Here is a 57671-nt window from a genome sequence, read left to right as displayed (position 1 = left end):
CACATGAACCCGCGCGCGGCCATTCGCGTCGTCAATTTCGGCGATGCGGACATCAAGGAAATCTTCGACCTGCGCGGCTTCAATCTGAATTCGAAGCTCGAGATCGACCCGGATTTCCTCGCGGAAGACGACCACGACCACGATCACGGCCATGACCACGCGCACGATCACGGCGACGACCACGATCACGCCACTTGCGGTCACGATCATAGCCACGACCATGAGCATCATCATCACCATCACGCGCATCACGACGACAAGATCAAGTCGTTCGTGTATCGCAGCGACAAGCCGTTCGATCCGAACCGCCTCGAAGACTTCCTGGGCGGCATCTTGCAGATCTACGGCGAGCGTCTGTTGCGTTACAAGGGCGTGCTCTATATGAAGGGCGTGGATCGCAAGGTCGTGTTCCAGGGCGTGCATCAGATGATGGGCAGCGACCTCGCCAGCAAGTGGATGCCGATCGAGAAGAAGAACAGCAAGATGGTGTTCATCGGTATCGAGTTGCCGAAGGATCTGATTTTCGACGGCCTCGACGCCTGCCTCGTCAAATAGATTGGCATGCATATCGCTTGATAGCCGCGGTTCCCGTCTTCAGGAAGCGTGCGCGAAAAGCTGGAAACGCCGCCGCGGCCTATCGCGCGCGGCGTTTTTCGTAGCGTGACTTTCGTGTGGCGTGTGTAGTCGCGACCACGAAGCAGCATCGCTTTTTGTACGTCCACGCGTTATATTTTTGAAATTCCGACATAAATTGACAGGGTTTTCTCGTTGTCGTCGGAAATTGCGGTTCAGTTACAATACAGCCCCACTGGAGAAGGGCAAATCCGTTTGGCGCATGGCTTGAAGTCACATCTGAGCCTTACGCTGTCGGATGTCAGGAGAAGGGATGGCCTGTTTTGCGTTATCTCGATTTAGCGGGGGAAGGCGAATCGAAACAACGCAGGAAGGCCCGGAACGCGGACATGCGAAAAAATGCCCCGCGTACCGGACACATCCGTAATCGGTTTCCAGAGGAGTTCGGCCCCGCATCGACGTGTCGCGTGATGCCATGACGCTGCATGCGGGTAATGTAGTCGGGGCGTTGCGGAAGACTTCGCCTTACATTGAAGAAGCAAGCAGATGACAACGAAACTCTTGACCGAAGCCGAAATCCTGAAGATGAGCGAGAAGGACTACATGAACGAGGAACAGCTCGCCTTCTTCAAGAACCGGCTCGAACAGTTGCAAGCCGACATTCTCAAGAATGCCGGACAGACGACCGAGAACCTGCGGGAAACGGTGATCGTGCCGGACCCGGCGGATCGCGCGACCATCGAGGAAGAGCATGCACTGGAACTGCGCACGCGTGACCGCGAACGCAAGCTCCTGAAGAAAGTGCAGCAGTCGCTCGCGCGCATCGAGTCCGGCGATTACGGCTGGTGCGAGGAAACCGGCGAGCCGATCGGCATTCCGCGTCTCATCGCGCGCCCGACCGCCACGCTCTCGCTCGAGGCACAGGAACGCCGCGAACTGCGTCAGAAGCTGTTCGGCGACTGAAGCGCGTCTCTCTCGGCGAACGTCGCGGGGCCGCCCGCCACGGGGAAGACGCCGCCGCGAAATTCGCGTGTTCGAACGCTCCGGTACACGCAAGGCACACGCATCCGCGTGTGCCTTTTTGTTTGCGCGGCGCGTCCTGCGCATCGCGTGTCTTGATAAATTCCCCATCGCCCTAAAATGAATCCGACGCGCCCGTTCACGACGGCGCGTGCGCGGCGCCGGACGCTCGTCTTTTCGAGTCGGGCGGAACCCCGCGCCGTGCACTCCATCGAATTCTCGACTGCGTGGCGGTTCTTTAGATCGAGCCGCCCGCGTCCTTCGTTTTCTCAAGGAACGCACATGGAACAATTTCACGGCACGACCATCGTCTCCGTGCGAAGCGGCGGCAAAGTCGCGTTGGGCGGCGATGGTCAGGTGACGCTCGGCAATATCGTCATGAAAGGCGGCGCGAAGAAAGTGCGCCGTATCTATGGCGGCAAGGTGCTGGTCGGCTTCGCCGGCGGCACGGCCGACGCGTTCTCGCTGCTCGACCGCTTCGAAGCGAAGCTGGAAAAGCATCAGGGCAATCTCACGCGCGCAGCCGTCGAACTCGCCAAGGACTGGCGCACCGACCGCATGCTGCGACGTCTCGAAGCCATGCTGATTGCCGCCGACGCGCAAGCCACGCTCGTCATCACCGGCAACGGCGACGTGCTCGATCCCGAAAACGGCATCTGCGCCATCGGCTCGGGCGGCGCGTACGCGCAAGCCGCGGCACAGGCACTCGCCGAAAACACCGAACTCTCTCCGCGCGAAATCGTCGAGAAGGCGCTGACCATCGCCGGCGACATGTGCATCTACACCAATCACAATCGCGTCATCGAGACGATCGAGTAAGCGCACGCGCGCAAAGGACCAACGATGACCACCATGACTCCCGCCGAAATCGTCTCGGAACTCGACAAACACATCATCGGCCAGGGCCGCGCGAAGAAAGCGGTCGCGGTCGCGCTGCGCAATCGCTGGCGCCGTCAGCAAGTCGCCGAGCCGCTGCGTCAGGAAATCACGCCGAAGAACATTTTGATGATCGGGCCGACGGGCGTCGGCAAGACCGAGATCGCGCGACGTCTAGCGAAGCTCGCGGACGCGCCGTTCATCAAGATCGAAGCGACCAAGTTCACCGAAGTGGGCTACGTCGGCCGCGACGTGGACAGCATCGTGCGCGATCTGATCGAGATTTCGGTGAAGCAGACGCGCGAATCCGAGATGAAGAAAGTCCGCACGAAGGCCGAGGATCGCGCCGAAGACCGCATCCTCGATATTCTGCTGCCGAGCGCGCGGCCGGTTGGCTTCGGCGCGTCGAGCGCGGCGGAATCGGCCGAGGACAGCAACAACGTCACGCGTCAGACCTTCCGCAAACGGCTGCGTGAAGGCGCGCTCGACGACAAGGAAATCGAACTCGATGTCGAACAGCCGCAAGTCGGCATGGACATCATGGGTCCGCCGGGCATGGAAGACATGACCGAGCAAATTCGTTCGATGTTCGCGAACATCGGCGGCGGCAAGAAGACGCGCCGCAAGGTGAAGGTGAAGGAAGCGCTCAAGCTGCTCACCGACGAGGAAGCCGGCAAGATGCTCAACGACGAAGAAGTCAAGAGCCGCGCGGTGCAGAACGTCGAGCAAAACGGCATCGTGTTTCTGGACGAGATCGACAAGATCGCGTCACGCAGCGAAACCGGCGGCGCGGAAGTGTCGCGCGCAGGCGTGCAGCGCGATCTGCTGCCGCTCGTCGAAGGCACGACCATCAACACGAAATACGGGATGATCAAGACAGATCACATTCTGTTTATCGCGAGTGGCGCGTTCCATCTGGCCAAGCCGAGCGATCTGATTCCCGAACTGCAAGGGCGTTTTCCCATTCGCGTCGAGCTGGATTCGTTGTCCGTGCAGGACTTCGAGTCAATCCTGAATTCCACCGATGCAAGTCTCGTCAAGCAATACAAGGCGCTGCTCGCGACCGAAGGCGTGGAACTCGATTTCGCCGATGACGGCATCCGGCGTCTCGCCGAAGTCGCGTTCTCGGTGAACGAGAAGACGGAGAACATCGGCGCGCGGCGGCTTTACACGGTGATCGAAAAGTTGCTGGAGGAAGTGTCGTTCGCGGCGGGGAACCACGCGGGCACGCCGGTGCGAATCGACGCGGCGTATGTGGATCGCGCACTGAACGACGTGGCGCAGGATGAGGATCTTTCTCGCTACGTGCTGTGATGTAACTCGGTGAAAACGAACCGGGCGAGCTTCAGACGCCCGGTTTTTTCACGCCTGAAAGCCATGCGGCGCGCGGCATCGCCAAAAACGACAGACGAAAAAAAGCCCGCCTAGTTGGCGGGCTGAATCCATATCAGGAGGAGACATGGAGGAGACAGTTCCAATACTACACAGCCACTTGATGCGACGCAATAGTTTTTTTAGTAAAAACCCCTATGGCGCCGAAGTGTGGCATCTGTGCGTCACAATTCTGAAATTGCTGGACGCGGCGCGCGATGACAGCGCAAGAAACGGCGCGTAACCTTTCTCGCAGGGCCTTACAGTGGATTCACGCCCTTCCACTGGAGCAGCCATGAACATCGCGGAAACCTTTCATATCGTCCCTGATTTCGATACCGACGCCGGCCGCTGGCAAGCCGTGGTCGATCGCGACGCGCGCGCCGACGGCGCATTTTTCTTCGCTGTGCGCACCACGGGCGTGTTCTGCCGTCCGTCGTGCGCGTCGCGGGCGCCGCGACGCGAGAACGTCGAATTCTTCCAGACGACGGATGCCGCCGCCGAAGCGGGTTATCGGCCATGCAAGCGTTGCCAGCCGACCGGCCTGCCGCGCGAACTCGCGATTGTCGAGCGCGCGTGCAAGGTACTCGACGCCGATCCGCAGCGGCGCCTGACGCTCGCGCAACTGAGCGACGCCGTGCACGTCAGCCCGTTTCATTTGCAGCGCTTGTTTTCGCGCATCGTCGGCGTATCGCCGCGGCAGTATCAGGCGGCGAGGCGCGCAGGCGTGCTGCGTGAAGCCTTGCAGCACGGCCGGGACGTCACCCGCGCGACCAACGACGCCGGTTTCGGCTCGCCTTCGCGTCTGTACGACGCCGTTCCCGCCGAACTCGGCATGACGCCATCGGCCTACAAGCGCCGTGGCGCGGGCTCGACCGTGCGCTATACGACGGCCGACACGTCGCTCGGCGTCGTGCTGGTCGCGGCAACCGACAAGGGCATCTGCAAGATCGCTTTCGGCGACGATGGCCGCGCACTCATCGATCAATTGGCGGTGGAATTCGCCATGGCCGAGCGAATCGAGGATGCCACGCGACTGGAGCCGTTCGTCGCGCAAGTTCTGGCCTACGTGCAGGGCACGCGCGAACGCTTCGATTTGCCGCTGGACATCGGCGCGACGGCGTTTCAAGGGCGCGTCTGGGAAGCGTTGCGCAACATTCCCTACGGGCAGACGCGCACCTATTCCGAGATCGCCGAAGCGCTCGGCGCGCCGCGCGCGGTGCGGGCGGTGGCGAACGCGTGCGCGTCGAATCCGGTGGCGCTCGCAATTCCCTGCCATCGCGTGATTGGCAAGGACGGCGCGATCACGGGGTATCGCTGGGGTGTGACGCGCAAGGAGGCCCTGCTCGATACCGAACGCGCGCAAAGGGACGCGAAGTCCTGAGCGCGGCCGCCCCGCAAACCCCGGAAATCCCCGCAAACGCCCGCTGCCATTGGGCCCAAGCACGTCGAACACCGAGATGTTAAAGTGCCCGCTACCCGAAAATAAGACCGGGCGCGAAACACCTGCGCTCCTCGCTCAACGGCTTCAATGGCAAACCAGCAATCCGCTCACCCCAAGGCCGGCGCCTATCAGCGCCGGCTCGCCGCGCTCGCGTCCGGACCGCACGCCAACGCGTTGCGTCAAGGCTTGCGCGGCATCGAGAAAGAAAGCCTGCGCGTGACGCCCGAAGGCAAGCTCGCGACGACGCCGCATCCGCGTTCGTTCGGCTCGGCGCTGACGCATCCGCTCATCACGACCGACTATTCGGAAGCGCTCGTCGAACTCATCACGCCGGCGGAAACGGATATCACGCTGACGCTCGATCGTCTCGATCTGCTGCATCGTTTCGCCTACGCGCATCTCGGCGACGAGTTGCTGTGGAACGATTCGATGCCCTGTTCGCTGCCGCCAGAAGACGACATTCCGCTCGGGTTTTACGGCACGTCGAACATCGGTACGCTCAAGCACGTGTACCGGCGCGGGCTGGCGCTGCGCTACGGCCGCACGATGCAATGTATCGCGGGCATCCACTACAACTATTCGCTCGACGAAAACGTCTGGCGCGCGTGGCAAGCGCTCGATCCGTCGAGCACGCTCTCGGCGAAAGACTTCCAGTCGGAGCGTTATTTCGCGCTCATCCGCAATTTCAGGCGCACGAACTGGCTGCTGATGTATTTGTTCGGCGCATCGCCCGTGCTGAACCGGCGCTTTATCGAAGGCAAGGCACATAGCCTGGAAGCGCTCGACGCGGACACGTTCTATCTGCCGCACGCCACCAGTCTGCGCATGAGCGATCTCGGCTACACGAACAATCCCGCGCAGGCGGATTTGCTGCCGAGTTACGACAATCTCGCCGCGTATGTCGACGTGCTCGCGAACGCCGTGAGCCAGCCATATGCGCTTTATCAGGCCATCGGCACGCAGCGTAACGGCGAGTGGGTGCAGATCAACACCAACGTGTTGCAGATCGAAAACGAGTTCTACTCGACCATTCGGCCTAAGCGCGTCACGCGTTCGGGCGAGCGTCCGCTGCATGCGCTGGCCGATCGCGGCGTGCAGTACATCGAAGTGCGTTGTCTGGATATCGATCCGTTCGAGCCGACCGGCATTTCCCTCGCCACTTCGCGCTTTCTCGACGCCTATCTGCTTTACTGCGCGCTCGAAGACAGCCCGTTGCTCTCGCGCGAAGCGAATCTCGAAGCGAACGGCAACTTCACCAAGGTATCGAAGGAAGGGCGCAAGCCAGGACTGACGCTCACGCGCGACGGCGCGTCCGTGTCGATGCAGCAATGGGCCGAGGAATTGTTCGACGCCATTGCGCCGGTTGCGAAGATCCTCGATCAACTCGACGGCACGAACGACACCACACGCGTGCTCGAAGCACTGCGGCCGCGCATTCGCGATGCATCGCTAACGCCTTCGGCACGCGTGCTTCAGACGATGCGCGACAAGCAGCAATCGTTCGATGCGTTCGCGCTCGACTTGAGCCGCCAACATGCGGAGTTCTTCCGCGAGCGTCCGCTTTCGCCCGAAGAAGCAGGCGAGATGGCCGCGCTTGCCGCGAAGTCGCTGGAAGAGCAAGCCGAGATCGAACGCAATCAAACCGAAACGTTCGACGAATTCGTCACCGCGTATCGCGACTACAAGGCGGGCGCGCGCTGAACCGGCGCGTAGTTTTACCTTGCCCGCGCCGCGTGCGCGCGGCAAGCGTTACGCGTGTTTGAAACAACCCGAAACGCGCAGACACGCCGCCCGGCGGGATCAGTCAAAATGATCAATGACTTATCGACTAGCGGGGATGCAATGAGCACCAAATTACTGAAGGCCGCATCGGCGACGGCAGCGCTGGTTCTGCTCGCGAGCTGCACGAGCGAAGGCCAGGTCAGCAGTCAGACGATGGAGCAGGCCACCGCGCCGCTCACCTGCATGAGCAAGCTGGAATGCGACGCCTGGTGGGCGCGCGCGCAAGTCTGGGTGACGAATCATTCAGAGTACAAGCTTCAGGCAATCACGGATTCGATCATCCAGACGGCAGGACCGTCGAGCGGCAAGCGCGCGCTTGCTTATCAGATCACCAAGACGCCGAGCAACGAAGGCACGGCCACGATCGGTTTCGCCGCGCATTGCGACAGTCCGCTCGGCTGCCAGCCGGGTCCGTGGCAGGCGGGCGCCGATTTCAAGCAGTTCGTGCGCAATGGCGCGACGCGCCCCGTTAGCGCAACGCCGCAAGCCGTGCAGACGAATCCGCAGCCTGTACCGCTCAATCTCGACAGCCAGCCGGGCCAGTCGGGCGAACCGCTCACGCCGCAATAGGCGTCAGTGTCCCGTCGTCGCCGACGCGCCTTTCCTCGGGCGCGTCAGCCAGACCATCGCGGCGAGCACGAGAAACGCATAGAAGGAAATGCGGAAGAAGTCGTTGGTCGACATCATGTACGCCTGCGCCGACACCACGCGGTCCAGTTGCGCCGTCAGTGCCTGCCCTGAAAGCCCCAGTCCCGAGAGAAGGTCCGAATAAGCGGTCGTGCCTTGGGAATAGGCGCTCACCGACTCCGTGAGCACGGAATGATGGCGGATCATGTCGTTCTCCCAGAAGGTCGTGCTGACCGCCGTGCCTATCGCGCCCGACAAGGTCCGCAGAAAATTTGAGAGCCCCGCCGCGCCCGCGAGCCGTTCGTCGGAGACGCTCGATAGCGTGATGGTCGTCATCGGCACGAAGAAGCACGCGACGCCAATGCCCTGAATCAGACGAGGAAAGATGACGTGGCTAAAGGGCGTATCGAGCGTGAAAGTCGAGTTCCAGTACGACACGAACGCAAACACGATAAACGCGAAGCTCGCGACCACGCGCAGATTCATGCGATGCATGTTTTGCCCGATCATCGGCGAGAGCACGAGCGCGAGTATGCCGACCGGCGCGGTTGCAAGACCCGCGAGCCACGGCGTATAGCCGAGCACGGTTTGCAGCCACAGCGGCAACACCACGACCGAGCCGAAGAACGCGAGAAAGCCCAGCGAAGTGATCATCACGCCCATTGCGAAATTGCGGTCGCGGAACAGCGACAGGTCGATCACCGGTTCTTTTTCCGTCACTTCCCACGCGAACATGAACGCGAGCGATACCGCCGCGACGAGCGCCAGCGTGACGATGAACGTCGAGTTGAACCAGTCGCGGTCCTTGCCGAGATCGAGCATCATCTGCAGGCTCGCGACGCCGATCACGAGCAAACTGAGCCCGACGGCGTCGATGCGCTGTCGCGTCGTCTTGGTCTCATGTCCGCGCAGGAGAAAGTACGCAATCGCCGCCGAAAAGATGCCGATCGGCACATTGATATAGAAGATCCATGGCCACGTGTAGTTGTCGGTGATGTAGCCGCCCATCACGGGACCGAAAATTGGCGCGACGATGACAGTCATTGCCCACAAACCGAGCGCGAGTCCGCGTTTTTCCGGCGGATAGCTGCGCATGAGGATGGTTTGCGACAGCGGCACCATGGGGCCGGATACGAGGCCTTGCAGCAGCCGGAAGCCGATGAGCGATTCGAAGTTATGCGCGAAGCCGCAAAGCGCCGACGCCACGGAAAACAACAGCACGGAGATAGTGAACAGTTTCACTTCGCCGACGCGGCGCGCGAGCCAGCCGGTGAGCGGCACGGCGATCGCGGATGCAACCGAGTACGAGGAAATTACCCACGTGCCTTCGCTCGTCGCGACGCCCAGACTTCCCGAAATGGTCGGCACGGCGACATTGGCGATGGATGTGTCGAGCACTTCCATGAAGGTGCCGAGCGCCAAGCCCATTGTCAGCAAGGCGAGGATGCCGCCCGTGAGCGGACGCGGCGCGGGCGTGGCGGGTTCGGCAGTCGCGGTCGTCGACATATCTGTTCTCTTATGCGTTCGAAAGTCCGTGCCGCGGCATTCTCTGCCCAGACAGCGAAATATGCGGCTCTTGGCGGCTACGTTGCCGCTGCTCGGTCACTCCCCGGCGTCTTCGACACATCCGACGCAACCTGCGCGGCCAGCACCAGGCGAATTGCCGATGATGCGCGCTAGCATCGACGTCAGAAGATCGAGTTCGGCCCGGCTGAAGCCTTCCAACTGCTCGTTCAGCACCGCAGCGCCGAGCGCGGGCAGTTGCGCGGCGGCGGCGCGGCCACGGTCCGTCAGATTCAGTTCGACGATGCGCCGGTCCGCGTCGCTACGCGTGCGGCCGATGAAACCCTTCTTCTCCAGCCGGTCCAGCATGCGCGTCATGGAACCGCTGTCGTAAGACATCTCGCGCGACAGTTCCAGCGGCGTGCGCGCTCGACCCGCTGCCAGGAAAAGCAGCACGCCGATTTGTTGCGACGTCAGATCGAGCGGCCGCAGCGCTTCGTCAGTTCGCGCGATCAACACGTTGCGAGCCTTTGCAAGGTAGTAGCCAAGGCTGGTGTCGAGTTGAATCGTGGCCGGATCGTAAAGCGGTTCGCTGGTCATTCGACGGTCCGTGGGACGACGCGCAAAGCTATGCAACGTCCCAGAAAAGCAACATTCCGAAAAAAGCAATCGGTAGTATCTTGAAAACTACTTGCATAGTCAATATTATTTAAGGCACCGACTTACGCGCGACATGCGCCACCCGAGACCATGTTCTGATCGCCCGATGCGTCGTTCGCGACGCCCCAAGGACCCTTCGATGACCCGCTTTGCCCGCACCGCCGGCCGACGTTTCGGCCAAGTCAGCAGCTCGATCGCCAACGCATCCCGTCAGTTCGTTCCGCCGAATCTGAACTCGTGGAAATTCGCGTTGTATCTGATCGTGTTCCTGATGCCGGGCGGTTCGTTCATCGTGCTGGCCATGGGATGGTTCGAGAATCGGCAGCGGCGCAAGACTGAAAAGCCCGCGCGTGCATCCAACCGCACCTTGCTTCCCGCGCCGTGCGCTTGCTCCAGTAGCGGCGGAGCAGGCGGCGCCTGAAGCGCGTAACGCGTCGTAACCGATTCCCGCTGCCGCGTAACACCCACCTTACGCCGAAGCCGTTACCCTAACGTCTGCCTGACGCTCGCACGCAAGTCCCACGACCTGCTTCGCGAGCGTTCCGTTACCATCTCGGCAGTCGCATTCGTCGTATCGGACGAAGCGCCGCCGACAGGAATTTCGAAAGCAGATGCCGTCTCGCCTCGCTGTTTCATCCTCGCTGCGCCTTTCCGCCACTGCGCTTGCGGCCACGCTGGCGTTGTCCTTCGCCGGTTGCGCGGTCGGTCCCGACTATCAGCGCCCGTCCACGGCAATGCCCGCGTCCTATAAGGAAGCGCCCGATGGCTGGAAAGTCGCGCAGCCCGCCGATCAGACCGATCGCGGAACGTGGTGGACCATTTACGACGACGCAACGCTCAACGACCTCGAAGCGCGGCTGAATCAGTCGAACCAGACGGTTGCGCAATATGCGGCGGCTTATCGGCAGGCGCGGGCGCTCGTCGGCGAGGCGCGCGCGGCATATTTCCCGACCATCGGTGCGTCGGCTTCGGGATCGCGCTCTGGGCAAGGTGCGGGCACGCGTTCCACGAGCACCTCTACGTTCGGCAACAGTTCCAGCACCGTCGGCAACAGCTTCAGCGCATCGCTCGATGCCACTTGGGAGCCTGATCTCTGGGGCAGCGTGAGCCGCACGGTATCGGCGCAGAAGGCCGGCCAGCAGGGCGCGGCAGCCGATCTTGCGAACGCGCGTCTGTCCGCGCAAGGCACGCTCGCGCAGACCTACTTCCAGTTGCGCTCGCTCGACGCGCAACAACGGCTTCTGGACGATACCGTCGCCGCTTATCAGCAGTCGCTGAAGCTCACGCAGAATCAGTATGGGCAGGGAATCGTCGCGCGCTCGGACGTGATTCAGGCGCAGACGCAGTTGCAGTCGGCGCAGGCATCGGCAATCGATAACGGCGTCGCGCGCGCGCAGTACGAGCATGCCATCGCGGTGCTTATCGGCGAGGCGGCTTCGACCTTCTCGCTGGCGCAGATGCCGCTCGATGCCACGCCGCCGACCGTGCCCGCGCAGATGCCATCCGCGATTCTCGAACGGCGGCCGGATATCGCATCGGCCGAACGGAAGGCTGCGGCGGCGAACGAACAGATCGGCGTGGAAATCGCGGCGTACTTTCCCACGCTCACGCTCTCCGCGCAGGGCGGCTTCGAAAGCTCGGTGTTGTCGCAATTGCTGCGCGCGCCGTCGCGTTTCTGGACGCTCGGCCCGGACATCGCCGCAACCATTTTCGATGGCGGTTTGCGCGCCGCCCGCACGGACGCCGCGCGTGCCGCTTACGACCAGAATGTCGCGACGTATCGGCAGACGGTGCTGACGGCGTTTCAGGATGTCGAAGACAATCTCGCTTCGCTGCGCATTCTCGAGAAGGAAGTCGTCGTGCAGCAGCAGGCGGTGGAGTCGGCGCAGCAGGCGCTCGCGATCATCAACAATCAGTACAAGGCGGGGACGGTCGCGTTCATCAACGTGCTGACCGCGCAGACCACGGCGTTCACGGCGCAGCAGAAGCTGGCGAATATCGCGGGACAGCGGATGGTCTCGTCGGTGGGATTGGTGAAGGCGCTAGGCGGCGGGTGGGATGTCGCGCAGATGGATCAGGAAACGGGGGCGGTGCAGCCGCCAGCTTCGGCTTCGGCTTCGGCTTCGGCTTCGGCTTCGGCTTCGGCTTCGGCTTCGGCTTCGGCTTCGGCTTCGGCTTCGGCTTCGGCTTCGGCTTCGGCTTCCGATATCGTCAGTCAGACGCTATCGGCTAGCGACAAGCGCGCGTCAGCCGACTAAAACGCCCGTGCAAGCTCGAACGCATGCGTGTTGCCTGGTGCGCCGCGTTGCGGGCAAGCAAGCACAAGCCAGCTGAGCAAAAATCTCGCGAGCGCAAGCGGTGCGCTCAGTGCGCCTTCGTTGTTCAACGTGCGCGCACGAACCGCTCAATCCGAAGCGCTGTTGGAAAGACAATTTGCACAACCGCACCGGCACTAAAGACATCGGGAAGTTAGCACCGCCTCACCGCACCAAGGTCAGCGCCACCGTATCCTGATCCGTATGCCGGCCTAGCAGATTCAACAGTCCCGCCAGATTCTCGCGCTGCTCGGGCGCCGCCGTCGCGGTGCCGTTGAACGCCGTCGATCCCTGCGACACCGTGCCGTTTCCCTTCAGCAGGAGCGGGCCACGCGTAGTCGTGAGATCGATTTCCGCCGATTCACCCTGCGCCTGCAACGCCACCCGATACGACCCGAGCGGCTTCACCCGCGATACTCTCGACGACATGTCGTCAAGCGTGACGACCACCTGACCATACGCATTCCTGCCGAGCACGCGGAACTCGGTCCATGTGAGCCGCACCGAACCATCGAAGTTCAGCGTGTTGAACGGCGCGCCGAGCCCGGAAAGCAACGTAGCCGGCACGGCGATCCCGCCAGCCGAAAGAAACGCGCCGCGCGGCGTGGCATCGACGATCACGGCGTCGGGCATCGCTTCGCTCTGGCGCATGCTCATGTGAACGCGGCCCGTGAAAAGCGGCCAAAACGCCGTCGTCCACTCGATACGCCCCGGCAGCAGCGTCGCGCCGGAAACGTCGCCACCCGTCGCGAGCATGAGCGTGGCTGAACCGCGCCAGAGCGAACCCGCCGGATCGACGAGATTCACGCGGCCGCCCGTTACGCGCGCGAATTGCGGCGTGATCCAGGCGGCGGGCAGCATTACGAGCAGCGTGCCGGCGACCGACAAGATCATCACAAAAAAAGCCGGCAGCGCGTACCGGATTCGGCGAGTCCAATAGCTCATGTCACTTCACGCTCGCCGGTTGCAGCGATGCCGTCAGATCCACCTGGCCATCCGGCTGAAGCGCCGTGACATGCGCCTCCGACACTTGCACCTTGAACTGCTTGCGGGCGTCGTCGAGCCACAGCGTCCAGTTCGGAAACGACGTGTTCTTCAACTGAATCTGCACCGCCGCGCCGATCACCTGCACCTGCGTCGCCTGCATGCCGCTGTCCGCCAGCGACTTGGTGAGCGCATCGCGCAAGGCGCCGCCCGTCGGCGTCACGCTATCCGAATTGCCCGCGAGCGAGCGCGCCTCGTTGGCTTGCGCGGTCATCGTCGCGAGCTGGCGTTGCATGGCGGGCAGCGTGTCGCGCAAGCGGCCGCGTCCTTCGAAGGCAGGCGCCCACAGCACCAGATACACGAGCGCGAGGCCGAGAATCAGTCCGCCCCAGAACAGCAGCGCCTTTTCGCGTGCCGTGCGCGCCTCCCAAAACTCCCCGAGCGAACGTCCGAGTTCCGCTTTCATTGACCGCTCCTGATCGTCCACTTACCCGTGTTGCTGTCGATTGCACCGTTCAGCCCGTTCGCCGAAAGACGCCGGGAAAGATCGCCATCGACCTTCGTCTCCGGTTTGAACGTCACTTCGAGATGCCGATCGCGATAATCCAGCCCCGCGATGCCGTTCACCGGCACCGGCCCGAGCGAACGCGCGAGGCCATCGGCGAGTGTCAGAAAATCCGATGGCGACAGCTCGCCCGACGCCACGCGCAGACGATCGAGATTGCGCGTCATCTGGTCGGGCGCGTCGAGCACGACGGTGGTTTTAGGGAAGGCGTTGAGCAGCAGCTCCGTCATCTGCGCGCTGATCGCGTCGCGCTGACGCGCAAGCTGAATCCACTGCACGTTGATCCCGATGATCGACACGACGATCGACGCCACCACGAGCGCGATCGGCACGCGCAGACGGCGCATCGTCGTGCGGTCGAGCCGCCACGGCTGCGCGGCGAACTCGAACTGGCACAGATCGAAGCGGCTCGCGAGCGCATTGCGTGCGAGCGACTCGAACGCGAGCGGCTCTGCGCCGACGATGCTCGCCGCCGCCCGCGACGATGCGAGACGCGGCTCGTCGCCCGGAAGATCGAGAAGCGAATACACGGTGACCGGCTGATCGCCCGCGAGAGCGTCGAGCGTCGCGGCGATGGAATCGGACGGCAAGGCGAGTCCCTCGCCGAGCGCCGCGTGTTCGCCGCGCGCAATCGCCACTTCCATGCGCGGCGTGACAAGCGCGGCCGGCGCGGCCACTTCGCCGATGAGCGCGGGCGCGGTCGAAACCACATGCCCGAGCAGTCCGGCGACGAACGGCGGCGCGGCAAGCGCTTCATCGGCTTCGCGGGACGGAATCGGCAGGCAACGCATGGCGGGCACCGCCTTCACATTGCGATGCCCCGCGCCAGAGAATGCCTCGCGCACGAAGCGGAACCAGCCGCGATCGATGACCGCGAGCACGCGCCGGCCATCGGCGAGCGCGACGGGATCGACGGCGATATGGCAAGTCTGCGCGTCCTGGATCACCTGATCCTCGATCACGTTCGGCAGCGCCTGACGCAAGCGCGGCCCCTTCAGCGGCGGCACTTGCGCGGCGAGCAGCAGCGTGTCGCGCGCGGCGACGATCAGCACGGTCGCGTTCGCACGCGGCAGCAACCCGAGCGATGCGCGGCCGGCGCGCTGAGTTTCGCCGCGCTTGTCGAGCAGCACGAACGGCAGGTCGGGCAGATGCCACTCTTCCGAGCGCACCGCCGGATCGCGCGGCGGTAGTAGAACGATCAGTGTGCTCAAAGGCCACTTCCTCTCATTTAAAGCGCGTCGCGCGTATAGACGATGCGCGTCGTATGCGTGGTCGGATCGCGGTACACGAGCGTCGAGCGCTCCAGCTGCGCGCGCTCATGTTCGACGCGCCCACGGATCACGAAATAGCGTGTGGTGACATCGAGCTCGCTGGGATCGATCGATGTCGCGGTCTTCACGCCCGCGCCGGTGAGCGCGAGCTGCACGTTGCCGGTATCGTGAAAGAACACCGTCTCGCGGCGCGCGACGAACGCCTGCGCCTGCGAGAGATTCATTCCCGGCACCACGGCCGCGACCACTTCGGCAGGCGCGGTGTTCATGTTCACGGCGGTCGTCGTCGGCAGAACGGTGACGAACGGCCTGAGCTTCGCGACGGCTTCCGGCGAGAAACCCTGCACGTCGAGCAGCGAGTCGACGCTGATCATCTGCAAGGGCGCGACGGGCGCGTCGGTATCCGCGTCCTTCAGGCCGGGATCGTCGGTGAAATTGCCGCCGCCCGTGCCGCCGCCCTGCGCAATCGCCGCGATGGTCGCTTCCGGCGTGGTCGTGCTCGTCGTGGTGCTGTTGCCCGTTTGCGTCTGAAAACGCGTCGCGGATCGCGCGAGACCCGCGCGTATCTGCAGCGCCACCGTTTTCGCGAGCGACCCGTTGATGCCGAGAAGCGTAAGCAGCCGCTGGAACGCCTGAATCTGTTCGACGTTGATGGTCAGTACGCCCGGCGTTGGCGTCGACACGAGGTTGCGCAGATTGAACTTCGCCTGCGCGTCTTCAATCGATCCGGACAGAAACGTCTGCGCGCCTTCCTGCGAACGCACTTCACCGATCTGCCCGAGAAAGTCCGACAGCTTCGTCTTCGCGATGGGCACACCCCACACGCCGCCGAGATACGTGACGGTCGGTGAGGTATCGGCTTCCGAGCGCAAAATGAGGCGCGTCCAGTCGAGCGCGCTACGCGAAATCCACTGCGCCTGCGCGAGCAGCCGCTGATTTTCGATACGACGCACCTGCACCTGCTGACGCCACAACATGCCCGACACCAGAATGGCCGACAGCGCGACCACCAGCAACGCGCTGATGATCGCGACTCCGCGTTCTTTCCGGCTTCTGGCGCGCATCGTCATTCTCCGACCATGAATACACGCGTGATCGGCGCGGCGAGATTGCGCGCGCCGACCGCCACCTGAATTCCCGAAACCGCGCGCGGCAGCGGCGCGTTGCCGAGCTGCGGCACCTTCAGGTTGTTGTCGTTCTCGTTGATCTGCGAGAACACGTCGTTCATCCTCGTGGTCCAGCCTTTCTGCGGAATATAGACGCGCGAGGCGAGCGAAGCCACGCCGCCCATCAACTGCACCGCGTTCCAGCCGTCCGCCGTATCGCTCGATGACAACGCGCGCCGCACTTCGCCCACATTTGCGAGCGGCGGCGACGCGAAGCGCACGATGCGTCCGTCCGATAAACGGTAACGCACGACCTGCAAGCGCGGCGGCGCACCGACCGCGAACATGCCGCGCACGATCTGCAGCGAGCCGTTGTCGATCGACACCGCGGGCTGACCCGCTTCGTCGTCGGTGGCGGCCTGACGCGCGTCGATACGCATCTGATCGAACAACTGCGCGACCACGCGCTCGTCTTCCATCGAATTGGTGATGGTCGCACGGGCGCGGATGATGGAGTCGAGCCCGCGCCACGACAGCACCGCGATCACCGCCAGAATGGCGATGGCGATCAGCATTTCCAGCAGCGTAAAGCCGCGCTGCCTCGCGGCGTCAGAGGGAGCGGTTCGTTTCATTCGCCACCACCGTGACCATTTGCGCGAGATAGCCCGAACGGCCCGGCGTCGTGACGAACATCTCGACGCGCCGGAAAATCGGGTTGGGCGTCGCGGTGACGCGCTGCGTGCAGACCAGCTTCAGGTTGCCCTGCGAACATTCGAAGGTGCGCGAGCCGATCCCCGGGAACGTGTGCGCCAGCCGAATCTGCGCTAGCTCGTTGTCCGCGCTCCAGCCGGCAAGCAGACGCCGATGCAAATCCGCCTCGCCGTTGGCAATCGCGCCGACCGCCCTCAGCGACGCGGCAAGCGCCACCGCGATGATCGCCAGCGCAACCAGCACTTCGATCATCGTGAAGCCGCGTTCCTTCCGCCGGGTGCACATCACCGCACCTGAAAGCGGCCATTGCCGCTGCCGACGATGGTCGCGCGCCCTGCCGGCGAAACGAGCGTGACTTCCATGGGCGTGTCGATGGCTTCGGTGCCGAAGACGAGGCGGCTTGCCGACTTGTCGGAATCGAGAAACTGGATCGTCGCGCTCGTCACGCCGCCTTCCCACGGACGCGGCCGCAGCAGATCGTCGCGCAGCGGACGCCAGCCGTCCTCGGTGCGGATATCGAAGCGAAAACCGCCGTCGTAAGGCTGCCACGCGATGGGCCGCGCGCGCACTTGCGCTTCGTCGCCCGCGGATTCGAACAGGAGCGCGAGACGCTGCGCTTCCTCGTTGAGGTCGGTGCGCGGATTGCGCGTGAGCTGCAACGAAGCCAGCGACACGAGCAGACCCGCGATCACCAGCACGACGAGCATTTCCAGCAGCGTGAAGCCTGCTTCACGGCCTCTATGCATATCGCGCCTGCCCACGATCATTCCTTCGATGAGATTACTGCCACGAACCGACGTCGGCGTCGTTGCCGTCGCCGCCCGCCTTGTTGTCCGCGCCGTAGCTGAACACGTCGATTTCGCCGTGCACGCCCGGATTCAGATATTGATACTGCGCGCCCCACGGGTCGGCCGGCAGACGTTCCAGATAGCCGCCGTCCTTCCAGTTGTTCGGCGCCGGTTCCGTGGTCGGCTTCTCGATCAGCGCGCGCAAACCCTGCTCTTGCGTCGGATAACGGCCGTTGTCCAGGCGATACAGCTTCATCGCCTGCATGATGGTGCCGATGTCCTGTTTCGCGGCGACGCGGCGCGCCTCGTCCGGACGACTCATGATCTTCGGCACGATAAGCGCGGCGAGAATGCCGAGAATGGCGATCACCACCATGATTTCGATCAGCGTGAAGCCGCCCTGACGGCGCGCCTTTGCAACGTTCATGCGGCGTTGTGTCCACAATTGCATGACTACTACCTCTTGATATGAATCCGGGGCTTGCGCCCGCTGTTATTGAAAATTCCCGCCGAGCATTCTAGCGAGCGCGTTCGCATGAACACGCGAACGAACCCGCCGCGCGGCGCTTTAGCGCACGTAGATCGTCGGTCCAGGAGGCATCTGCGGCAGGAAGATCTCCGACTTCGAGCCGTTACGATCGATGATGATCGAACGCGCGCGCACTTCCGAAAGCTTCACGCCTTGCGTGAGCGGACCGCCGAGCGAGATCGCGCGGGCCGGCTCGCCGCCATAACTGACGATAGCCGCCGCGCCGTGCTGCAGGGCCAGGATGCCGAACAGATGCACATCCTGATTCGCTTGCCGTTCCAGTTGTCCGCCGAATATAGTCGCGGCCTGTTCCACCGACGGCGTGCGCGTGGCGGCGGCAGCGGGCAAGGGCGCGGTCTGCCGCGAGGTCAGCGTGACGACCCAGTACGTCACGGTCACGCAAAAGAGCGCGAGGGCGGCGAGCGATATCAGGCGAATTTGCAGGCTGTTCATTACTGCACCAGATTGTTCAGTTCGATGATCGGCAGCATCACCGCGAGCACGATCACCAGCACGACGCCGCCCATCGCCAGAATGAGCAGCGGTTCGAGCAGACTCGTCAGGAACATCGTGCGACGTTCGAGTTCGCGCGCTTCGCCTTCGGAGGCGCGATCGAGCATGGTGGTGACGTCGCCGGTGGCTTCGCCGGAGCGGATCAGATGCACCAGCACGGGCGGAAACGTCTTCGTGTTGCCGAGCGCGCGCGATAGCGACGAACCTTCGCGCACGCGCACGATGGCGTCGTCGACGTTATTGCTCATTGCCCGGTTGCTCAGGGTTTCGCCCGCGGCCTGCAGCGCGCGCAGGATCGGCACGCCGGCGGCCGTCAGAATGGCGAGCGTGCTGGCAAAGCGCACGGTGTTATAGCCGCGCACCAATTTGCCGATGAGCGGCGCGGTGAGCAGCCAGCGGTCAAACGCCATGCGCGGCCCGGGCCGCGCGAGAATGCTCTTGACGATCCACGCGAAAAGCGCGACGCCGACCAGCATGGCCCACCAGTAATTCCGCACGAACGCGGAGAGCGCCATCATCATCACGGTGAGAACGGGCAGCGCCTGCTTGGTGCTGGCGAACACGTTCACGACCTGCGGCACGACATAACTCAAAAGAAACGTGACGATGCCAAGCGCGATGATCGTCACGATACCCGGATACGTAAACGCCAGAATGATCTTCTGTTTCAGCGCGTTGCGTTGCTCGATGTAGTCCGCGAGACGGGAGAGCACGAGACCCAGCTTGCCGGTATGCTCGCCCGCCGCGACGAGCGCGCGATAGATCTCGGGGAAGTCTTTCGGATGCTGCGCCAGCGCATTGGCGAACGAATGCCCGCCGAGCACTTCGGCGCGGATCGCGGCCATGAGTTCGCGGATGTAATCGCGCTCGGACTGCTCGGTCAGGACCGCGAGCGTTTCGCCGAGCGGCAAACCCGCGATCAAGAGGCTCGCGAGCTGACGCGTGAGAATGGCCTGCTCGCGCTGCGACAGACGCCGCCCGAGCGAAAGGCGTTGCTGCCGTTCGCCGCGCGTCCGCGTACCCGCCGCCTCGACGATAAGCGGCGTCAGACCTTGCGTGCGCAACTGGCTGCGCGCGGCGCGGGCGCTGTCGGCATCGAGCACGCCCTTTTGCGTCTTGCCCGCGTGGTCGATCGCTTCGAAACGGAAAGCCGGCATACGCGTTAATCTCCGCCCGTCACGCGCAGCACTTCTTCGAGCGACGTCACGCCGGTCGCCAGCCAGCGGTTGCCGTCCTCGCGCAGCGTGCGCATGCCTTGCTTGCGGCCCGCCGCGAGAATTTCGGCATCGGCGGCGTTGCGGTGGATCAGCGGACGGATTTCATCGTCCATCAGCAGAAGTTCGTAGACGCCGCGGCGTCCCGCGTAACCCGACTGGCCGCAGCGGTCGCAGCCCACCGGATGCCAATGCGTCACGCCGTCTTCCTCGACGCGCTCTTCCTTGCACACCGGACACAGTTGCCGCACGAGCCGCTGCGCCAGCACGCCGAGCAGCGACGATGCGAGCAGATACGGCTCCACGCCCATATCGGTGAGACGCGTGACGGCCGAAGCGGCGTCGTTCGTGTGCAAGGTCGCAAGCACCAGGTGACCCGTGAGCGACGCCTGCACCGCGATCTGCGCCGTCTCCAGGTCGCGAATTTCCCCGATCATGATGATGTCCGGGTCCTGCCGCAAAATGGAACGCAGCGCGCGCGCGAAGGTCATGCCGATGCGCTCGTTCACCTGCGTCTGGCCAATACCCGACAAGTCGTATTCGATCGGATCTTCCACCGTCATGATGTTGGTGGTGGTGGTCTCAAGCCGCGACATGGCCGCATAAAGCGTCGTGGTCTTGCCCGAGCCCGTCGGCCCGGTGACGAGCACGATGCCGTGCGGACGGCCGATCAGCTTGTCGAAGTTGACGAGCGTGTCGCGCGCCATGCCGAGCTTTTCGAGGTTCAGGCGTTGCGCGTCTTTTTCGAGCAGACGCAGCACCGCGCGTTCGCCGTGTCCGGTCGGCAGCGTCGACACGCGCACATCGACGGGACGCCCGCCCACGCGCAAGGTAATGCGCCCGTCCTGCGGCAGACGTTTTTCGGCGATATCGAGCTGCGCCATGATCTTGATCCGCGAGATCAGCGCGCCGTGCAGCGCTTTCTTCGGGCGCACGACGTCGCGCAACGTACCGTCCACGCGAAAACGCACGACCGACGCGTTCTCGAACGGCTCTATATGTATGTCCGACGCCTGTTCGCGCGCCGCCTGCGTCAGAAGCGCGTTGATCATGCGGATGATCGGCGCGTCGTCTTCCGATTCCAGCAGGTCCTCGACTTCCGGAATGTCCTGCATCAGGCGCGAGAGATCGACTTCGCCCTCCACTTCGCCGACAACCTGCGCCGCGCTACCGTCGTTGCGCGCATAGGCGGAATTGATGGCGGCGGCCAGTTCATCGGCGGATTTGCGCTGGATGGACAGCGCGCCGAAATTGCGCGCGACCTCCGCGAGCGCGGCGTCGGACGTGCGCTCGCTGATCCAAACCTCGATGTTGTCCGCATGCTGATGCGCGAGCAGTATCTGCCCGGTTCGCGCGAAGCTGTAAGGCACGAGCCTGGCCGCGAGCGGCGACGCTGCGGCCGGCGCTTCAGCGTTGTGGGCGAGATTCGTGCGATCGGCTTCGGCGTTCAGCGTATTCACGGCCGTGCTCCTGACGAACTGTTCGAATTGTTCGAACTGTTATCCAGCGGCGTGGTGCTCGGCTGATTGTTGGGCACCGCGTAATTGGTTGGCGCATTGCCGTACGGCGGCTGCTGCGGCTGCGGCAACTCCGAACGCTGCGGCGCTTGCTGATACGGCTGCGGCGCGGGACCCGCGTTCGGGTCCTGGGGCAGCGTCGTGCTCGGCGTACCGCGCGTCAGGTTGCTCCAGTCCAGCAGATTTTGGGCCGGGGCGCCACCGCCTTCGCTCGGTCCAAGCGGCTTCGGCGGCATGACCGGCACGTTCTGATCGCGAATCAGGCGGTTGTCCGTGGTCGAGCCGTATTGTTGCTGGCGCATGTAGTCGTAGCGCGTGTTGGCGATCTGCGAAGCCGTCGCCTGATCGCGCACGATCACTGGGCGCAGGAACACCATCAGGTTGGTCTTCGTGCGCGTCTTGCTTTCGCTGCGGAACAGGCTGCCGATGAACGGGATGTCGCCCAGAAGCGGAATCTTGCTGTTGTTATTGTTGTACTGATCCTGCATCAAGCCGCCCAGCACGACGATTTCGCCATCGTCCGCGAGAATAGTCGACTGCACGGAGCGCGTGTTGATGGTCACGCCGCCCGGATCGGTCTTGGTCGTGGCATCGACGCTCGAATCTTCCTGATAGATCTGCATCTTGAGCACGCCGCCGTCGGTAATCTGCGGCTTGACGTGCAAGGTCACGCCGACGTCGCGGCGGTCGAACGTGTTGAACGCCGTCACCGACGTCGCGGCGTTGGCGGTCGGCGTGGCGTAGGAGCCCGTCACCACCGGCACGTTCTGGCCGACGACGATTTTCGCTTCCTCGTTGTCGAGCGTGATCAGGTTTGGCGTGGAGAGGATGTTGGCGTCGGCGGACGTGGACAACGCCTGCAAGAGACCGCCGAGGCCGAACAGATTGCCGAAGCGGTGCAGCAAGCCGATGTTCAGGCCGTTCGCCAAAAGACCCGTCGAAGCGGTGATCGCCGACGTGTTTTGCGCGACGGCTGCGCCCTGCACGGTCAAATCGAAGATGTTGGTATTGCCCGAGCCAAAGCTCGTGCTGCCGTACACCGCGTTGTTGCCGCCGTTCGAAAGCAGCAGACCCTGCCATTGAATGCCGAGATTGGCCCCGGTGGTGGCCGAGAGTTCGACGATCAGCGCTTCGATATAGACCTGCGCGCGGCGCGCGTCGAGCTGGTCGATCACGGCGCGCAGGTTCCGATAGACCGGGTCCGCTGCGGTGATGATGAGCGAATTCGTCGCCGAATCCGCCTGGATCATGCCGCCGCCCGAGTCGTTGCCGTTGTCGCTGTCCTTGTTCGACGAGAAACCGCTGTCGCGATTGCCGCCCGATCCCGACATCGGGTTACTGCCGCTGCCCGAACTGCTGTTGCCGCCAAAACCGCCTGGCAACGGCGGCACGCCCGACGTGCCGGTGGAGTTCGACGAATTGCCGAGCCCGCCGCTCTGGCCGAACGAATTCGACGAGTTCGAGTTCGAATTGCTCGACGAGTTGTCGTTGCTGCTGCCGTTGCCCTTGCCCATCATGCCGCGCAGGGTCCTGGCAAGACGCGTGGCGTCGGCGTTGCGCAACGCCACGACGTGCATGTTGCCCGGCTGCGAAGTCGGCGAGTCCAGCTTCTTCGCTAACGTTTTCGCGGCTTCGAGCCGCGCGCTGCTGGAAGCGCGGAACATGAGCGAGTTGGTGCGCGGGTCGGCGGTGACGACGACCTTGAGCGTGGCGTCCGTGCTGCCGATCGTGCCGGGGTCGAGCAGCTTGTTCATCTGGTCGGCCACGTCGATTGCGTTCGCGTTCTTCAGCTGGACCAAGTCCACCTCGCGCCCGGCGGCGGTATCGATACCCGCGATGATTCCGGCGATCCGCCGCACGTTGTCGGCGTAGTCGGTGACCACGAGCGTGTTGTTGCCGGGATAGGCCGCGATGGTGTTGTTCGGCGAGATCAGCGGGCGCAACACCGGCAAAATGTTATTGGCCGATTCATTGCGTAACTGGAACACCTGCGTGATGACCTGATCGCCTCGCGCGGCAGGCGAGTTGCCGACATAGGTCGGCACGCCCTGCAGCTTGGCGTCGGCCTCGGGCACGACTTTCAATACACCGTGATCCTGCACCAGCGCAAAACCCTGCATGCGCAGTGAGGCTTGCAATGTCTTCAGCGCCTGATCCTCGGGTACCGGATTTTCCGAGACGAGGTTCAACTGCCCCTTCACCCGGGGATCGACGATGATTGTCTTGCCAGTGGCGGCGCCGATCGCCTTTGCGACCTGGTCGATATCGGCGTTGACGAAATTCAATGTCACTTGCGCGTGCGCGGCTTGCGCGACGATAAGTCCCGCCGCCAGCAGTGCCGTCGCGATGCGACGCAGTGCGATAGGTTGTCTTCTCATGAATGTGTTGTCTAAGCGAACTTCTCGGGTAAAGCCCGCTAAGGCAGCACCGCTCGTCAAGCAGAGGCGCCGCCGATCGTTTCCGGGCTAGCTTGCCCGGGCGACGATCATTTCAAAAAATTGTGACGATAGCAGCAACGCGTAACGAAATTATTCAAAAAATCGTTCAAGACCAGAATTTTCTCTAGCCGCCTTCGCTTACTGAATTCCGCCGCTCTCAAGCTTTCAACGAACTTGCCGATAAACCGCCTGTGAAGCCTTCACAGGCTGGCCCATGCGCGCGGGAGACGAATTGTAACCCGACTCGAAGTCTTATTATTCAGACGTTTAAGAACGCCTTCCGCCGCGCGGCTGGCGGAAAACGGCTGACCTATGGCGCGCCCTCGCCGGGGTGTATGTCTGGTGGCTAACTTATGGCGTCAAACTTCAGCGGGTATGATACGGGCGGTTCCGCATTCCGGGCGGCGACATCGGGGGTGGGTTTTCCCGATGCCATACGGCTGCGAGCGTGCTTTGACTGGCGCCGACGCGGATGAATGACGTTAGGCGCCCGGTCGCCGAAATGGCGGCGTGACGCTTTTCCGCGTGGGCGGATGGAGTAGAAAGAAGATGAAGAGATTCCTGCGATTACTTGCGATGGCCGGCGGCGTGATGCTCGCGGCTGCTTCCGCACACGCCGACTGCTTCGACGAGGCAGCGAAGTATCAAAAGGTCAATCCGCTCATCTTGCGCGCCATCGCCTGGCAGGAATCGCACAACAAACCCGACGCCATCAACAAGAACGCCAACGGCTCGACCGACTACGGTCTGATGCAGATCAACTCGATTCATCTCAACACGCTGGCTCAATACGGTATCTCCAGCGGCACGCTGATGGAACCCTGCAAGGCCGTGTACGTGGCCGCATGGCATCTGCGCCAGAAGATGAACAAGTATGGCAATTCGTGGCAGGCCGTCGGTGCTTACCATTCCGAAACACCCGCATTGCGCGACAAGTATTCCTCGCAGATCATCGATATCCTGCGTCGCTGGAAGTTGCTTCAGGCTTCCAAGTAAGTTCGGCCCGGCGCTCAGGCGCTTGCGTCCTTGCGCCTTTCATCTGCATTTGATGCAAAATCCCTTCTCCGACAGCGCGCACCGTTGACCATTGTCCGGCGTGTCGCTTCGCCTGTGCGCGGGCTTGCCGTTTGCCGCGTGTCCGCCTGCCTCCCAAATGCCGCTCGCCGGTCATCATCGCAATGAACTCAACGCCACTCCCAATCACCGTGATTTCCGGATTCACCGGCGCGGGAAAGTCCGCGCTCGTCAATGCCATGCTCGCCAACGATGAAGGCGTGCGCGTTGGCGCCGTTAGCGTCGCTCACGAAGCGGACCCGGTCGAAGCAATCGAGCGAGACATCGCAGCGCTTGCCGAACAGCAGCGATTCGATGCGATCGTCGTCGAGCTGCCGCCGTTCGTGAACCCGCTCGATATCGCGGAGCAACTTGCTTTCGGCGACGACGAGCAAGCGACGCTCGGCGGTCAGGCCGTGCTCGATACCTTCGTCACCGTGATCGATGCGGCGAGCTTCCTGCGCGATTACGCATCGACGGATTCGCTCGCGCAACGCGGCCTTGCATCGCACGATGACGCGCACGACGAAGGCAGGACGGTGGTCGAGTCGCTCATCGAGCAGATCGAATTCTGCGATGTCATCGTGATCAACAAGATCGACCTCGTCGACGAAGAGGCGCTCGAAACGCTCGCGAGCATTCTTCATGCGCTCAATCCGCGCGCGCTTCAGGTGCAGACGCAGTCAGGCAAGGCGCCCATAGCCGACGTGCTCGATACGAACCGCTTCGATTTGGACAACACGGCAAGCGCGCCTGGCTGGCTCGCAATTCTCAACGACGAGCATCCTTCGAACGGCGAGCCGGATGCGTCGGGTGTCGGGCATCTCGTCTATCGCGCGCGCCGGCCTTTTCATCCGCAAAGACTGTGGGAACTGCTGCATCGCGAATGGACGGACGTGTTGCGCGCCAAGGGATTCTTCTGGCTCGCCACGAGAAGCGAAGTGGGCGGGGCGTTGTCGCAAGCGGGCGGGACGCTGCGGCATGGTCCGGCGGGCGTGTGGTGGGCGGCGCAGGATCGCAGCGAATGGCCAACGGACGATCCCGAGCTCGAAGCGGATATCGTCGCGGAATGGTTCGGTGACCCGGATGACAACAGCGTTGGCGATCGCAGGCAAGAGCTGGTGCTGATCGGCCTCGATCTCGACGTGGCGGCATGGGACGCCAACTTCGATGCATGCCTGCTCACCGACGAGGAATGGCTGCTCGGCTCGGACGGCTGGCGGCATCTGAACGATCCGTTTCCTGCATGGGATATCGACGATCACGAGCATGAACACGGCGATCACGATCACGAGCACGGTCCGGATTGCGGCTGCGACGGCCACACGCACTAAGCCAAACCGCACGAGTCGAGCGCGCGAAAAAAAACCCGCCGAAGGCGGGTTTATGTGTTGCTGCGGTCTGTCTGCGCGCACGCGGATTAACCTGATTCCGAGGCGCCGCGCTAAGAGCGCGTAGCGCCACAATCGGCAAGAAACTTACCGCTTGTTCACTGCGTCCTTGAATGCCTTGCCAGCCGTGAACTTCACCGTCTTTGCGGCCGGAATCTTGATGGACTCGCCCGTCTTCGGATTACGGCCGGTGCGCGCTGCGCGCTTGCCCGAACCGAAGCTGCCGAAGCCGATCAACTGCACTGCGTCACCTTTCGAGACAGCCTTCTTGATCACTTCGAGCAGGGTGTCCAGCGTTTCGCCGGTTTGAGCTTTGCTTGCGCCGGTCTGAGCGGCTACGGCGTCGATCAATTCCTGTTTGTTCATTAAGGTTCCTTTATCAGTTTAGGTTGACACGAACAGCGCGAACGCGCCGATTATACGTGCGCGGGCCGTGCAGTCGAGTAGGGACGGCCTTCCGGCGCGCCTTTGCGACGAACTGGCGTTCTTTCGCGCCACTTCTACGGCCATGCTTCGCTTCATTGCCCTCGCGCCGCCTCTATACGCGGCGCTTGGTATGATAGCGCAGCGCAAACCCAATCAGGACAAGGGTTTCAAAGATTTACCCTTATATTTTCCGGGCTTGCGGGCGGTTTTTTTGAGCATAGAACTCCGGGGTGCGGTCCATGCTACGCGAGCTGATCATCGAATACGGGCTGCCGTTGGTTTTTGCCAACGTTCTGCTGGAATGCCTCGGTCTGCCGCTGCCAGCCTTGCCCACATTGGTTCTGACGGGCGCCATCGCAGTCACCGCGAGCCTCGGAAGAAGCGGTCTCACGGCCATGTTTCCCGCCTCCGCATTCGCGCCGCTCGTCGCTATCGTGGTGGTCGCAAGCACCGCCGCGTTGCTCGGCGACACCCTCTGGTTCTGGCTCGGACGCCGTTATGGCAGCCGCGTGCTGGGCGTTCTGTGCAAGCTTTCCATCTCGCGCGACACGTGCGTGAACCGCAGTCTCGACTTCTTCGGCCGCTTCGGCGTGCGTATTCTCGCGGTATCCAAGTTCATCCCCGGCCTTTCAACGCTGGCCATTCCCGTGGCGGGCGCGACCGGCGTCGGCTTCGGCACCTTTCTGTTTTATGACGCACTCGGCGCGATCCTTTGGTCGGGACTCGGCGTGACATTCGGCGCGATGTTCGCCGATCTCGTCGATAAAGCGCTCGCCCTGCTCGACTGGCTCGGTCGCGGCGTCCTGGCATTCGCGGTCGTCGTGCTCGCGCTATATCTCGGCGCGCGCTGGTGGCGCCGCGTCACGTTGTTGCGACGCCTGCGCATGGCGCGCATCGAGGTTGCGGAGTTGCGCGCGTTGCTTGCGAGTGAACCACGGCCGCTCGTCATCGATGTTCGTCGCGGCGAGCGTCGCGCGATGGACCCGTATGCCATTCCGGGCGCGCTGCTGCTCGATCACGGCGGCATCGCGGCGCAGCTTGCGGGCATCGAGCGCGATCTCAAGATCGTGACCTACTGCGATTGTCCGAACGAAGTATCCGCGGCGCTGGCGGCAAAAGACCTGATCGCGCATGGTTTCGACGATGTCGCGCCGCTCTTCGGCGGTTTCGAAGCATGGCGCGCCGCCGGTCACGCGGTCGAACCGATTGCGCTCGAAGGCACGATGCCCAACGCCTTGCATGCGGCCAAAGCGCCGTCTGTCTAGTACATGCTCGATGTCTTGCCGTCTTCGTCCGGTATAGCGGACGCCTTCGATTTACTTTCCTTTTCGCATGACCGAATCATCGTTGCCTACGGACAAGCTTTTCGAGCTGCACGATCTTCCCGCGCGCTGGCGGCATCGGCGCGTCTTTACTTTCGTCGATACGGAATTCGCGCACACCAACCGCGTTCTCGACATCTGGCGACGTTGGCGCGATGACAACGCGCGTTGCGAACGTCTGCATGTAGTCGTCATCGCGCCGTTGCATGCGCTCGATGCAGCGCCGTCGAAGAACGGCGACGCGCTCGCGGACGCACTGATAAACGCCTGGCCGATGCGCGTCTCCGGCATGCATCGGCTCGAATTCGATGCAGGGCGCCTGGTGCTGACGCTCGCCATCGGCGATCCGAACGACATGCTGTCGAGACTGTGGCTGCGCGCCGATGCTTTCCATCTCGACGCCGCCGCCTTCGACAATCCGCAATGGTTGTGCAAGGGCATCGTGCGGCTTGCGGGCGATGACGCAACCGTATCGGCGACGAACATCGCGGACGCCGCCTCGTTGCGACGCGCATTGGAGGCTTCGGGTTTCACGTGTGCCGACGACCGAAGCGCGCGCTTCGCCCCTCGCTGGCGCGTGCGTCGTCACGAACCGCCGCGCGCGTCCGCTGTCCAGTCGCGCGAAGCCATCGTGATCGGCGCGGGACTCGCGGGCTCTGCAATGACATCGCGTCTCGCGGCGCGCGGCTGGCATGTCACGCTCATCGACCGGCACGCGCTGCCCGCGCGCGACGCGTCGGGCAATCCGGCTGGCGTGTTTCATCCCATCGTCTGGCGCGATGACAGCGTCGCCGCGCGGCTCACCCGTGCGGGCTTTTTGTTCGCGCTGAGTCAGTGGCAAGCGCTCGAAGCGCGCTCATACGACTTGCAACGTAGCCGCGATGGCTTGCTGCAAATCGCGGACACGCCCGAAGACGCCGCCGCGATCGCCGACGCCATCGCCCGTTTCGCGTATCCGCGCGACTACGTGAGTTCGGTATCCAGCGCCGATGCATCGAGTATCGCAGGCGTGGATGTCGCGCGCGGCGGATGGTTCTTCCCGCACGGCGGCGCGATCTCGCCGGCATCGGTCTGCGCGGCGCAGCTTGCCGATGCCGGCGCCGCGCTGACGACGCGAATGAACACGGAAGTGGCGCGCATCGAACGTGATGGTGACAACTGGCGCGTCTTCGACACGCACGACGCGGAGGTCGCGCGAGCGCCGATTCTCGTGCTGGCGAACGCGCATGAAGCTGCGCGACTCGCACATCTCGATGATGCAACGACGAGCAGCGTGCGCGGACAACTCAGCGTCCTGGACAGCACCACGCTCGATGGATTGCGCGTTCCCGTCATCGGCGAAGGTTATGCGGTGCCTTTGGGCGAACGAGGCACGCTGATCGGCGCGACCTATGACATCGACGATCCCGATATCGAAGTTCGTGACGCAGGGCATCGGGAAAACATCGAGCGCGTTGGAGCCATGCTTCCGGCACTGCAAGCGACGGCGCATGTGAAGCAAGGCCGCGTCGCGTTCCGTTGCGTGACGAGCGACCGCATGCCGATGATCGGCCAGTTCGCCGATGCAGCCGCCGCGCGCGCCGACGCCGCCCGCCTCAAAGGCGCGTGGCCGCTCGACCTGCCGCGCATGCCGGGTTTGTATGGCGCGTTTGCCTTCGGTTCGCGCGGGCTCGTCTGGGCGACGCTCGCCGCGGAACTCATCGTCTCGCAGATCGAAGGCGAACCTTGGGTCATCGAACGCGAACTCGCCGAGTCGATCGATCCCGCGCGCTTTTTATTGCGAGCGCTGCGTCACGGTCAATTCGACGCAACGTAGTTATCCAAGCCGGGTTGTGGATAAGACCCGGGTTTACCGAAGAACGAGTTGTGGACTCGTTGTGCACGTAAACGGGACAACCCGCGCAAGTGCCCGAGCGTCCCGAAAGTTGTTCAAAGTTGACCGCCATGCCTGAACATGTTTACCGCTGCGTTCTGCTTTCCACAATCGCTTGTTTGGAAAGGAGAAATTCGTCTTATCCACAGGTGAGGCAGGTGCTTGTTAACTACTACTACATGTATATACAGTAAACCTGTAAACACCTGACACAGAGGCTATCGGAAGAGAGAAACGGAATCCGCAAACCGCCGGCCGGTCAGCCTTGCCGCCTTCACGCGTGCGCGGCTGTCGCTTTTACTTCATTAAAATCATGAGCCTGGACTTCCCTGTCACGGTCATCGAGGTATGGCACAATCGCGCTTCTTCCCGCGTCGCGCCGTTCAGACGGCGACCGCTTCAACGGAACGATGAGCGCGCGCCACGAATCTGATCAACCAGGGCCGCGCTGTCGTCTGGCCGTCGGCCCGCCTCCGGGCAAGCGCCGCTTGTCTTGCCCGCATCCGTCACCATCTCAATGCGCGCGAGTCGTAAGCCGCGCGATGGCGAGCCGGGTGCGTCGTCTAATTCGTGCACGGCTGGTTCCGTGACGCCGTGTTCGTTCGCTTTCGTTTCATTTGAATGAACTCATTCGCCTGAACAGGCGAGCCGCTCGGATGCGCCGCGCGCGCAAAGTCACGCAACAGAACGTGCATCCTCTGCTGCAACGAAGGAGAAGCAAACACGATGAATTCGGCCTTTTCGTTTTTGCCCGCCTGGCCGCTCGAACCCAATGCCATTCTTTGGGCAGGTCTTGCGCTCGTCACCGCCGGCCTCGCCGGAGAATTGCTCTGGCGCGCATGGCGTCTGCCGCGTATCACGGGCTATGCGGTCATCGGGCTGATCGCGGGTAACGCGGGACTCGGTGTGATCGACGTAAGCGCAGGCGCCATCTCACGGCCTCTGCTGGATGTCGCGCTCGGGCTATTGCTCTTCGAACTCGGCGGCCGGCTCGATTTGCGCTGGATCCGCCGCAATCCGTATCTGATTCTGTCGAGCATCGCCGAAGCCACGCTTACCTTCGGCTTCGTGCTGATTGCGTTGATGTTATGCAACGTGCCGACAATGCCTTCGATCGTCATCGCGGCCATCGCCATGGCGACGTCGCCCGCAATGGTCATCCAATTGAAGACCGAATTGCGCGCCGAAGGACAGGTCACGCAGCGTCTTCTCACGTTGACCGCGTTGAACAGCATGTACGCGGTGATCGTCGAAAAGCTCGCGGCCGGCGTGTTGCATCAGGAAATTTACGGCAATGCGTTTGCAACCATTCTGCAGCCGCTTTATCTGCTGATCGGTTCGCTCGTGCTGGCCTTCCTGCTCGCGCGTGCATGCAACCTGCTGTATCGGCGTCTGAATGCGAACGACGAGCACTCCTTCGTCGCGTTGTTCGGTCTCGTGCTGCTGGCTATCGCGATCGCGCATATCTTCAAGCTGTCGATCATTCTTGCGCTGCTTGCAGCAGGCATCATCGTTAAGAACGCTGATGAAAAGCCGCAACTCTGGCCTACGCATTTCGGTTCCGCTGGATGGCTGCTGACCGTCATTCTTTTTGCGCTGACACTGACGTCGTTCGAATGGCGCGATATCGCGCTTGGCGGTGTAGCGGCGCTCGCGCTGATCGTCGCGCGCTTCATCGGCAAGCTGGCCGGCGTGATGATTTTTGCGAAGCCGAGCGGGCTCGACTGGAAGCAGGGCGCGGCGTTGGGCGTCGCGCTCACGCCGATGTCCGCGCTTGCCTACCTGCTCGTCGACGACATGTACGTGCTTTATCCGAGCTACGACCCGACGCTTCGCGCGATCGTCATGTGCTCGATCGTCGTGCTGCAAATCGTGTCGCCGTTCCTGGTGTACCGTAGCCTGTCGGCGGTGGGCGAGCGGCGCGAATAGGCGCCGCACCGCACTGCACGGGCATTGAATTTTTTAGAGGCGTCATGGCACTCGAACCATTTATCGACTCCGAGCCGTTCACCTTCGGCGTGGAGCTTGAGATCCAGGTCGTCAATACGCACGACTACGATCTGACCCGCGCCGCGTCGGACCTCATGCGTCTCATCAAGGACGAAGAGATTCCGGGCAACATCACGCCGGAAATCACCGAAAGCATGATCGAGCTTTCGACCGGCATCTGCACGACGCATGAACAGGCCGTCACCGACCTGCGCAAGATTCGCGATACGCTGGTCGCGGCGGCGGATCAACTCAATGTCGGCCTTGCCGGTGGCGGCACGCATGCTTTTCAGCAATGGAGCGACCGGCAAATTTACGACGCGCCGCGCTTCCAGTACATCTCCGAACTCTATGGCTACCTGGCCAAGCAATTCACGGTGTTCGGCCAGCACGTGCATATCGGCTGTCCGGACCCGAATAGCGCGCTGTTTCTGTTGCATTCGATGTCGCGCTATATTCCGCACTTCATAGCGCTTTCGGCATCGTCGCCGTATATACAGGGTGTCGATACCGGCTTCCATTCGGCACGACTCAATTCAGTATTCGCGTTCCCGCTTTCCGGACGCGCGCCGTTTGTCCTCACGTGGGACAGCTTCGAGGAATACTTTTCGAAGATGGTGCACACGGGCGTCGTGAACAGCATGAAGGACTTCTACTGGGATATCCGGCCGAAGCCGGGTTTCGGCACCATCGAGGTTCGCGTGATGGATACGCCACTTTCTGTCGATCGCGCTGCGGCGATTGCTTGCTATATACAAACGTTGTCGCGGTATTTGCTGCTCGATAAACCGCTTACGCCGCAAGAAGACGATTACCTCGTCTACACATTCAATCGTTTCGAAGCTTGCCGCTTCGGTCTGGAAGGCACTTGTGTGCATCCGCAGTCGGGTGAGCGGCACACCATCGGCGAAGATATTCTCGCAACGCTGGATGTACTTGCACCGCATGCCGAAGCATTGGGTTCGCAAGCGGCGCTCGCGCAAATCGCGGACATTGCACGCGGTGGCATGAATGACGCCACTTGGTTGCGCGGTGTATTCGACAAAGAGAAGTCGCTCCATGAAGCCGTACGTCAGCAATGCCTGCAATGGCGCGCATGACGCTGCCCTTACACACGCATTGAAGTGAGAATCAAGACGAAAGGCCGTTTCGATGAAAGTCGAAACGGCCTTCGTGCTTTGAAACTTCGGTCTCGCTATGTTGTGTATGAAACGCGTGCATGCGGAACTTAGGAATAAGCTCGTTGCCTGAACGTTACGTGAATCGTTACGGCATCTCTAAGGTTTCCCGTGAGAAGTCCGTATACCTACGTAATAGAAGGTAACGAGGGCTGCGCGACGCTATGGGAAACGTTAAAAAGCGCTGCAAGGTCAACGAATTGGAAAAACGATAAGGCGGTGAATCAAAGTTGAATGGATGCGCGCGGCCAAGGATAAGACAAAGGGTGGTCGAAAGATGCCTTGGCTTATCGAGAATTCGCTCACAACCAAACGCTACGTTTTTCCACGGGTTATCCACAGTTTTGCGTGAATAATTAAGGTGTACGTTTGTTCTAGGTCGCTTAGAATGGCGACGTTGCCGACGGCGCGTCATAGTCGGCAAAAACATAGCGCCGCAACCGGTCACTTTGGACCCAAAGCAAGATTGTCGAGCAGGGTGGTGAAGTGGCTGGTGACAAGATGGCGCATAACGAAGAGGGTTGCATGTCCCCCATTCAGGCAAAGCGAATTGGCTTGGTACGCCTGAATTTTGAGACGGCGGGGACCACGACCTGAAGGCGGTCTTTGGAATACTGACAGCAGTGCACAGGCAGCAGGTTCCTGGGGCGGCTTAGGGGACGTGGTGTTCGTTGGTTAGCGAACATGCCGTCAAAACCCATAAGCGGAACAACAAGCGAAAGATCATGAGTGAAGGTTTATACGGAGAGCAGGCGACGGGGCGGGTGACCCACGGCCTGCTGAGGCTGAGCACAGCGATGCGCAGCCAGGCCTGGGAATGGGCGGAAGGCGCGGGGCTTACGCCAACCCAGGGTGAAATTCTCGTACTGCTGATGCAGCGCAAGGGGCCTATGCGCCTCGGCGAGATTGCACGGGAAACCGCGCTGACCGCCGCGACCACCAGCGACGCCGTGAGCACGCTCGAAGGCAAGGGGCTCGTCGAAAAGCGCCGTGCACTCGACGACGGTCGCGCACTGGCGGTGCGTCTGACCGCACGCGGCCGCACGGCCGCCAAGCGCGCGCTGCAATGGCCGGACTTCCTCGCGAAGGCAGTCGGCACATTGCGTGAGGAAGAGCAAGCGGCGCTTTACCGCAGCTTGCTCAAGACCATCCGGCAGCTCGAAACACAACAGCAGATTCCGGCGCATCGGATGTGTCTGTCGTGCGCGCATTTCCAGCCGAGCAAGAATCCGAAGAAGGTGCTGCATCATTGCGCACTGCTTCAGATCGACATGGCGGATACCAATCTGCGTCTCGACTGTTCGGTATACGAAGAAGCCGACGTCGCCACGCAGAAGAAGAGCTGGAAGGTCTTCGCGCAAATCGCCTGAACGGCAACGGCCCGGGACAACCCGGGTCGATCGGTGCAAAGGTACGCTGTGAGGCCGCGTCGAGTCGGTTAGACTGTGCGCGTCGCGCCTCCTGGCGAGGCGCGGCTCGTCTCTACTCCGCAGTCCGAGCCACGGAAACCCGCCGATGAAACATGAAGTCCTGGCGATTCGCCACGTCTATTTCGAAGATCTGGGCAGCCTCGAACTGGTCCTCGGCGACCGCGGCCATCTCGTGCGTTATCTCGACGTGGGCCGCGGACGCATAGACGCGCCCGATCCGCTCGATGCATCGCTCATGGTCGTGCTCGGCGGGCCGATCGGCGCCTACGACGATGCGCAGTATCCCCATCTGGCTCCGCTTTTGTCGATGCTCGAAAAGCGCATTGCGGCGGGCTTGCCGACTATCGGCATCTGTCTTGGCTCGCAGTTGATCGCGCGTGCGCTCGGCGCGCGCGTGTATTCGTCGGGAAAGCTGGAGCTCGGCTGGTCGCCGCTTGCGCTGACCGACGCCGGGCGCGCGTCGCCGCTGCGTCATCTCGAAGCCGATGGCAAACCCATTCCCGTATTTCACTGGCACGGCGACACCTTCGATTTGCCGCAAGGCGCGAGCTTGCTTGCATCGACGGAAGCTTGCGCGCATCAGGCGTTCTCGTGGGGCGAGCATGTGCTTGCGCTGCAGTGCCATCCCGAAGTGCTGCCAGACCGGTTCGAGAGCTGGCTCGTCACCTATCCCGCGGATATCGCCAGGAGCGGCGCCACGGCCGTCACGCTGCGTGAAGAGACGGCGCGCCACGGTCCCGCCCTCGAACGCGCGGCGCGCGCCATGTTCCACGAATGGCTCGACAAGTTTCCCTGCACCGAACGTCAGGGATGAAGGTCAAGGCGCGGATTGCGGCGGGTGGCACCGCATGCATCCTGCACGGAAGAAATCCCGATGCTATTCTCGATCGCATCTTTTCTCACCGAGCCTTCGACATGAGCGCGCTTTTCACTCCCAAGACCTTACGCAGCCTTCAGCTTCCCAATCGCATCGTCATTTCGCCGATGTGCCAGTACTCCGCCGAACGCGGCGAGGCCGCCGCGTGGCACATGATCCATCTGGGCCAACTCGCGCTCTCGGGCGCGGGCATGCTCGTCATCGAGGCGACCGCGGTCGAGCCTGATGGCCGCATCACGCCTGGCGATCTCGGTCTCTGGGACGACGCGACCGAAGCCGCGCTGCGTCCGGTCCTCGCGGCCATCCGCCAGTATTCGGATATCGCCGTGACCATGCAGCTCGCGCACGCGGGCCGCAAGGCGTCGAGCAACAAGCCGTGGGATGGCGGCCAGCTGATCTCGGTTGCCGACGGCGGCTGGATGACGCATGCACCTTCGGCCATTCCGCACAAGGAAGGCGAGACGCCGCCGCTCGCGCTCGATGCGGCCGGCCTCATTCGCGTGAAGGAAGCGTTCGTCGCATCGGCGAAACGGGCGGCGCGGCTTGGTATCGACGGCATCGAAGTGCATGCGGCGCATGGTTATCTGCTGCATCAGTTTCTGTCGCCGCTCGCCAATCAGCGCACCGACGAATACGGCGGTTCGCTCGAAAATCGCATGCGTTATCCGCTCGAGATTTTCGAGGCAGTGCGCGCCGCGTTTCCCGCCGACAAGCCCGTCGGCGTGCGCGTGTCCGCGACGGATTGGGTCGAGGGCGGCTGGACCATCGAGGACACGATCGCGTTCGCGGCGGAACTGAAGAAGCGCGATGTCGACTGGATCGATGTCTCGTCGGGCGGCGTATCGCCGCTGCAGAAGATCACGCTCGGGCCGGGCTATCAGGTGCCGTACGCACAGGCGGTCAAGGAAGCCACGGGCGTGACGACCATCGCGGTCGGTCTCATCACGGAGCCGCAGCAGGCCGAAGCGATCGTTGGTAGCGGCAAGGCGGACTTCGTCGCCATCGCGCGGGCCGCGCTGTACGATCCACGCTGGGCGTGGCACGCCGCCGCCGAGCTCGGCGCGACCGTCACGGCGCCGCCGCAATACTGGCGCTCGCAGCCGCGCGAACTGAAGAACCTGTTCGGCGACGTGGCGTTCGGCCAGCGCTAACCAACATCATCAGTCGATACCCACGGATACTCACGGGCCAGTTGTTCGACAGCGGCCCGGGAGTGTACGATAACGATTGAGTTGAACAGCACGTTCAACCATGCCAACGCGGCGCCTCAGCGGCCACCGCGTTTTTTTTATCCGCTTTCGTCGAGACGATCCAAGACGAAGTGGACATGAAGCCAACCCCACACCTCGTTTATTAAGGATTCGTTCGATGAGTTCACGCAGGATCACCGTCCGCCGCTCGGGAGTACATGGCAAGGGCGTATTCGCCGTGAAGCACATCGCGGCGGGTGAGCAGGTGATGGAATACAAGGGCGAGCGTATCTCGTGGAAGGAAGCGCTGCGCCGGCATCCGCACAATCCGGATGAGCCGAATCACACGTTCTACTTCGCGCTCGACGACGGCAGCGTGATCGACGGCAAGATCGACGGCAACAGCGCGAAATACATCAATCATTCGTGCAAGCCGAATTGCGAAGCCGAGGAAGTGGAAGGGCGCGTGTTCATCCACGCCCTGCGCGACATCGAGCCGGAAGAAGAGCTCAATTACGACTACGGCCTCGTGATCGAAGGCCGCATCACCAAGAAGCTCAAGAAAGAATACGAGTGCCGTTGCGGCGCGAAGAAGTGTCGCGGAACCATGCTCGCGCTGAAGAAATAGGCGCTTGCAACGCCATGGTAAAGAAGCCACTGCATGGAATCATGCCGTGGCTTTTTATTTTGCGGCGGCTGGCGCCGCGCCGTCCTTGAGCGGCATACGCACGATGAAGCGCGCGCCGCCTTCCGGAGCGTCTTCGTAATGCACCGTGCCGCCGTGCAGCGAGATGATGTCGTGAACGATGGCGAGCCCGAGTCCCGCGCCGCCTTCCACCATCTGACCGTCGCCACGAAAGAAGCGCTTGAAGAGATCGGGTTGCTGATCCGGCGGCACACCGGGACCGTTGTCCTCGATGACCGCTTCGCCGAAACGCTTGCCTTGCGCATCGTGCCAGTCGCCGATGGTCAGCGTGATGCGCGAACCTTCATGACGCGACGGCGGCACATACTTGAGCGCGTTGTCGATGAGATTCGCGATCACCTCGCGCGTCAGCACGATATTGCCGCGCGCCATCATCGGATGTTCGTTGTCGGGGTCGTCGAGACGCTGAAAGCCCAGATCCACGCCCGCCGACAACGCGCGCGGCACCCATTCCGCGCCGGTTTCGAACGCGAGCGTGGCGAGATCGAAGTCGGTGAAACGCGCGGCTTGTTCGCCCGGTTCGGCGCGCGCGAGCGAAAGCAGTTGATTCGACAAACGCACCGCGCGATCCGCCGATGCGCGCAGTTCCTTCACCGCTTCGATGGCCTTCGCCGGATCGCGCGAACTAAGCGCTTGCTCTGCGTGCAGCTTGACGGCGGTAAGCGGCGTGCGCAATTGGTGCGCGGCATCGGCGATGAATTTGCGTTGTGCATCGAGCGCGGCCTGAAGGCGCACGAGCAAGCCGTTCATGGCGCTCGTGAGCGGACGGATTTCGCTTGGCACGAAGGTTTCGTCGACGGGTTCGAGCGAGATGTGGGTCTGCTGGTTGAGCGTGTCGGCGAGATCGGTGAGCGGGTTCAATTGCTGATTTACCACGCGCCATACGATCACCCAGCCTGCGAGCAGCAAAAGCAGCAGCGGCATCATGATCGCGAAGAGAAACTCCACCGCGATTCTGTAGCGCGAGCCCACGCGCTGCGCCACTTCGACCACGATAGGATTGCCCGTCGGCTGCGGCACGCGCACTTGCGCGGCGCGCACGCTCACGCCCTGATAGTGCGTTTCGAAAACGTATGCATAGTGGATGCGCCGCACGGCGGTGCCGGTCAGCGGCAGATCGGGCTCGCCGGCAATTTCCTGGTCGCCCGTGCTGATGCGATAGACGAGCTGCTCCACCGGATCGGAGAACATCGCCTGGGCGAGCGGCGGAACGGTGACGGGGGCATCGACGCCCGCGAGCTGAATCTGCTTGGAGATGGCGGTGGCGAGATCCGCGAGAGAACGGTCCACCACGTGCTGCGTGTACTGCCACGCGAGCCAGTACGCCATCAGGCCGCTCATCAGCGCGAGCAGGGACAGCGGCGCGGCCAGGCGGCGCAACAGCGTGCGCCGCAGGCTCGGTGACGCGGGAACTTCGGTGGCCTTAGATCGCGCCAGATCGAGCCAATCTTCGCGGGCGAAACGCTGATCGCCCGCGCGCCGGGTGGGAAGTCGCAAACCGTTCTACCGCCGGGACGTCACGTCGCCTGACGGATCTCCTGAAGCAAATAGCCGAAGCCGCGCACCGTCACGATTTCCACACGCGTGTTTTCGAGCTTTTTGCGCACGCGATGCACATAAACTTCGATGGCCGTATCGCCGAGATCGCCGCCGAAATGTGTCAGGTGATCCTGCAATTGCGCCTTGCTGACGACGCGGCCATGACGCAGCAGCAGCATTTCCAGCACGGCGAATTCACGCGGCGACAGTTCGAGCGGACGCTCGTCGTTAAAGATGCGGCGATCCACGCCCGACAGACGCAAGCCGCCCAAGGTGACTTCGGGGCGCGGCACGTCGCCGTGCGGGCCGCTACGGCGCATCACGGCGCGAATGCGCGCTTCCAGTTCCTGCGGCTCGAAGGGCTTGAGCATGTAGTCGTCGGCGCCGCTGTTCAGCCCCTGCACGCGGTCATGCAGTTCGTCGCGCGCGGTGAGGATGATGACCGGCGTATGCCGGTTGCTCTGGCGAAAGCGCGCCAGAAGCGTCATGCCGTCGATGCCCGGCAGGCCCAGATCGAGAATGACCAGTTCGTGGCGGTTCTGCGCGAGCGCTTGCTCGGCGAAGATGCCGTCGTGGACCATATCGACCGTGAAGCCCGACTGTTCGAGGCTGCTCTGGATGCCGCGCGCAATGGGGCGGTCGTCTTCAATCAGAAGGATTCGCATGAACTCGCTCAAGTACGATGGGTTTAACCCGAGCCGGCGCCCAAGCCGGTGACATGCACGACGCGGCGGCGCGGGTTCGAGCCGGATCAAATCCGTTGATTCTCATGCGGCGTCGCGCGAACGTAACCTCGAGCCGCGAGCGGCCGTACACCGGATGACTTTCTGCCTGAACGTTGCCCAGGCTAGTTGCGCTGCTGATTGTACAGCGTCAGTCAGAAGTGCCGGTCGATCGGCCGGGTCCACGGGCGCGCGTCACGCGGCTACATTACACGCCCTTATAAATCAGCCTGCACGATCGAAAGATTTCAGCACGATTTCTTTCTTCAAGCTTCGCATCGGCTTCCATCCATGACGGGAAGCTGGCAAAAGGCGCTTTTCGATCCTTTCGATCATGTCACGGTTGGTAATACGGCTGTTACCTTGTCGGTTGCCGTAAGCAGGCGTTAAGCTCCGCGCGAAACGGCCCTTCGGCGCGTCGGGTATGTGAGTGATGGCATTTTCATGCGCTAAAGTCGCATCTTCGTTTTCGCTTTCGCTCGCGCCCAATCATGCTGGAACTCGATCATTTCGATCTCGCCTTGCTCGATGTGCTGCAACGCTTCGGCCGCGCCACGCATCAGCAATTGGGCGAGCAGGTGCCGCTGTCGCCGTCGCAGATCGGCCGTCGACTGCAGCGGCTCGAAGCGACCGGCGTGATCGAAGGATATCGGGTGGTGTTGCGGCCAGAAAAGCTCGGCCTCGGTGTGACCGCGTTCACGAGCCTGAAGCTCAAGCATCACGGCGATTCGATCATCGAGGAGTTTCAGCAGCAGATCGAGACGCTGCCCGAAGTGCTCGAATGCCACGCGACCGTCGGCGATGCGGATTACCTTCTGCGGATCGTCGCGCCCGATCTGAACGCACTTTCCACCTTCGTGATGAAGAAGCTGATGCGCGTTCCCGGCGTCGATAGCGTGCGCTCGAACATCGTTCTCACGACATTCAAGCGCAACGGTCCGCTGCCGCTAGGTCACTTGTCGACCGATTCCGCCTGAAGCGTCGGATTCAGCAAGTCGACATAAGCAACCGGCACCAGATCCGTCTGTTCCACGCCAAGACGCGCGAACATGGCGTGCGCCTCTTCCTCGCCGCCGGCTTCGTCGTCTTCCTGACCCAGCAGCACTTCGAGTTCGATGAAGTCCCCAAGCCCATCCACGCGATCCAGATGGATGCGCGTGCGCCCGACAAGATAGACATGCCTTTCCTTCGTGACGATGCCGCGCGTGGTCAGCGCCTGCGCGAGCAGCGTATGCATGGCTTCGGGATTCGTCACGGGACTGCGCGAGTAATACGAGACTTTCGGGCCGTCGCGGTCGTCGCGCTGATAGAAGATCAGCTCCGATGGCGTGCCGTCGTCGAACTGGCGCAACTTGAGACGGCCGGTGGGCACGTCGTAGAAGAAGTCCTGCTGGCGAAACACCAGCGGCCTGTCGGTGGCGAGCGCGGCGGCGCGCTCACGCAATTGGTCGAACTGATGAGCGCGTGCCTTGATTTCGATGTTGCGTGCCATGGAGGACTCCGGTTGAGCGGTTTGCCTTGAATGAAACATCTGCGCTCAAGCCTAGCAAAGTTTCGATGAAGGCCGCTTGAACTTCGCCTTACATCGACCATTGGGCGTCGATGAGCCGCAGCGCCGCCGCAATCGCCGGTTCCTCGCGGCGTTCGGCGAGCGTCACGAACGACAGTTGTGTCGATACCGTGACGCCCTCGACGATTGTCAGCGCATGCGCGTGCGCCTCCCGAAGCGCGATCGAATCGCGGGCGAGCGAAAGGCCCACGCCCGATTTGACGAGATCGAGCATCGACGGCTCCTGATCCACTTCGGCGACGATGGTCGGCGACGCGTTGGCATCGCGGAAAATCTGCGATAGCAGCCGGTTGTGTGCGGATTCCGGCGGCGTCCAGATCCACGGCAACCGCGCGAGCGTCGCCCAGTTGCGCTTTCCCTTGTTCACGCGGTTATGCCAGCCGGCGGGCGCGAGCACGCGATAGTCGAAGGGCGTCAGCCGCACGACATAAAAGCGCTCGCCATCGCGCGTGCCGTCCGCCGCAGGGTCGCCGATGTAGTAGCCGACATCCAGTTCGCGCGACTTCACGCGTTCGAGCACCCAGCCCGACATGCCATGCCGCAACGCCGTTTCAATGCGCGGATACGCTTCCACGAGTTGCCGCAGAAAGCCGCCAAGGCGCAGAAATTCGGGATCGAGGATCGTCCCGATGCGCAACGTGCCGCTCACTTCGTCGCGCAATGCGGCGGCGGCGCGTTGGACATCGGCGGCGGCGACGAGCGCGCGTTCCGCGTGCGGCAGCAGCGCTTCGCCGTCGCGCGTCAACAAAAGTCCGTGCGATGTCCGCGAGAACAGCACGACGCCGAGCATCTCCTGAAGATTCTTGATCTGGAGACTGACCGCTGGCTGAGTGACATGCAATTGCGCCGCCGCGCGCGTGAGATTGCCTTCGCGAGCGACGGTGATGAAAGCGCGCAGAAGTGTGTAGTCCATGCGCTGATATTAGCGCGACTTATATCGCCGATGAACATATCTCATTGGATTTGCTGCGGCTTGCGGCGTTACTCTCGCCAGACCATGCCGCGACAGACGGCATTGCCGGCCATCAGGAGACAGCGATGAAACAGGACGCCCGCAAGCTGGAAGGTGAATTCGACTACATCATCGTCGGCGCGGGCACGGCCGGATGCGTGCTCGCCAATCGCCTCAGCGAAGACCCCAACGTGAACGTGCTGCTGCTCGAAGCGGGCGGCAAGGACGACTATCACTGGATTCACATTCCCGTCGGCTACTTGTACTGCATTGGCAATCCGCGCACGGACTGGCTGTACAAGACGCAAGCCGAAGCGGGTCTGAACGGGCGCGCGTTGTCTTATCCGCGCGGTCGCGTGCTCGGCGGATGTTCATCCATCAACGGCATGATCTACATGCGCGGCCAGCGCGAAGACTACGACGACTGGGCGCATATCAGCGGCGACCCGAACTGGTCGTGGGATTCCGTGCTGCCCATCTTCAAGCGCAGCGAGGATCATCACGGCGGCGCGAATCAGTGGCATGGCGCGGGCGGCGAATGGCGCGTGGAAAAACAGCGTCTCAAGTGGAAGATTCTCGAAACCTTCTCGCAAGCCGCGCAGCAAAGCGGCATTCCCGCAACCGATGACTTCAATCGCGGCGACAACACAGGCGTCGGTTATTTTGATGTGAACCAGCGCGGCGGCATTCGCTGGAACGCGGCCAAAGCATTCCTGCGTGAAGCGATGAAGCGCCCGAACCTCACGACCATCACCGGCGCGCACACGCAACGGCTCGTGTTCGAGGGCATGCGGTGCTCGGGCGTGGAATATCGCGGCGGCGACGTCGATTACATCGCGCGGGCGCGTTGCGAGGTGATTCTCAGCGCGGGCGCGGTCAACTCGCCGCAGATTCTCGAGCTCTCGGGCATCGGCAATGGCGCGCGGTTGCAGCGGCTCGGCATCGATGTCGTGCGCGATCTGCGCGGCGTCGGCGAGAATCTGCAGGACCATCTGCAATTGCGCATGGCATACAGAGTGAACGGCGTGCGCACGCTCAATACGTTGTCGGCCAAATGGTGGGGCAAGCTTTTCATCGGCATGCAATACGCGCTCTTGCGCAGCGGCCCCATGTCGATGGCGCCGTCGCAACTCGGCGCGTTCGCCAAATCCAATCCCGACGACGCATCCATTAAGCGCTCCGATGTCGAATATCACGTTCAGCCGTTGTCGCTCGAACGCTTCGGCGAGCCCTTGCACGCGTTCAATGCGTTCACGGCGTCCGTATGCAATCTGCGGCCTACGTCGCGCGGCAGCGTGCATATCGGCTCGCCGGATGCGCACGCGGCACCGCTCATCGCGCCGAATTATCTTTCCACGGAACACGACCGCGAAGTTGCCGTCAACGCGTTGAAGCTCACGCGGCGTATCGTCAATGCCCCCGCGCTGGCGCGACATGCGCCCGAAGAGATTCTGCCCGGCATCCAGTTCCAGACGCAGGAAGAACTGATCGAAGCGGCAGGCAATATCGGCACGACGATTTTTCATCCGGTCGGCACATGCCGCATGGGTACGGACAACGATCCCGCCGCCGTGGTCGATAGCCGTCTGCGCGTGATCGGCGTGCGCGGATTGCGCGTGGTCGATGCATCGGTGATGCCGGTCATCACCTCCGGGAACACGAATTCGCCGACGCTGATGATCGCCGAACGCGCAAGCGACATGATTCGCGAAGACCGGCGCGGCATGGAAGCGCAAGAGGTCATCGCAACCGCGCTTGCATGACCGCACGATGAACGGCGCGTTTGGCGGCCTCGCACGAGACGGCGTCATGCGAGGCCTTCGCGTGTCCGACAGTCCGAGCTTTCAACGGCGTAAGTAAGTGCAAATCCCAATGATTGCGCTGCATCATTGCGGCGACAATGGCCTCGAATCAGGTGATGCTCGGCTTATCGCGCGCACACTTTTGTGCAACCGCAACAGCGGCGCACGAGGCGAAGCGGTATCGGCGCGAAACCCGCGTCCGGTATGCGCGGATAAAAAATAAGGCGCAGGCGAAGTCATCCGCTTAGCGTTTCACTTCGCATGGAAGGGGACATGATTCTCGGCGACACCATTCTGGAAACGCGAGGGCTCACGAAGGAATTCAAAGGCTTCACGGCCGTGAATGGCGTGAACCTGCGCGTGCGCCGCGGTTCGATCCACGCGCTGATCGGTCCCAACGGCGCGGGCAAGACGACCTGTTTCAACCTCCTCACCAAGTTCCTCGAACCCACCGCGGGCCAGATCGTCTTCAACGGCACCGACATCACGCGCGAACGCCCGGCGCATATCGCGCGGCGCGGCATCATTCGTTCGTTCCAGATTTCCGCTGTGTTTCCGCACTTGAGCGTGCTGCAGAACGTGCGCGTCGGCCTGCAGCGGCAGCTCGGCACGTCGTTCCAGTTCTGGCGCAGCGAGCGTTCGCTCGATGCCCTCAACGACCGCGCGATGGATTTGCTCACGCAAGTGGGCCTGACCGATTTCGCCGATACGAAAACCGTCGAGCTTTCATACGGCCGCAAGCGCGCGCTGGAAATTGCCACGACGCTTTCGATGGAACCCGAACTCATGCTGCTCGACGAACCGACGCAAGGCATGGGGCACGAGGACGTGGATCGCGTGACGGCGCTCATCAAGAAGGTCTCGGCGGGACGCACCATTCTGATGGTCGAGCACAACATGAACGTGATCGCTGGCATCTCCAACACCATCACGGTGCTTCAGCGCGGCGAAGTGCTCGCGGAAGGCAGCTATGCGGAAGTATCGAAGAATCCGCTCGTGATGGAAGCCTACATGGGCAGCGCCGATGCAGCGCTCACCGGAGCGCACGCATGAGCACGATCGTGGAAGCGCGCCGCTCGCAAGAGGCGAACGGCGCAGCGGATCATGTGCCCGCGCTGGAAATAGCAGGCTTGCAGGCGTGGTACGGCGAATCGCACATTCTGCATGGTGTCGATCTGAAGGTGAATCGCGGCGAAGTGGTCACGCTGCTCGGCCGTAACGGCGCGGGGCGCACGACCACGATGCGCGCCATCATGGGATTGACCGGGCGGCGCACGGGCTCTATCCGCGTGGGCGGACGCGAGACCATTGGGCTTGCCACACACAAGATCGCGCATCATGGGGTCGGCTATTGTCCGGAGGAGCGCGGCATTTTCTCGAGCTTGTCCTGCGAAGAAAATCTTCTCCTGCCACCGGTGACCGGCAATCCGAAAGAGGCGATGCCGCTGGACGAGATCTACTCCATGTTCCCGAATCTGAAGGAGCGGCGCGCGAGTCAGGGCACGCGGCTCTCGGGCGGCGAACAGCAAATGCTCGCGGTGGCGCGCATTCTGCGCACCGGCGCCAATTTGCTGCTGCTCGATGAGATATCGGAAGGGCTTGCGCCCGTCATCGTGCAGACACTTGCGCGCATGATCCTCATGCTGAAGGGGCGTGGCTACACCATCGTCATGGTCGAACAGAATTTTCGTTTCGCGGCGCCGCTCGCGGACCGCTTCTATGTGATGGAGCATGGAAACATCGTCGAGCATTTCGGCGCGGGGGAACTCGAAGCGAAGATGCCGGTGCTGCACGAATTGCTCGGGGTGTAATCGTTCTTAAATCGACAAACGCGGCACGTTGAAGCGGCACGTAAAGCGGCACGGCTCAGGCAGCACGCAACAACCAAAAACTCACGGAGACTGCAATGAAAATGAAGACCCTCGCGCGCCTTTCCACTTTTTGCTTTGCGGCTGCGGCGGCGAGTGTGGCGTCCATGAACGCTGCTCACGCGGCCGACGGCAACACGGTGAAGATCGGCTTCATTACCGACCTGTCGGGTCTCTATGCCGATATCGACGGCCAGGGCGGTCTCGAAGCCATTCGCATGGCGATTGCGGACTTCGGCGGCAAGGTGAACGGCAAGCAAATCGAACTCGTGTATGCGGATCACCAGAACAAGGCGGATATCGCGGCATCGCGCGCGCGCGAGTGGATCGACCGCGATGGCGTGAACGTGATCATCGGCGGCACGAACTCGGCTACCGCGCTTTCCACCAATCAGGTGGCGGGCGAGAAGAAGGTTCCGTACATCAACATCGGCGCGGGCGCGGACAACCTCACGAACGAGCAGTGCACGCCGTACACCGTGCACTATGCGTACGACACCATGGCGCTCGCCAAGGGCACCGGTTCCGCCGTGACGAAGCAGGGCGGCAAGTCGTGGTACTTCCTCACCGCCGACTACGCGTTCGGCAAGGCGCTCGAAAAGAACACGGCCGACGTGGTGAAGGCCAACGGCGGCCAAGTGCTCGGCGATGTACGCCATCCGCTGTCGGCGTCGGACTTCTCGTCGTTTCTGTTGCAGGCGCAAGGATCGAAGGCGCAGGTGCTCGGTCTTGCGAACGCGGGCGGCGACACCATCAACTCGATCAAGGCAGCGAAGGAATTCGGCATCAACAAGTCGATGAAACTCGCCGCGTTGCTAATCTTCCTGACGGACATCCACAGCCTGGGACTCGAAACCACGCAAGGCCTCGTGGCGACGGATAGCTGGTACTGGAACAAGGACGACAAGACGCGCGCGTGGGCCAAGCGCTACTTCGACAAGATGAAGAAGATGCCGACGAGCCTGCAGGCCGCGGACTATTCGGCTGTCACGACGTATCTGAAGGCCGTGCAGGCCACGGGCACGACCGACAGCGACAAGATCATGGCGCAGTTGAAGCAGACGAAGATCGACGACTTCTACGCGAAGGGCACCATCCGCCAGGACGGCGCGATGATCCACGACATGTATCTCATGGAAGTGAAGAAGCCGTCGGAGTCGAAAGAGCCGTGGGACTACTACAAGATCACGGCGACGATTCCCGGCGATCAGGCATTCGGCACGAAGGCGGAGTCGCGCTGCGCGGCGTGGAAGTAAGCGCACATGGTTGATGCGGCAAGCGGCTGTCATTGGCCGCTTGTCGCGATGACTTAATCGACCCATTCCTGACGGCAGGTTCAATGGAAATTTTCGGCATTCCGCTCGCCGCGATGATGAGCCAGTTGCTCCTCGGACTGGTGAACGGCTCGTTCTACGCGATCCTGAGTCTCGGGCTCGCCGTGATCTTCGGCTTGCTCAACGTCATCAACTTCGCGCACGGCGCGTTGTTCATGCTCGGCGCCATGCTCGCGTGGATGGGCGCCTCGTATCTCAACGTGCCGTATTGGGCGATGCTCGTGCTCGCGCCGCTTATCGTCGGCCTCTTCGGCATGGTTATCGAACGCTCGATGCTGCGTTGGCTTTACAAGCTCGATCATCTCTACGGCTTGTTGCTTACGTTCGGCCTCACGCTCGTGATCGAAGGCGTGTTCCGTTCCATCTATGGTTCGTCGGGTCAGCCTTACGACGTGCCCTCGCTTCTGACGGGCGCGACCAATCTCGGCTTCATGTTCCTGCCGAACTATCGCGCGTGGGTCGTCGTGGCATCGCTCGCGGTGTGCTTCGCGACATGGTTCGTGATCGAGAAGACGCGCATTGGCGCTTATCTGCGCGCGGGCACGGAGAATCCGAAGCTCGTCGAGGCATTCGGCATCAACGTGCCGCTCATGATCACGCTCACCTATGGCTTCGGCGTCGCGCTTGCGGCCTTTGCGGGGGTGCTGGCCGCGCCGGTGATTCAAGTGTCGCCGCTGATGGGCCAGTCGATGATCATCACCGTGTTCGCGGTCGTGGTGATCGGCGGCATGGGTTCGATCATGGGCTCGATTCTCACGGGTCTTTTGCTCGGCATCATCGAAGGCCTGACGCGCGTGTTTTATCCGGAAGCGTCCGCGACGGTTGTCTTCGTCATCATGGCGCTCGTGCTGATGGTGCGGCCCGCCGGACTCTTCGGCAAGGAAAAATGATGCAGAGAAAAGCGCTTTACGGCTTGTTGCTGATCGCTTTGATCGTCGCGCCCTTCGCGGGCGTATATCCGGTCTTCATGATGAAAGTGCTGTGCTTCGCGTTGTTCGCGGCGGCGTTCAATCTGTTGATCGGCTATACGGGCTTGCTGTCTTTCGGGCACGCGATGTTTCTGGCAAGCGCGGGCTACACCGCGGGCTATGCCATCCAAACATTGGGGTTGACGCCCGAACTCGGCGTGATCGCGGGAACGGCGGTGGCGACCGTGCTTGGATTGATCGTCGGTCTTCTGGCGATTCGCCGCCAAGGCATCTACTTCGCGATGGTCACGCTCGCGCTCGCGCAGATGGTCTACTTCGTGTTCCTGCAGGCGCCGTTCACACATGGCGAAGACGGCTTGCAAGGCGTGCCGCGCGGCAAGCTCTTCGGCGCGTTGAACCTCGGCAGTGACATCACGCTCTATTACGTCGTGCTCGTCGTCATGTTGCTGGCGTTCGCGTTGATCGTGCGTATCGTGCATTCGCCGTTCGGGCAAGTGCTGATCGCGATCAAGGAGAACGAGCCGCGCGCGGTATCGCTCGGCTACGATACCGCGCGCTACAAGCTGCTTGCGTTCGTGTTGTCGGCGGGTCTCGCAGGGCTTGCCGGTGCGCTGAAGACGCTCGTGCTCGGCTTCGAAACTCTCGGCGATGCCTACTGGACGATGTCCGGCCTGGTTGTGCTGATGACGCTCGTCGGCGGCATGAGCACCATGTTCGGTCCGTTGCTCGGCGCGGCGATCATCGTTGCGCTGGAAGACCGGCTCGGCGATATCGGCGGCGGACTTGCGCGACTCACCGGCGTGGACTGGTTCAATTCGCTGGGTGAATCCGTGACTATCGTGACGGGCCTGATTTTTATCGCATGCGTGCTCGCATTTCGGCGCGGCATTGTGGGTGAAATCGTGGCGCGTGTCAGACCGCTACAGGGTTAACCATTTAGTTGGATATCCGAACAAATACTTTTCAAGCAACGACACGCGCGCAATGCACGGTTAACGACCTCGAAATCGCCCTCTTAAGGTGCTTTTATGCACCACTAGGGTAAATGCTAGGTTGTTGCGAAACGATACAGTCGATAACATTCTGCTTAGTTCTGTTGCACCCAGATTTTTGAGGTGGAGAACGAGGAGACATGAGGCACCAAGTGCCCGACCGAAAGCGCTGTTGGATGATTCCAACAGCGCTTTTTTATTGGCTGTTTTGTTTTGCGTCGATATTTCGCGTCGCCGAAATATAATCCGCATACCGTTTCGGCGGATTCAAAAAACTCGCATTCACACCCGGTCGCAGCTTACGTTCGACAGCCGTCATAAGCCCTGCAAAACGCTTGCTGTGCATGACGCGCCTCCGCTAAACTGCATTTCCCGACCCATCGGTCGGTGAAAAGACGCGGGCTTCAAACTGGACGTTTCACGATCAAGACGGGGCGCAAATCAATGAAGTGGGCTTTACGCGTTAAGACGGTCGCAATGGCTGTCGCGGGTTTATCGGCGGTATTCAGCACTCAGGTTTTCGCGGACGTAAAGATAGGCGTGACGGTTTCGGCAACGGGCCCGGCGGCTTCGCTCGGCATTCCGGAAAAGAACACCATCGCGTTGCTGCCGAAGGAAGTGGCGGGGCAGAAGGTGCAGTACATCGTGTTGGATGACGCCACGGATTCCACGCAAGCCGTGAAGAACGCGCGCAAGCTCACGAGCGAAGACCACGTCGATGCGCTCGTCGGTTCGACGGTCGTTCCCAATTCCCTCGCGATGATCGACATCGCCGCCGAGACCACCACGCCCATGATCTCGATGGCGGCCGCGGCCAGCATCGTCGAACCCATGGACGCGAAGAAGGCGTGGGTCTTCAAGACGCCGCAGAACGACATCCTCATGGCGACCGCTATTGCGCAGCACATGTCGAATCATGGCGTGAAGACGGTTGCCTTCATCGGCTTTTCGGACGCCTACGGCGAGAGCTGGTTCAAGGAGTTCACGAAGGCGGCGGAGCTCGCGAAAATTCGCGTCGTGGCCAACGAGCGCTTCGCGCGCAACGACGCATCGGTCACGGGGCAAGTGCTCAAGATGATGTCGCAGAACGCGGATGCGGTGCTCATCGCCGGTGCTGGAACACCCGCCGCGCTGCCACAGAAGACGCTCAAGGAGCGCGGCTACAAGGGCAAGATCTATCAGACGCACGGCGTTGCCAACAACGACTTCCTGCGTGTATGCGGCAAGGACTGCGAAGGCACGTTCCTGCCCGCCGGACCGTTGCTGGTCGCCGAGCAACTGCCGGACAGCAATCCGGTGAAGCAAGCCGCGCTCACTTACAAGAAGGCTTATGAAGGCGCATACGGCGCGGGTTCGGTCTCGACGTTCGGCGGTCATGCGTGGGACGCGGGCCTCATTCTCCAGCGCGCTATTCCCATTGCCTTGAAGAAGGGTCAGCCAGGAACGCCCGCGTTTCGCGAGGCATTGCGCGCGGCTATCGAAGGCACCAGGGACTTGCCTGCATCGCACGGCATCTTCAACATGAGCGCGAATGATCACTCTGGCCTCGATCAGCGTGCTCGCGTGATGGTGGAGATCGTCGGCGGCAAGTGGAAGCTCTCGGGCAACTGAGCATGTGAAATCACGCAAACGAAGAAGGCGCGTCTGTCATGGTCGCGCCTTTTTTTCTGCATGCCGTAATGGAAGAGAAGAGGGCGCGAAAACCCCATGCAGCGCCTGCCGACGGTCAGGGAAAACCAGCCTAGGCACGTGGTTTCGCGGTACATAGATTGGGGCGGCTGTTCAGACGGCAGTAAGCAAGCTTCATCGATAACAACTCGCAGCGGCGCGCACAGCCGGTCGCGTTTGGAGACAAGCAATGAAAACGAAGCACACATGGATCAGGGCAAGCGTCGCGCTCGCCATCGCGGGGGGCGCGCTCGTAAGCTCAGGCGCGGCCTTCGCGCAAGTGAAGATTGGCGTGACGCTCTCGGCCACTGGACCGGCGGCATCGCTCGGGATTCCCGAGAAAAATACCATCGCGTTGTTGCCAAAGGAAATTGGCGGCAAGTCCGTCGAGTACATCGTGCTGGATGACGGCTCCGACACGAGCCGCGCCGTGCAGAACACGCGCAAGCTGATAGACGAGGATCATGTCGATGCAGTCGTCGGTTCAACGGTCACGCCCAATTCGCTCGCGATGATCGATGCCGCTTCGGCTTCGAAGACACCGATGATCTCGATGGCGGCATCGGCTTCCATCATTGCACCGATGGATGGCAAGAAAGCTTGGGTCTTCAAGACGCCGCAGAACGACGCGCTCATGGCCGACGCCATCGCCAGTTACATGGAGAAGCACGGCGTGAAGACAGTGGGCTTCATCGGCTTCGCGGATGCCTACGGCGACGGCTGGTACAACGTCTTCAACGCAGCGGCGAGCGCGCACAAGCTCAAGATCGTCGCGAACGAACGCTATAACCGCACGGACACGTCCGTCACCGGTCAGGTGCTCAAGACGGTGGGCGCCAATCCGGATGCCGTGCTGATCGCAGGCGCGGGAACGCCGTCGGCGCTGCCGGCGAAGGCGTTGAAGGAGCGCGGGTACAAGGGCAAGGTTTATCAGACGCACGGTGTGGCGAACAACGACTTCCTGCGCGTATGCGGCAAGGATTGCGAAGGAGAGATCCTGCCTGCCGGGCCGGTTCTCGTGACCGAGCAACTGCCGGAAAACAATCCGGTGAAGAAGTCCTCGGCGGCGTACAAGAACGCCTATGAGAAGGCCAACGGGGCGGGTACGCTTTCCACCTTCGGCGGTCACGCGTGGGACGCCGGTCAGATGCTTCAGCGTGCGATCCCCGAAGCGCTGAAGAAAGCGCAGCCGGGTACGCCCGAGTTCCGTGAAGCGCTGCGCGCCGCGTTGGAGAATCTGAAGGACTTGCCCGTCGCGCACGGCATCATGAACACGACATCGAACGATCACAACGGCTTCGACGATCGCGCGCGTGTGATGGTGCAAATCTCCGATGGCAAGTGGAAGCTGCTCAACGACTGATCGGACTTGAGCGCGGGCTCTGCTAAAGGCGCGTTCTTTTCTCCGATTTTCAAGATAGCAAAGCGGTGCGCCGATGTATGCGGCGCGCCGCTTTTTCCCATGTTCACGGGCTGATCCGGCAGCCCGACCTTTTTGCGGAAGCTCTGAAGAGGAAGTATGGACTTATCGATTGCGGCGATCCTCGCGCAAGACGGGATCACCACGGGCGCGATCTATGGATTGCTCGCGCTCGCCCTGGTGCTCGTGTTTTCCGTGACTCGCGTCATTTTCATCCCGCAAGGGGAGTTCGTCGCTTATGGCGCGCTCACGCTTGCCGCGCTGCAGACGCAAAAGCTGCCGGCGACGTGTTACTTGCTCATCGTCATGGGCGCGGGTTGCTTCGTCGCCGAACTTGCGGGGATCGTGCAGCATCCGACGCGGTATCGGCAGATTGGACGGCTGCTTGCAACGCTCGCGGGAAAGTATGTGCTGTTTCCCGTCGGCGTATGGGTACTGACGCAGGCAATCTTCGCGCAGCCCTTGCCGATGTTCGTGCAGATCGCGCTGACGCTGTTGATCGTCGTGCCGATGGGACCGTTCGTGTATCGACTCGCCTACGAGCCGATCGCGGAGGCGAGCACGCTGTTGCTGCTGATCGTCGCGGTGGCCGTGCACTTCGCGATGGTCGGGCTCGGGCTCGTCATGTTCGGCGCGGAAGGATCGCGCACGACGGCGTTCTCCGACGCCACGTTCAATCTCGGCAGCGTGTCGATCTCCGGGCAGAGTGTGTGGGTGGTGGGCACGGCGGTCGTGCTGATCGCGGCGCTCTACTTCTACTTCGACCGGACCATTTCCGGCAAGGCGTTGCGGGCGACGTCGGTGAACCGTTTGGGCGCGCGCCTGGTCGGCATCGGCACGACGCAAGCGGGGCGGCTCGCGTTCACGCTGGCGGCAGGGCTCGGCGCGCTGTGCGGCGTACTCGTCGCGCCCATCACGACCATCTATTACGACTCGGGATTCCTGATCGGCTTGAAGGGCTTCGTCGGGGCAATCGTGGGCGGTCTGGTGAGTTATCCGCTGGCGGCGGCGGGGTCGCTGCTCGTCGGCTTGCTGGAGTCGTATTCGTCGTTCTGGGCGAGCGCGTACAAAGAGGTGATCGTCTTCACGCTAATTATTCCGGTGCTGCTATGGCGAAGCCTGGCAAGCCCGCATTCCGATGAAGACGAGGAGTAACGCAATGGCATTCCTTCATCGATACCGCTTCTTCTGGCTGTTCCTCGTCGTGGTCTTTGCGTTGCCCGTGTTGCCGAAACCGGTGGCCGTGCCGGAGTACTGGATCACGCTGCTCAACTACATCGGCTTGTATTCGATTGTCGCGATAGGGCTCGTCTTGCTGACGGGCATAGGCGGGATGACGAGCTTCGGGCAGGCCGCGTTCGTCGGCGTAGGCGCGTATGCAACGGCGTTTCTGACGACCCAATACGGTGTGTCACCGTGGCTTGCGTTGATCGCGGGCGTGGTGTTGACGGCGATCATCGCGCTGTTTCTGGGCCTCATTACGATGCGGCTTTCCGGGCACTTTCTGCCGCTCGGCACAATCGCGTGGGGACTGTCGTTGTTTTATCTGTTTGGAAACATGGAGTTGCTCGGCAAGTACGACGGGATCAATGGAATTCCTGTGTTGAACCTTTTTGGATGGCACTTGGAGTCTGGGCGCAGCATCTACTACCTGATTTGGGTCGTCGTGCTGCTCGCCGTCGTATCTGTTCAGAATCTGCTTAATAGTCGTCCGGGCCGCGCCATCCGTGCGTTGCGCGGCGGCGGCACGATGGCGGAGGCGATGGGCGTCAATACCGGCTGGATGCGCGTCGTTATCTTCGTCTATGCGGCGGTGCTTGCATCCATTTCCGGCTTTCTTTACGCGCATTTACAGCGTGCGGTGAATCCGACGCCGTTCGGGCTTAATCATGGCATCGAGTTTCTGTTCATGGCGGTGGTTGGCGGAGTGGCGCATGTCTGGGGTGCGATTCTGGGCGCGACTATCCTCACCGTTCTGCAAGATTATCTGCAGACGCTGCTGCCCAAGTTGCTCGGTGCGAACGGAAACTTCGAGGTTATTGTCTTCGGCGTGTTGATGGTGCTGCTGCTTCAATACGCGCGTCAGGGAGTGTGGCCGTTCGTGGCGCGTTTGTTTCCAAGCGCTCCGCGAGCGCGCGTGCCGGAGCGCGGCGAAGCGTTGCCGCAGCGCAGCAAGCCGGCGGCGGGCGAATCGCTTCTTGTCGTCGATAACGCGCGCAAACAGTTCGGCGGGCTTGTTGCAGTAAACGATGTGAGTTTCGATATAAAGGCAGGGGAGATCATCGGGCTGATCGGGCCGAACGGCGCTGGAAAATCCACCACTTTCAATCTCGTGACCGGCGTGCTTCAGGCTACGAGCGGCGCGATCAGCTTTCGAGGCGAGCGTATCGAGAGGCTGACATCGCGGGAGATCGTAAAGCGCGGCATCGGGCGAACCTTCCAGCACGTGAAGATGCTTCCGGGTATGAGCGTCTTGGAAAATGTTGCGATCGGCGCGCATCTGCGGGGAAACACCGGAGTTTGGCGGAGCGTCGCGCGTTTGAACGGTGCGGAGGAAAGTCGGCTGATGGCCGAGGCGGCGCGACAGATCGAACGCGTCGGCCTGGAAAAGCATGTATTCAGTGAGGCCGGAAGTCTAGCGCTGGGGCAACAACGCATCATGGAAATTGCGCGCGCGCTGTGTTGCGATCCGACGCTTTTGCTTCTCGATGAGCCAGCAGCTGGTTTGCGATACCAGGAGAAGCTTCAGCTTGCCGACCTGCTGCGTAGGCTTCGCGCAGAGGGAATGAGCATCCTGCTGGTCGAGCACGATATGGACTTCGTGATGAATCTCACCGACCGCCTTGTCGTGATGGAGTTCGGGACGAAGATCGCAGAAGGTTTGCCGTCAGATGTTCAGAAAGATCCTACTGTGCTCGAAGCGTACCTTGGTGGAGTGGAGTGATGCAAAAAAGTGTGCCGATTCTTCAAGTCGATGGTTTATCCGTCCGATACGGGAAAGTCGAGGCGCTGCACAATGCGACGCTTACGGTCGGCGCTGGACAAATCGTGTCGGTGATCGGTCCAAATGGTGCGGGCAAATCCACTCTGTTGAATGCAATCATGGGGGCTTTGCCGCAGACAGGATCGTCTAACGGTGTGATCCGGTATCTCGGCGAAGATGTCGCTGCGCTGCCTATCGAGCGTCGTGTTTCACGTGGAATGTGCCTCGTGCCTGAGCGCCGGGAACTGTTTGCTTCGATGTCGGTTGAGGACAATCTCGTCCTAGGCGCCTATCGGCGCAAGCGAGCGGGGGAGCGAAATTTCTTGGATCAGCTGGAACCAGTCTTTCGCTTTTTTCCCCGATTGAAGGAACGCCGCACGCAGGCGGCAGGAACGCTATCCGGCGGTGAGCGGCAAATGCTTGCTGTGGGTCGAGCGTTGATGGCCAAGCCAAAATTGTTGATGCTCGATGAGCCTAGTCTGGGTCTGGCACCTTTGATCGTGAAGGAGATTTTTCATATCGTTAGCGCGCTTCGCGAGACGGGCGTCGCAATACTTTTGATCGAGCAAAACGCACGCGCGGCACTACAGATATCTGACTTTGGCTACGTTCTTGAGACAGGCGAATTCGCCCTGAAAGGCCCCGCGCAAGATTTGCAACACAATCCCCAAGTCATTGAGACTTACCTCGGGTTGGTAAAGAAGGCTGTTTAGCGGGTTGCGTCAAATCTCGAAGGCGTGTTTCACGTGAAACACGCCATTTTTTCGCTTTTTCCTGGTCGTTGGAAAATCGGCGGACGAGAACCCGATATAATTCGTCGATATTCTTTTTTCAGGTTCGCATCACTCGATGCGAGATCTTCATGCTTTTTCCCTCAGAATTTGATGTGATCGTCGTTGGCGGTGGTCACGCGGGCACCGAAGCGGCGCTTGCATCGGCGCGGATGGGCTGTCGGACGCTGCTCCTGACGCATAACATTGAGACGCTTGGCCAGATGAGCTGCAACCCGTCGATCGGCGGCATCGGAAAAGGACATCTCGTCAAGGAAGTCGATGCGTTGGGCGGTGCGATGGCTGCCGCCACCGACGAGTCCGGTATTCAGTTTCGCATTCTCAATTCGTCGAAGGGTCCTGCAGTGCGAGCCACGCGCGCTCAAGCCGACCGCATTCTTTACAAGCAGGCAATACGCCATCGGCTGGAAAATCAGCCGAATCTCTGGCTGTTCCAGCAAGCCGTTGACGATTTGATGGTGGAAGGCGACCGCGTGATTGGTGCCGTTACGCAAGTTGGCTTACGGTTTCGGGCGCGTGCCGTGGTTCTGACAGCGGGGACATTCCTCGACGGAAAGATCCACGTGGGGCTGAACAACTACGTGGGCGGCCGCGCGGGCGATCCTGCTGCGATATCTTTATCCGCACGTCTTAAAGAGTTGAATTTGCCGCAGGGCCGACTAAAGACGGGAACGCCACCGCGCATCGACGGCCGCACGATCGATTTTTCAAAGCTTGAAGAGCAACCGGGCGATCTGGATCCGGTTCCGGTTTTCTCTTTTCTTGGGCGCGTCGAGCAGCATCCGCGTCAGGTGCCGTGCTGGGTGACGCACACGAACGCTCAAACGCACGATATTATTCGATCGGGCTTGGATCGGTCGCCGATGTACACAGGGGTGATTGAAGGCGTTGGGCCGCGGTACTGCCCGTCGATTGAAGACAAGATTCATCGGTTTGCATCGAAGGACGCACATCAAATTTTTCTGGAACCGGAAGGGCTGACTACGAACGAGTTCTATCCCAATGGAATTTCGACAAGTCTGCCTTTCGATGTCCAATTAAATCTTGTGCGTTCCATGCGTGGTCTCGAACACGCCCATATCTTGCGTCCTGGCTATGCAATCGAATACGACTACTTCGATCCGCGTGCGCTGAAGGCTTCGCTGGAAACGAAATCCATTGGTGGGCTTTTCTTCGCCGGACAGATCAACGGCACGACGGGCTATGAGGAAGCTGCCGCGCAGGGACTACTAGCCGGCATAAATGCAGGGCTTCAAGTGCAGGGCAGGGATGCCTGGACACCGCGCCGTGATCAAGCGTACTTGGGTGTATTGGTCGACGATTTGGTGACGCGCGGAGTTTCTGAGCCGTATCGAATGTTCACGAGCCGTGCGGAATATCGTCTGTCTCTACGTGAAGATAACGCGGATATGCGCCTGACCGAGGCAGGGCGGGAGCTTGGAGTCGTAGATGACGTCCGATGGGATGCTTTCAGCCGCAAGCGCGACGCTGTTTCACGTGAAACAGAGCGGTTGCGCTCCACTTGGGTGAACCCTAAGACGCTTCCGGCTGAAGAGGCGACCGCATTACTCGGCAAGCCGATCGATCACGAATACAGTTTGGCCGACCTGCTACGACGCCCTAGTGTCTCGTACGATGGCGTCTGCGCTCTGCGCAACGGGGAATGCGGTTCAGCCGAATCGCTAGCCGATGATCCAGTTCTGCTCGCGCAGATCAAAGAACAGATCGAGATTGGCGTGAAGTACCAAGGCTATATCGACCGGCAAGCGGACGAGATCGTGCGCAACGGAGCGCAAGAGAACACGCGTTTGCCAGAGACGATCGACTACAGCGAAGTGCGCGGCCTTTCCTTTGAGGCG

At 61.8% G+C, this 57671-nt stretch carries 52 protein-coding genes (2 of these 52 running past the window's edge); 32 read left to right on the top strand and 20 right to left on the bottom strand.

What is annotated here, in order from left to right; genetic code table 11:
- The 7 genes from QCE79_RS14450 to QCE79_RS14420 all read left to right on the top strand — a co-directional run.
- On the top strand, positions 1-555 hold the 3' portion of the coding sequence (locus QCE79_RS14450; protein ID WP_250466241.1) for a GTP-binding protein. The gene continues 525 nt to the left of window position 1, outside the view; 555 of the gene's 1080 nt are visible here — the last part of the coding sequence; the start codon falls outside the window, past its left edge; its stop codon occupies positions 553-555.
- A gap of 564 nt (positions 556-1119) precedes the next feature.
- The gene (gene dksA / locus QCE79_RS14445) at positions 1120-1536 is read left to right on the top strand and encodes an RNA polymerase-binding protein DksA (protein WP_035962045.1); all 417 of its coding nucleotides are present in this window, start codon (positions 1120-1122) and stop codon (positions 1534-1536) included.
- A 339-nt stretch (positions 1537-1875) separates the two neighbouring features.
- A complete protein-coding gene (gene hslV, locus QCE79_RS14440) occupies positions 1876-2412 on the top strand; it encodes an ATP-dependent protease subunit HslV (protein WP_244826658.1) in 537 nt (178 codons plus the stop codon).
- 24 nt (positions 2413-2436) lie between these two features.
- Complete coding sequence (gene hslU / locus QCE79_RS14435; RefSeq protein WP_244826657.1) at positions 2437-3783, top strand: ATP-dependent protease ATPase subunit HslU; 1347 nt, start codon at positions 2437-2439, stop codon at positions 3781-3783.
- Between the two features lie 352 nt (positions 3784-4135).
- Positions 4136-5224, top strand: a complete 1089-nt coding sequence (gene ada / locus QCE79_RS14430) for a bifunctional DNA-binding transcriptional regulator/O6-methylguanine-DNA methyltransferase Ada (protein ID WP_309845032.1) — start codon at positions 4136-4138, stop codon at positions 5222-5224.
- A gap of 147 nt (positions 5225-5371) precedes the next feature.
- A complete protein-coding gene (gene gshA / locus QCE79_RS14425) occupies positions 5372-6985 on the top strand; it encodes a glutamate--cysteine ligase (RefSeq protein WP_244826655.1) in 1614 nt (537 codons plus the stop codon).
- 141 nt (positions 6986-7126) lie between these two features.
- Positions 7127-7636, top strand: coding sequence for a hypothetical protein (locus QCE79_RS14420; protein WP_244826654.1), 510 nt, complete (start codon positions 7127-7129; stop codon positions 7634-7636).
- 3 nt (positions 7637-7639) lie between these two features.
- Here QCE79_RS14420 and QCE79_RS14415 read toward each other — a convergent pair whose 3' ends face one another.
- Both QCE79_RS14415 and QCE79_RS14410 read right to left on the bottom strand, forming a co-directional pair.
- Positions 7640-9199 carry a DHA2 family efflux MFS transporter permease subunit gene (locus QCE79_RS14415; RefSeq protein WP_309845028.1) on the bottom strand — a complete coding sequence of 520 codons (1560 nt, stop codon included), beginning with the start codon at positions 9197-9199 and terminating at the stop codon, positions 7640-7642.
- Positions 9200-9295: 96 nt separating this feature from the next.
- A complete protein-coding gene (locus QCE79_RS14410) occupies positions 9296-9796 on the bottom strand; it encodes a MarR family transcriptional regulator (protein WP_309845025.1) in 501 nt (166 codons plus the stop codon).
- Between the two features lie 199 nt (positions 9797-9995).
- On the opposite strand from QCE79_RS14410, the gene QCE79_RS14405 reads away from it, so the two are divergent.
- On the top strand, positions 9996-10277 hold the full coding sequence (locus QCE79_RS14405; protein WP_244826651.1) for a hypothetical protein: 282 nt from the start codon (positions 9996-9998) through the stop codon (positions 10275-10277).
- 190 nt (positions 10278-10467) lie between these two features.
- On the top strand, positions 10468-12114 hold the full coding sequence (locus QCE79_RS14400; RefSeq protein WP_309845021.1) for an efflux transporter outer membrane subunit: 1647 nt from the start codon (positions 10468-10470) through the stop codon (positions 12112-12114).
- 222 nt (positions 12115-12336) lie between these two features.
- Here QCE79_RS14400 and QCE79_RS14395 read toward each other — a convergent pair whose 3' ends face one another.
- The 12 genes from QCE79_RS14395 to gspD all read right to left on the bottom strand — a co-directional run bounded on the left by QCE79_RS14395 (position 12337) and on the right by gspD (position 23732).
- Entirely contained in the window at positions 12337-13116 is a 780-nt protein-coding gene (locus QCE79_RS14395; protein WP_250492855.1) for a type II secretion system protein N, read from the bottom strand.
- A 1-nt stretch (position 13117) separates the two neighbouring features.
- The gene (locus QCE79_RS14390; protein ID WP_309845017.1) at positions 13118-13621 is read right to left on the bottom strand and encodes a type II secretion system protein M; all 504 of its coding nucleotides are present in this window, start codon (positions 13619-13621) and stop codon (positions 13118-13120) included.
- Positions 13618-14931, bottom strand: coding sequence for a type II secretion system protein GspL (gspL, locus tag QCE79_RS14385; RefSeq protein ID WP_250492854.1), 1314 nt, complete (start codon positions 14929-14931; stop codon positions 13618-13620). Before gspL ends, QCE79_RS14390 begins: the two co-directional genes overlap by 4 nt.
- A gap of 17 nt (positions 14932-14948) precedes the next feature.
- Positions 14949-16061 carry a type II secretion system minor pseudopilin GspK gene (gene gspK, locus QCE79_RS14380; protein WP_244826646.1) on the bottom strand — a complete coding sequence of 371 codons (1113 nt, stop codon included), beginning with the start codon at positions 16059-16061 and terminating at the stop codon, positions 14949-14951.
- Entirely contained in the window at positions 16058-16729 is a 672-nt protein-coding gene (locus QCE79_RS14375) for a prepilin-type N-terminal cleavage/methylation domain-containing protein (protein WP_309845012.1), read from the bottom strand. Before QCE79_RS14375 ends, gspK begins: the two co-directional genes overlap by 4 nt.
- Complete coding sequence (gene gspI, locus QCE79_RS14370) at positions 16707-17093, bottom strand: type II secretion system minor pseudopilin GspI (RefSeq protein WP_309845009.1); 387 nt, start codon at positions 17091-17093, stop codon at positions 16707-16709. The genes QCE79_RS14375 and gspI overlap by 23 nt, the downstream gene beginning before the upstream one ends.
- Positions 17093-17575, bottom strand: a complete 483-nt coding sequence (locus QCE79_RS14365; RefSeq protein ID WP_244826643.1) for a GspH/FimT family pseudopilin — start codon at positions 17573-17575, stop codon at positions 17093-17095. The genes gspI and QCE79_RS14365 overlap by 1 nt, the downstream gene beginning before the upstream one ends.
- A 13-nt stretch (positions 17576-17588) precedes the next feature.
- Positions 17589-18047, bottom strand: a complete 459-nt coding sequence (gene gspG / locus QCE79_RS14360; RefSeq protein WP_244826642.1) for a type II secretion system major pseudopilin GspG — start codon at positions 18045-18047, stop codon at positions 17589-17591.
- Positions 18048-18164: 117 nt separating this feature from the next.
- Positions 18165-18578 (bottom strand): type II secretion system protein N, encoded by a 414-nt coding sequence (locus QCE79_RS14355; protein ID WP_244826641.1) that lies wholly within the window; start codon positions 18576-18578, stop codon positions 18165-18167.
- Positions 18578-19795, bottom strand: a complete 1218-nt coding sequence (gene gspF / locus QCE79_RS14350) for a type II secretion system inner membrane protein GspF (RefSeq protein WP_250492852.1) — start codon at positions 19793-19795, stop codon at positions 18578-18580. The genes QCE79_RS14355 and gspF overlap by 1 nt, the downstream gene beginning before the upstream one ends.
- A gap of 5 nt (positions 19796-19800) precedes the next feature.
- The gene (gene gspE / locus QCE79_RS14345; protein WP_370652050.1) at positions 19801-21312 is read right to left on the bottom strand and encodes a type II secretion system ATPase GspE; all 1512 of its coding nucleotides are present in this window, start codon (positions 21310-21312) and stop codon (positions 19801-19803) included.
- Complete coding sequence (gspD, locus tag QCE79_RS14340; RefSeq protein WP_250492893.1) at positions 21309-23732, bottom strand: type II secretion system secretin GspD; 2424 nt, start codon at positions 23730-23732, stop codon at positions 21309-21311. Before gspD ends, gspE begins: the two co-directional genes overlap by 4 nt.
- A gap of 624 nt (positions 23733-24356) precedes the next feature.
- Here gspD and QCE79_RS14335 point away from each other — a divergent pair.
- Together QCE79_RS14335 and QCE79_RS14330 are read left to right on the top strand one after the other, a co-directional pair.
- A complete protein-coding gene (locus QCE79_RS14335) occupies positions 24357-24803 on the top strand; it encodes a lytic transglycosylase domain-containing protein (RefSeq protein ID WP_250492851.1) in 447 nt (148 codons plus the stop codon).
- A 182-nt stretch (positions 24804-24985) separates the two neighbouring features.
- Positions 24986-26194 (top strand): GTP-binding protein, encoded by a 1209-nt coding sequence (locus tag QCE79_RS14330; protein WP_309845002.1) that lies wholly within the window; start codon positions 24986-24988, stop codon positions 26192-26194.
- 144 nt (positions 26195-26338) lie between these two features.
- Here QCE79_RS14330 and QCE79_RS14325 read toward each other — a convergent pair whose 3' ends face one another.
- On the bottom strand, positions 26339-26617 hold the full coding sequence (locus QCE79_RS14325; protein ID WP_008352404.1) for an HU family DNA-binding protein: 279 nt from the start codon (positions 26615-26617) through the stop codon (positions 26339-26341).
- Positions 26618-26916: 299 nt separating this feature from the next.
- On the opposite strand from QCE79_RS14325, the gene QCE79_RS14320 reads away from it, so the two are divergent.
- The 8 genes from QCE79_RS14320 to QCE79_RS14285 all read left to right on the top strand — a co-directional run bounded on the left by QCE79_RS14320 (position 26917) and on the right by QCE79_RS14285 (position 37164).
- The gene (locus QCE79_RS14320; protein WP_309844999.1) at positions 26917-27942 is read left to right on the top strand and encodes a DedA family protein/thiosulfate sulfurtransferase GlpE; all 1026 of its coding nucleotides are present in this window, start codon (positions 26917-26919) and stop codon (positions 27940-27942) included.
- A gap of 82 nt (positions 27943-28024) precedes the next feature.
- The gene (gene mnmC, locus QCE79_RS14315) at positions 28025-29815 is read left to right on the top strand and encodes a bifunctional tRNA (5-methylaminomethyl-2-thiouridine)(34)-methyltransferase MnmD/FAD-dependent 5-carboxymethylaminomethyl-2-thiouridine(34) oxidoreductase MnmC (RefSeq protein WP_309844995.1); all 1791 of its coding nucleotides are present in this window, start codon (positions 28025-28027) and stop codon (positions 29813-29815) included.
- Positions 29816-30598: 783 nt separating this feature from the next.
- On the top strand, positions 30599-31801 hold the full coding sequence (locus QCE79_RS14310; protein WP_250466215.1) for a cation:proton antiporter: 1203 nt from the start codon (positions 30599-30601) through the stop codon (positions 31799-31801).
- Between the two features lie 44 nt (positions 31802-31845).
- Positions 31846-32961: a YbdK family carboxylate-amine ligase gene (locus QCE79_RS14305; protein WP_244826634.1), complete on the top strand. Its 1116-nt coding sequence runs from the start codon at positions 31846-31848 to the stop codon at positions 32959-32961.
- Between the two features lie 803 nt (positions 32962-33764).
- On the top strand, positions 33765-34409 hold the full coding sequence (locus QCE79_RS14300; protein ID WP_244826633.1) for a MarR family winged helix-turn-helix transcriptional regulator: 645 nt from the start codon (positions 33765-33767) through the stop codon (positions 34407-34409).
- Between the two features lie 145 nt (positions 34410-34554).
- Complete coding sequence (locus tag QCE79_RS14295) at positions 34555-35283, top strand: glutamine amidotransferase (RefSeq protein ID WP_250466213.1); 729 nt, start codon at positions 34555-34557, stop codon at positions 35281-35283.
- A gap of 101 nt (positions 35284-35384) precedes the next feature.
- Positions 35385-36497 carry an NADH:flavin oxidoreductase/NADH oxidase gene (locus QCE79_RS14290; protein WP_309844988.1) on the top strand — a complete coding sequence of 371 codons (1113 nt, stop codon included), beginning with the start codon at positions 35385-35387 and terminating at the stop codon, positions 36495-36497.
- Between the two features lie 217 nt (positions 36498-36714).
- The gene (locus QCE79_RS14285; protein WP_244826630.1) at positions 36715-37164 is read left to right on the top strand and encodes an SET domain-containing protein; all 450 of its coding nucleotides are present in this window, start codon (positions 36715-36717) and stop codon (positions 37162-37164) included.
- Positions 37165-37218: 54 nt separating this feature from the next.
- On the opposite strand, the gene QCE79_RS14280 is transcribed toward QCE79_RS14285, so the two are convergent.
- The 3 genes from QCE79_RS14280 to QCE79_RS14270 all read right to left on the bottom strand — a co-directional run bounded on the left by QCE79_RS14280 (position 37219) and on the right by QCE79_RS14270 (position 39992).
- The gene (locus tag QCE79_RS14280) at positions 37219-38739 is read right to left on the bottom strand and encodes a sensor histidine kinase (protein WP_404989352.1); all 1521 of its coding nucleotides are present in this window, start codon (positions 38737-38739) and stop codon (positions 37219-37221) included.
- Between the two features lie 20 nt (positions 38740-38759).
- Positions 38760-39446, bottom strand: coding sequence for a response regulator transcription factor (locus QCE79_RS14275; RefSeq protein WP_244826629.1), 687 nt, complete (start codon positions 39444-39446; stop codon positions 38760-38762).
- 282 nt (positions 39447-39728) lie between these two features.
- Positions 39729-39992 (bottom strand): hypothetical protein, encoded by a 264-nt coding sequence (locus QCE79_RS14270; RefSeq protein ID WP_309844984.1) that lies wholly within the window; start codon positions 39990-39992, stop codon positions 39729-39731.
- Positions 39993-39994: 2 nt separating this feature from the next.
- Here QCE79_RS14270 and QCE79_RS14265 point away from each other — a divergent pair, with 2 nt between their 5' ends.
- Complete coding sequence (locus QCE79_RS14265; protein ID WP_244826627.1) at positions 39995-40480, top strand: Lrp/AsnC family transcriptional regulator; 486 nt, start codon at positions 39995-39997, stop codon at positions 40478-40480.
- Here the strand turns inward: QCE79_RS14265 and QCE79_RS14260 are convergent.
- Positions 40456-40995, bottom strand: coding sequence for a class IV adenylate cyclase (locus tag QCE79_RS14260; protein WP_244826626.1), 540 nt, complete (start codon positions 40993-40995; stop codon positions 40456-40458). The genes QCE79_RS14265 and QCE79_RS14260 overlap by 25 nt on opposite strands.
- 88 nt (positions 40996-41083) lie before the next feature.
- Positions 41084-41986: a LysR family transcriptional regulator gene (locus QCE79_RS14255; protein WP_250509686.1), complete on the bottom strand. Its 903-nt coding sequence runs from the start codon at positions 41984-41986 to the stop codon at positions 41084-41086.
- Between the two features lie 125 nt (positions 41987-42111).
- Here QCE79_RS14255 and QCE79_RS14250 point away from each other — a divergent pair, with 125 nt between their 5' ends.
- From QCE79_RS14250 to mnmG, 12 genes are all read left to right on the top strand, one after another.
- Entirely contained in the window at positions 42112-43788 is a 1677-nt protein-coding gene (locus QCE79_RS14250) for a GMC family oxidoreductase N-terminal domain-containing protein (protein WP_309844978.1), read from the top strand.
- Between the two features lie 312 nt (positions 43789-44100).
- Positions 44101-44880 (top strand): ABC transporter ATP-binding protein, encoded by a 780-nt coding sequence (locus QCE79_RS14245; protein ID WP_309844974.1) that lies wholly within the window; start codon positions 44101-44103, stop codon positions 44878-44880.
- Positions 44877-45638 (top strand): ABC transporter ATP-binding protein, encoded by a 762-nt coding sequence (locus QCE79_RS14240; protein ID WP_250509684.1) that lies wholly within the window; start codon positions 44877-44879, stop codon positions 45636-45638. The genes QCE79_RS14245 and QCE79_RS14240 overlap by 4 nt, the downstream gene beginning before the upstream one ends.
- Positions 45639-45733: 95 nt before the next feature.
- Positions 45734-46951, top strand: coding sequence for an ABC transporter substrate-binding protein (locus QCE79_RS14235; RefSeq protein WP_244826621.1), 1218 nt, complete (start codon positions 45734-45736; stop codon positions 46949-46951).
- Between the two features lie 83 nt (positions 46952-47034).
- Entirely contained in the window at positions 47035-47919 is an 885-nt protein-coding gene (locus QCE79_RS14230) for a branched-chain amino acid ABC transporter permease (RefSeq protein ID WP_244826620.1), read from the top strand.
- Entirely contained in the window at positions 47919-48890 is a 972-nt protein-coding gene (locus QCE79_RS14225; RefSeq protein WP_244828141.1) for a branched-chain amino acid ABC transporter permease, read from the top strand. The genes QCE79_RS14230 and QCE79_RS14225 overlap by 1 nt, the downstream gene beginning before the upstream one ends.
- A 504-nt stretch (positions 48891-49394) precedes the next feature.
- On the top strand, positions 49395-50561 hold the full coding sequence (locus QCE79_RS14220; RefSeq protein WP_309844971.1) for an ABC transporter substrate-binding protein: 1167 nt from the start codon (positions 49395-49397) through the stop codon (positions 50559-50561).
- Between the two features lie 247 nt (positions 50562-50808).
- Complete coding sequence (locus QCE79_RS14215) at positions 50809-51981, top strand: ABC transporter substrate-binding protein (RefSeq protein WP_250466197.1); 1173 nt, start codon at positions 50809-50811, stop codon at positions 51979-51981.
- Between the two features lie 156 nt (positions 51982-52137).
- A complete protein-coding gene (locus QCE79_RS14210) occupies positions 52138-53193 on the top strand; it encodes a branched-chain amino acid ABC transporter permease (protein ID WP_309844968.1) in 1056 nt (351 codons plus the stop codon).
- A 4-nt stretch (positions 53194-53197) separates the two neighbouring features.
- Complete coding sequence (locus QCE79_RS14205) at positions 53198-54982, top strand: branched-chain amino acid ABC transporter ATP-binding protein/permease (protein ID WP_309844965.1); 1785 nt, start codon at positions 53198-53200, stop codon at positions 54980-54982.
- Positions 54982-55734: an ABC transporter ATP-binding protein gene (locus QCE79_RS14200; protein ID WP_309844962.1), complete on the top strand. Its 753-nt coding sequence runs from the start codon at positions 54982-54984 to the stop codon at positions 55732-55734. The genes QCE79_RS14205 and QCE79_RS14200 overlap by 1 nt, the downstream gene beginning before the upstream one ends.
- Before the next feature lie 149 nt (positions 55735-55883).
- Positions 55884-57671 carry the 5' portion of a tRNA uridine-5-carboxymethylaminomethyl(34) synthesis enzyme MnmG gene (gene mnmG, locus QCE79_RS14195; RefSeq protein WP_309844959.1) on the top strand. Its footprint extends 177 nt past the window's final position, so only the first 1788 of its 1965 coding nucleotides appear in the window; it begins with the start codon at positions 55884-55886; its stop codon lies beyond the right edge, outside the window.

Source organism: Caballeronia sp. LZ003, assembly GCF_031451465.1.
Taxonomy (GTDB): Bacteria; Pseudomonadota; Gammaproteobacteria; order Burkholderiales; family Burkholderiaceae; genus Caballeronia.
This window is presented reverse-complemented; position numbering and strand designations above follow the sequence as displayed.

Excerpts from the sequence above, each read along its gene's own strand:
- dksA (WP_035962045.1), top strand. The coding sequence starts at position 1,120 with ATGACAACGAAACTCTTGACCGAAGCCGAAATCCTGAAGATGAGCGAG.
- hslV (WP_244826658.1), top strand. The coding sequence starts at position 1,876 with ATGGAACAATTTCACGGCACGACCATCGTCTCCGTGCGAAGCGGCGGC.
- hslU (WP_244826657.1), top strand. The coding sequence starts at position 2,437 with ATGACCACCATGACTCCCGCCGAAATCGTCTCGGAACTCGACAAACAC.
- ada (WP_309845032.1), top strand. The coding sequence starts at position 4,136 with ATGAACATCGCGGAAACCTTTCATATCGTCCCTGATTTCGATACCGAC.
- gshA (WP_244826655.1), top strand. The coding sequence starts at position 5,372 with ATGGCAAACCAGCAATCCGCTCACCCCAAGGCCGGCGCCTATCAGCGC.
- QCE79_RS14420 (WP_244826654.1), top strand. The coding sequence starts at position 7,127 with ATGAGCACCAAATTACTGAAGGCCGCATCGGCGACGGCAGCGCTGGTT.
- QCE79_RS14415 (WP_309845028.1), bottom strand. The coding sequence starts at position 9,199 with ATGTCGACGACCGCGACTGCCGAACCCGCCACGCCCGCGCCGCGTCCG.
- QCE79_RS14410 (WP_309845025.1), bottom strand. The coding sequence starts at position 9,796 with ATGACCAGCGAACCGCTTTACGATCCGGCCACGATTCAACTCGACACC.
- QCE79_RS14405 (WP_244826651.1), top strand. The coding sequence starts at position 9,996 with ATGACCCGCTTTGCCCGCACCGCCGGCCGACGTTTCGGCCAAGTCAGC.
- QCE79_RS14400 (WP_309845021.1), top strand. The coding sequence starts at position 10,468 with ATGCCGTCTCGCCTCGCTGTTTCATCCTCGCTGCGCCTTTCCGCCACT.
- QCE79_RS14395 (WP_250492855.1), bottom strand. The coding sequence starts at position 13,116 with ATGAGCTATTGGACTCGCCGAATCCGGTACGCGCTGCCGGCTTTTTTT.
- QCE79_RS14390 (WP_309845017.1), bottom strand. The coding sequence starts at position 13,621 with ATGAAAGCGGAACTCGGACGTTCGCTCGGGGAGTTTTGGGAGGCGCGC.
- gspK (WP_244826646.1), bottom strand. The coding sequence starts at position 16,061 with ATGACGATGCGCGCCAGAAGCCGGAAAGAACGCGGAGTCGCGATCATC.
- QCE79_RS14375 (WP_309845012.1), bottom strand. The coding sequence starts at position 16,729 with ATGAAACGAACCGCTCCCTCTGACGCCGCGAGGCAGCGCGGCTTTACG.
- gspI (WP_309845009.1), bottom strand. The coding sequence starts at position 17,093 with ATGTGCACCCGGCGGAAGGAACGCGGCTTCACGATGATCGAAGTGCTG.
- QCE79_RS14365 (WP_244826643.1), bottom strand. The coding sequence starts at position 17,575 with ATGATCGTGGGCAGGCGCGATATGCATAGAGGCCGTGAAGCAGGCTTC.
- gspG (WP_244826642.1), bottom strand. The coding sequence starts at position 18,047 with ATGCAATTGTGGACACAACGCCGCATGAACGTTGCAAAGGCGCGCCGT.
- QCE79_RS14355 (WP_244826641.1), bottom strand. The coding sequence starts at position 18,578 with ATGAACAGCCTGCAAATTCGCCTGATATCGCTCGCCGCCCTCGCGCTC.
- gspF (WP_250492852.1), bottom strand. The coding sequence starts at position 19,795 with ATGCCGGCTTTCCGTTTCGAAGCGATCGACCACGCGGGCAAGACGCAA.
- QCE79_RS14335 (WP_250492851.1), top strand. The coding sequence starts at position 24,357 with ATGAAGAGATTCCTGCGATTACTTGCGATGGCCGGCGGCGTGATGCTC.
- QCE79_RS14330 (WP_309845002.1), top strand. The coding sequence starts at position 24,986 with ATGAACTCAACGCCACTCCCAATCACCGTGATTTCCGGATTCACCGGC.
- QCE79_RS14325 (WP_008352404.1), bottom strand. The coding sequence starts at position 26,617 with ATGAACAAACAGGAATTGATCGACGCCGTAGCCGCTCAGACCGGCGCA.
- QCE79_RS14320 (WP_309844999.1), top strand. The coding sequence starts at position 26,917 with ATGCTACGCGAGCTGATCATCGAATACGGGCTGCCGTTGGTTTTTGCC.
- QCE79_RS14310 (WP_250466215.1), top strand. The coding sequence starts at position 30,599 with ATGAATTCGGCCTTTTCGTTTTTGCCCGCCTGGCCGCTCGAACCCAAT.
- QCE79_RS14305 (WP_244826634.1), top strand. The coding sequence starts at position 31,846 with ATGGCACTCGAACCATTTATCGACTCCGAGCCGTTCACCTTCGGCGTG.
- QCE79_RS14300 (WP_244826633.1), top strand. The coding sequence starts at position 33,765 with ATGAGTGAAGGTTTATACGGAGAGCAGGCGACGGGGCGGGTGACCCAC.
- QCE79_RS14295 (WP_250466213.1), top strand. The coding sequence starts at position 34,555 with ATGAAACATGAAGTCCTGGCGATTCGCCACGTCTATTTCGAAGATCTG.
- QCE79_RS14290 (WP_309844988.1), top strand. The coding sequence starts at position 35,385 with ATGAGCGCGCTTTTCACTCCCAAGACCTTACGCAGCCTTCAGCTTCCC.
- QCE79_RS14285 (WP_244826630.1), top strand. The coding sequence starts at position 36,715 with ATGAGTTCACGCAGGATCACCGTCCGCCGCTCGGGAGTACATGGCAAG.
- QCE79_RS14275 (WP_244826629.1), bottom strand. The coding sequence starts at position 39,446 with ATGCGAATCCTTCTGATTGAAGACGACCGCCCCATTGCGCGCGGCATC.
- QCE79_RS14265 (WP_244826627.1), top strand. The coding sequence starts at position 39,995 with ATGCTGGAACTCGATCATTTCGATCTCGCCTTGCTCGATGTGCTGCAA.
- QCE79_RS14260 (WP_244826626.1), bottom strand. The coding sequence starts at position 40,995 with ATGGCACGCAACATCGAAATCAAGGCACGCGCTCATCAGTTCGACCAA.
- QCE79_RS14255 (WP_250509686.1), bottom strand. The coding sequence starts at position 41,986 with ATGGACTACACACTTCTGCGCGCTTTCATCACCGTCGCTCGCGAAGGC.
- QCE79_RS14250 (WP_309844978.1), top strand. The coding sequence starts at position 42,112 with ATGAAACAGGACGCCCGCAAGCTGGAAGGTGAATTCGACTACATCATC.
- QCE79_RS14245 (WP_309844974.1), top strand. The coding sequence starts at position 44,101 with ATGATTCTCGGCGACACCATTCTGGAAACGCGAGGGCTCACGAAGGAA.
- QCE79_RS14240 (WP_250509684.1), top strand. The coding sequence starts at position 44,877 with ATGAGCACGATCGTGGAAGCGCGCCGCTCGCAAGAGGCGAACGGCGCA.
- QCE79_RS14235 (WP_244826621.1), top strand. The coding sequence starts at position 45,734 with ATGAAAATGAAGACCCTCGCGCGCCTTTCCACTTTTTGCTTTGCGGCT.
- QCE79_RS14230 (WP_244826620.1), top strand. The coding sequence starts at position 47,035 with ATGGAAATTTTCGGCATTCCGCTCGCCGCGATGATGAGCCAGTTGCTC.
- QCE79_RS14225 (WP_244828141.1), top strand. The coding sequence starts at position 47,919 with ATGCAGAGAAAAGCGCTTTACGGCTTGTTGCTGATCGCTTTGATCGTC.
- QCE79_RS14220 (WP_309844971.1), top strand. The coding sequence starts at position 49,395 with ATGAAGTGGGCTTTACGCGTTAAGACGGTCGCAATGGCTGTCGCGGGT.
- QCE79_RS14215 (WP_250466197.1), top strand. The coding sequence starts at position 50,809 with ATGAAAACGAAGCACACATGGATCAGGGCAAGCGTCGCGCTCGCCATC.
- QCE79_RS14210 (WP_309844968.1), top strand. The coding sequence starts at position 52,138 with ATGGACTTATCGATTGCGGCGATCCTCGCGCAAGACGGGATCACCACG.
- QCE79_RS14205 (WP_309844965.1), top strand. The coding sequence starts at position 53,198 with ATGGCATTCCTTCATCGATACCGCTTCTTCTGGCTGTTCCTCGTCGTG.
- QCE79_RS14200 (WP_309844962.1), top strand. The coding sequence starts at position 54,982 with ATGCAAAAAAGTGTGCCGATTCTTCAAGTCGATGGTTTATCCGTCCGA.